Source organism: Kurthia zopfii, assembly GCF_003143955.1.
Taxonomy (GTDB): Bacteria; Bacillota; Bacilli; order Bacillales_A; family Planococcaceae; genus Kurthia; species Kurthia zopfii.
The window spans coordinates 1-57,671 of sequence record NZ_QFVS01000013.1 but is presented as its reverse complement, the minus strand read 5'-3'; the positions used below and the strand labels follow the sequence as shown (position 1 = coordinate 57,671).

The following is a 57,671-nucleotide window of genomic DNA, read 5'->3' as shown; positions in this document are numbered from 1 at the left end:
AAAATAACTTCTTGACCCGAATAATATTGATCGCCGATTTTGCGATCCTCAAATCGATAAAAGCCATCTCTAAATGAATGATATTTCATGCCATCTTTCTCATAAAAATCGCCGTCTTTTGCATACGTGGATTTTTTTGCTTTCCAAATAAATTTTTCAATGTCTTTCAAAAGGAACGCCTCATTTCGCAATAATTTTTTCAGCTGAAAGTCTACTATTACTTAATCTAATTATATCAAAATGAGCGGAATTTGTATTATAAAAACAGTCCACCGAGAATTAAACCGGCTACGATGCATAGGATCGGGCTGATTTTTACGTATTCCATTAAGGTAAAAGCGATTGCTATACAGATTACACTTAGCATTGCACCATTGTCCAATATCGCCGTTTCTGTGAATCCAAATGCCAATTGAGCCATCAAAACCGCAATTGTAGGTAGAACGAATGTCGATAATCGTTTTACGCGTGGCGAGTCTTTGAATTTATTCAAAATGCTTAATAGAACCATCATTAATACCAGTGATGGCATAATTGTCGCAAAAACACTAATAAACGAGCCAAGAATACCCGCTTCGGAATAACCGATATACCCTGCCATTTTCGTCGCAATCGGGCCTGGCAATGCATTCGATAAGCCTAAAACATGACTAAATTCTTCCGTCGACATCCACTGTTGATTTTTAACGACCTCTTTTTCAATTAAGGGAATTGTCGCGGGGCCTCCACCGTAGCCCAATAAATTCGTATAGAAAAAAACATAGAATAATTTTAAGTAAATCAATTATTCCACCTCTTTTCGAATAGGTAAAATAAACGCTGTAATTAATAAACCCGCAATTAAAATTCCTGGATGAATATTTAGGACAAATAGCGCGAGTAAACTCAAAACTAATATTGTCGAGCCAATTTTCCAACCTAATTTGGCTTGAGATTTTTTTAAGAATTCGAGCATCATACTGAACATCATCGCTGCTACGACAATGATGACACCTTTCGTCATTCCTTGCACGAAGGCATAGTCTTGGAATTTTTGTAGACCACCTACAAGTATGATGACCGCAACTACTGTTGGTAGAACCGTTGCTAATAAAGCATTGATACAGCCGATCCACCCGCCGTATTTATAGCCGATATACCCTGCCATTTTCGTCGCGATTGGACCGGGCAGTGTATTTGCAATTGCTAATGTATTCGCGAAATCATCCGAGTCCATTAATTTATATTTTTTGACGATTTCATTTTCAACGAGTGGAATTACTGCTGGACCTCCACCGAAGCCGAGAAGATTTGATCTGAAAAAAGAAAGAAATAAAATCCATTGTCTATTCACAATACCACCTCTAATAAGTCTGTAATTCTATTATACGACTTTTCTGAGTAATAAATTATGGATTTTTCTATAAATAGTGGTAATATTATAAAACAACAAATACTTTTTTGCCTAATTCTGGTTTTAAATTACATTATATTGTAAATTTATATTCTTAATAGCGGATATTCATTCAGTAAAATCTACCCACGCATTAAAGTTTATAGATTGGATTATTTCTTCTAATAACACTAGACGAACCATGCGTACATGCCAATCTAGAACATAGTATTCTGGCTGAAAGAATAAACTCCGATCTAAATATATTTTGGTTGTCGAAGTAGAATTAAATATTTCTTCAATTACTTCAAAATCTCCAATTATTTCAAAATCTCCATCCAATTTCTCACATTTACTCAAACTAATAATTTTGTCTAACGGGACAATAATCAATAGTATTTCTGAATTAAATGTACAAGTAACAGCTTTTAATATTTTTCCGATGGGGATGTGCATTTCTTTTTCTAATTCAATATTTGTATGTATATGTGCTGGTATTTCTAAAGATGATCTCTCCACTTTCATCTACTAATCCCCCAAAAATAATGTGCAACCCACAGTTATTATTACGAATCACCTACTCTATTTTCACTTATTTTCAATCGGTTTAGCAATAATCAAAAATACATGAATGTCTAATTTTTCGACACACAAGGAGAATCAAATTAAATATGAAACCGTCAAGAACAAAAATCCTCTTATGGGAGTGTTTATGCAATTTAATATTCAGTAAGAAAATTGAATTTTCAAACCTCACAATCAATGATATTTGTACAGAAGCTACCGTTCACCGTTCCACTTTTTACAATCATTTCACCGATAAATATGACTTATTCTCATTCGGCTATATTTTAAGTTTGGAAAGAAAAAAGAAATACAGTCTAGAAAACCAGTTCAAAACACCATTTAAGATTTCTGAAGAAATTTCTCATGAAATGAACACACCACTTTTTTTCTCAAACCACGATGAATCTTTAGAAGAACTAATCCAAGACATTCAAAAAAAAGAAACAACTAATTTATTCCAAACCCTTTCAAATAAAGGTTATTTTTTCGAATTACCAGATTCTTTTTTAATTGATTTTTTCCTTTCTACTAAAAATTTAATATTGAAACATATTATTTCGGGTAATATTACCGTCGATGAAGGTGATTTAATTTTACAAAAGGTGATCTTCACACCGCTTTTCAAAGCAGAATAAACTTTGCCTTGTTCTACAATAAATAGGCATAATCCACTCCTATACGAATGGATTATGCCTATTTTTTTATAATGATTTCAAGAAATGGTCAATATCATGAATGATTTGCGTCGTTTGTTTTTCATTTAATCCACCAACAGCGAAAAAGCCGTGAATCGTATTTTCTTCCGTTTTTCTCAAAACTTTTACGCCCGCATTCTCTAATTTATGTTCATATAAAATCGCTTCATCTCGTAGTGGATCAAACTCTGCTTTCATAATAAACGTTGGACAATGATTTGAAAAATCCAATCCATGCAGCGGAGCGATTGTCGCATTCGGCTCACGATGCTCTGTCATCTGTGTGTAAAAGGCTTGTAACCACTCGGTTTCTAGTAAAAACCCTTCACCGTAAGCACGTTTTGAATCCGTTAATAAAAATGGATCAACCGCTGGGTAAAATAAGCAAATTGCTTTAATAAAATCATGCGTATGTTGAATTTGCTGTTCGATGGAAGCGACTAATGAAGCGCCGAAACCATCGCCACAAACGACCATTTCATCTGGTAGTGAATGGAATAATTCCGCATTCGTATGCGCCCATTCAATCGCATCAATACAGTCATTTAAAGGTGTCGGGAACGGTTCCATACGATAGGAAACTGCAATAACAGTCATATTACACGTAATGGCAGTTTCCCTTAATTTATTTTCGATATGCTCATAATTACTCGTTAAAAATAGACTACCTGTAAACCATAGAAGTGTCGGCCGCTTTGTTTCTGCGTTCGGATAAATAATCGTCGCATTCAACATATGGCCATCTCTAGCTGGTATTTGAATATCTTCTTTATAATCGATATGTGCGTCATTCGTCGTGCCAGTATGTTGTAAGAACCAGATCTCTTTTTCTTCTTTCGTCAATGATTGAAAAGGTTCTCTTCTTCTCTCTTTTTCAATGAACTCTTTCGTTTTAGTTGATAAGTTGCCCATTTGAAAACCTCCTTAAAAATAGCTACATTTATTATCATTTCCCTTTTTCATACAAATAAAAACCTTTCTTCTGAAAGAAAGGTCATTCGTCCTAAGTTGCTGCTTCTATTTGATCAATAACATGTCTCACATCATTTTTTGTGATTTCGCCACCTTCACCAGAACCAATCAATGTTGAAACGTCAATTTTGTATTTTTGCGCCATTTTTTTAGCAATCGGTGTAATAAGTTGAAATTGATGAGGAGCGATTTCAATATAATATTCTTCTGCCGTATCCATCTGAACAGGTTTGTCATCAAGTTCTACAATAACTGATTGAACAGGCGTTACTTCATCCATATTCACCATCGTACAGACGTATCCATCAAAATTAGAAACAATTTCACAAAAGTGAGTACCGTTTGTGACAAGGCAGATTGTTTCCCCTGACTCAACATATTCACCAATCGATTTATACCACTCTGCCACTTTTCCCTCTTTCATAAAAAGTCCCAATCGAGGCATTTTTATTTGAAAAGTCATAAGCTCCCTCCTTCAGACAATTTTATTTCTTTTTGGCTGATCCACACTGATTGAAGGAATCATTTGATGAAAATCCTCAATCGTCCCTTCAGACTGAATCAATTTCACAAGTTTCGTCATGATTTCATTGGCGTTTTCCCCAATAATGACTGCGCCAAGTATTTCTCCAAATTCTTGATCTATTAAAATTTTGACCATGCTTTTACACCATTCAAATGACACTTCTTCCGAAAGCATTTCAACTGTCCCTTTGAAAACATCTACTTGTTCATGCAGTTCATTTTCATTCATTCCAACCGTTAAAATTGGTGGTGTTGAGTGAATTCGCATCACTTCAATTTGAGGTTTATAGGGAATAGTTGTTTGTAAAATGTGATGAATAACTTTTTTAGCCGCTGATTGACTCGACTTTGTCACACTGCCAATTGCATAAATATTATCTTCAGTCGTTTGATTATTTTGATTTACTTTTATATACGTATTTGCGATTTCGACTTGTAAATCACGTGCAATTTCGAAATTCCCCACTGTTCCACATGCAATTAGTAAATGTTCATGATGAATCGGAATGTCATCGAGCATAACTTTGCCATTAGTTGCGCGCATATTTTTTTGATTCGGAAGCATCGTAACATTTAATGCCGCTAACTGTTTTTTCATCATATAACGCACTTCCGCATCTTCTTGCAACATGAGATCTTTATCATTTTCGAGAATTGTCACAATTGTTCCCAATGGCGCTAGACTCAACGCGGTTTCGGCTGCAGTCAATCCTCCTCCAATAATCGTCACCTCATGGGGTAGCTCATTTAGTTCATATAGTTGGTCGATTGTTAGAAAATCCTTTTTTGATAAGCCATCAAGATCAGGGATTTTCTCTTTAGAACCAGTAGCAAGTATAATATTTTCTGCGCGCATGGCCTGATTTTCAATACGAATAATTTGATTCACATCAACACTAGCTTCGCCCGCGTAGCAATCGACGCCTGCGGTGATCAACTCCGAATAAATGCGACTTGCATGCTTCATCGCGTTCGAAAACATCTTGTTTTGAAGTCGAGAATAATCTACTTCAAAGGATGAAATATCAAATCCGCTCGAACTCGCTTCACGTAGACTTAATGCAACATTTGCACATTTTTGCAGTTGTTTTGCTTTAAACAGCCCCGCATGTACTTTTCTTCCGCCCCAACGGAATTTTTCAATAATTGCAACTTTCATGCCCAGCGAACGCGCATAAAGTGCCGCTTCCACACCGCTACTTCCGCCCCCAATAATGACTACTTCATATTTAAGCAACTTCTCGACCTCCTCCAATAATTTGTTTATATTTCTATAGATACCCAATTTAAGCATATATTTAACATATGTTTTTCGAATTGGTAAACAATTTATGTAATTAAAAAGTACTTTAATTATTGTCACATAATTAAAGTACTTCCTTTTAATATTCTGTATTCAAATCCATCGAATAAATCGCTTCATCCCAAGGAACTGTTACTTTCTTCCCTTTGACACAGAATACCGAATTTGAACTATATTTCGGATCCGCAGCTTTACGATAGCCACGCTGTTCGACGACTTCCTTCGAGTTGTGGCAAGGCATATAGCCCGAAACGACAAGTTGTAAACTACCACGACCACTCGTATATGCCGCAAATTTCGCTGGATAATCCAGCATTGTTGAAACCGGCACTATTCCACTTAGAATCGCAAATTCAGCCTCTGTTTCAGGCACATCAATCGTAGCCTGCATCTGTTGTAAATCCGTCATCATCTTACCTAGTAAATCAATACCCGCCTTCATTTTGAAACGATAAACAGGCTCCAGTAAAATATTTTCAGCCTGCTCTAAACCTTGACGTAAAGCGCGCAAAGTCGCTTCTCTAAAATCGCCACCAGCCGTATGTTTTTGATGCGCACTGCCATTAATTATATCAATTGATAAATCCGTTATTTCAGAACCTGTCAAAATGCCATGATGTCCGCCTTCTATCAAATACTGTTCAATTAAATTTTGCAAACTTGGTGTCAAAACATTCGGATGGCATGTTTTATTCACTTTGATGCCTTTCCCTAATTCATTCGGCATAATCTTTAGATGGACTTCTGCATAATGGTGAAGCGGATCGAAATGGCCGAAACCAATCACTTGATCAGAGATTGTTTCCTTGTAAATAATCGTCGGATTTTCAAATTCAACTTCTTCTCCAAATCGATCGTATACAACTTGAGCCAATACTTCTAATTGAATTTTGCCCATTATATTTACAGTCATTTCTTGCATTTCTTCTTGCCAATCCAATGATAGCGCTGGATCTTCTGCCTCTAAAAGTCTAAAGTTCTCAAGTATTTCCTTTGGATGACGTGACGATTTACTATTCACTTTTGCGCGCATCGTCGGAATCATTTGAGCAGCATAATCATACGCATTATTCAGATTCATGCCGACACGAGCATTTTTCAATCCGACAATTGCCACAACTTCCCCTGCTTTTGCCGATTGCTGCTCCGTGAATTTCAAACCATTATATTGACGAATTTGCGTAATTTTGAAAATCTCGTCATCTAGTTCAATCTGTTGTCGAATTTTGATTTCACCCGCATGAATTTTCACAAATGCGATTCGCTGATTTTGTTCGATATGTCGAATTTTATAAATGGAAGCATTTAAAGGGGCTTTTTCGTCAAATAGAGGATTTAGCAATACATCCAATTGATCTAGGAAATGTTGGATCCCTCCCCCTTTCAACGCCGCTCCATAAAACACCGGGTACAATTGTCGATTCATGAACGCTTCCGACAAATCATTCAGCCACTCATCTTCCGTTGTTGCATCATCAAAAAACCTCTCTAAACGCTCCTCATCCAACGATGCAAAAAGCTCAATTGCTTCACTTCTAGTTGAAAAAGGGCATACATTTTGAGAAAGGCGACTTTGAAGCTGCTGCAAAATCCAACTTTCATCTGCACCTTGTAAATCCATTTTGTTCGAAAATAGAATCGTCGGCACTTTATGTTTTTCAAGCAAAGCCCAGATTGTTTCGGTATGACCTTGAACACCATCTGTGCCATCTAATAAAAGGATGGCGGCATCAAGTGCGAGAATCGAGCGTTCCATTTCAGCCGAAAAATCGACATGCCCTGGTGTATCAATCATCGTATACGTATGACCATTTAATGCAAAAGTCGCTTGATCCGCATAAATCGTAATACCTCGCTGCTGTTCAATTTCATTCGTGTCGAGGTGGGAATTTTGATGATCCACTCGCCCCATCTCTCGAATACTTTTCGTATAATAGAGCAATTGCTCCGAAAAGGTTGTTTTCCCCGCATCAACATGGGCAAATATACCGATAGTTTTGTTCATAATAGCCTCATTTCTCCATTTTACGAGCGATTATTTGATCATCGCCTTGATTGCGTTCCCTTAAACCATTTGCGACATTTTGATTGCGCTGGTCGGGATGGTGCTGATTTAGTTTTTCGATTGCTTCAATTTTATTTATTTCAATTTGAAACCCAACAATGCCTTTCAATTGTGCATTAATATAGGATTCGCTGACATTTTCAATTGAATAGTTGCCATTTGGGTTAGTATATTTCTTCGTTAGCGAAATAACTGCCTTTTTCAAATCTTCTTTACTTAAAGGTTGCACAATTCCATGAATATGTACGGCTTCATAATTCCAAGTTGGCACAGCTTCCGAAGTTTCATACCAATCGGGCGTAATAAAAGCATGCGGACCATTGAAAATCGCCAGTGCCTTCACACCATTTAACATGCGACTTTGTGGATTCGCTTTCGCAATATGTCCAATTAGAAATTTCTCATCTTCTGATAAGAACAATGGCGTATGGGTTGCCATTAAGTCATCCGATTGAGAAGTGATGAAATTTACAAATCCATGCTGTTGGACGAATTCTCGGATGGATTGCTTCATTGTAAATTGTTTTGGTACATACATGTGAACGCCTCCCTTTTCTTCTATTATATACAAAAGTACAAATGATTTCGAAATAAAAAACCCACCTCGAGTGAGATGAGTTTCGTACTCTACTTACTTTTGTGCGTTGTTCTCCATGGATCATTTTTAGGCGATACAATTGTTCCGTCTTTTGCTCTCACTGTGTTTTGTTCTGACTTTGCAAATAACTTTAATTTCTGCTCTTTCGAAAAATTTCGTAGCATGCTCAACTCTCCTTTAATAGCACAATATTTTATTCCCACTCATACGGAGTTTCTTGGTAAACATAGTAATTCAGCCAGTTTGAGAATAGTAAATGTGTATGCGAACGCCAGCGATTTAACGGCTTTTTCGTCGGATCATCATTCGGGAAGTAATTTTTCGGCACTTCTGGATCCAAGCCTTTCGCAACATCACGGTCATATTCTTGCTTCAATGTGTCCGCATCATACTCTAAATGCCCTGTAATCATAATTTGCTTATGATCTTTTGACACGATGATGAATGCGCCCGCTTCTTCCGATTCAGAAATTAATTCTAGTTCGGGATGTGCCTCAATTTCCTCAACCGAAACAGAGGTATTACGCGAATGTGGTGCGATATACACATCATTAAATCCGCGAATTAAATTAACTGTACTATCACGAACGATATGATCGAAAATGCCTGAACATTTTTCTGGAAGTGGGTATTTGCCAATGCCGTAATGGTGGAACAATGCGGCCTGCGCTCCCCAACAAATATTCAAAACAGATGTGACATTTGTTTTCGTCCAGTTCATAATTTCAACAAGTTCTTGCCAAAAATCAACTTCATGGAATTCAAAAAGTTCGATTGGCGCGCCCGTAATGATCATGCCATCATATTTCTTCGACTTAATATGCTCGAAAGTTGTATAAAAAGTATCCAAATGGTTTTTACTAACATTTTTTGATTCATGCGTAGCTGTATCTAAAAAAGTCACATCTACTTGCAATGGCGTATTCCCCAATAATCGAAGCAATTGTAGCTCTGTTTTTTCTTTTTCAGGCATTAAGTTTAAAATTAGTATTTTGATTGGTCGTATATTTTGGCTTGTCGATCTCTCTTCATCCATAATAAAAATCTTCTCTTTTTCTAAAATCTCCGTAGCTGGTAGTCCATTCGGAAAATTGATTGGCATATGTAGCTCCCCCTTAAAATATAAAAACCTCATTCTAATAAGAATGAGGTTTGAGTAATCGAACGTCATCTTATCGCTCAGAAGTAACACTTCCGTAGGATTTAGCACCTTCCTGTAAACAGAGGTTGCTGAAGCGTCGACGGGCCATATCCCTCTGCTTCTCTTGATAAGAAATATTTAATTCCCATTATCATAACAGAAGGCTTAATCATTAGCAATGATTTCTGACAATTCAAACAAATATTCACAGTTATTTACTATACCGAAATACTTTATACAGTTCATTTAAAAGGTTGTATTTTCAGAAAATTCTAATTATTAATCTGTTTTATAACAGTTTTTATATGTTGTATAAATGCAGGTATAATAATAAACGTTATGAATATTAGGTTGTTGATATTTAAGTAAAATTTTCAATTTTCTAATTAATGTTTCAACGTCCTATTTCATATTACTGTTATATAGCAAAAATATATGGTAGAATATGAGATATATTTCAGATACATAAATTTTATTCAAAGGAGTGCATAAACTATGACAATTGAAAGATCGACATTAATGACGAAATTCCCGAAAGCTATCTTCGGTGATTTAAAACGAGCAGCTCGTAAAAAAGCTTCAGAAGGTGTTGCATTAGTTGATTTAAGTTTAGGTAGTCCCGATTTACCACCAGCTGAACTTGTGCGCAATGAGTTATCGAAACAAGCCGCACTAGCTGATTCATATGGCTACACTTTAGGTGGTACTGACAAATTCAATGAAGCGGTTGCGAATTATTACAAGCGTCGCAGTCACGTCACTTTAGATCCTCAAACGGAAATCATTCAGACAATGGGTTCGCAGGAAGGTTTAGTCCACTTACCGATGGCGCTTTGCAATAAGGGCGATGTTGTTTTAACGACGGATCCTGGATATGTTGCATATGAAGCCGGCATAAATATGGCGCAGGCCGAAGCATATTATATGGCATTAACGCCTGAAAATGATTTTTTACCAGACTTCAATGCGATTCCTGAAGATATTTGCAAACGTGCAAAACTGCTGATTTTAAATTTACCAGGTAACCCTGTTCCAGCAATGCCAAGTATTTCATTCTTTGATAAAGCCATTCAATTCGCTAAAAAGCATGATATTATTATTTTACATGATGCGGCTTATTCAGAATTCTATTTCGAAGGCGATCGCCCAATCAGTTTTTTAGAAGCAGATGGCGCAATGGATCTAGGCATCGAAATTAACTCCCTTTCTAAAAGTTTCAGCCTAGCTGGCGCACGAATTGCCTATATCGCTGGAAATGCGGAACTTGTGCAAATTATTGGCGAGCTGAAATCTAATTTAGATTACGGTACATTTAGACCGATTCAAGATGCCGCTTGTGTCGCACTCGACAATGCAGAAGAAATTACTGAATCATTACGTGAAGTGTTCTCGAAAAGACATCATTTATTGTCAAACGGCTTAAAAGAAATCGGTTGGGATGTCGTACCTTCTTCTGGTGGCATGTTCGTTTACGCGAAATACCCTCAACAACAGTTCAATGATATCGATTTTGTCTATCATGTCATTGAAAAAACGGGTGTTGTCATGGTTCCGGGTTCAATTTTCGGACAATCAGGCAAAAATTACGTGCGAATTGCGTTAGTTCAACCTGAAGAATTAATTCAAGAAGCTTTAAATCGATTAGCAACATTATAAAACATCGGAGAATCTCTATTTTGAGGTTCTCTTTTTAATTGCAATTTTTTGATTTTTCATATAAAATAATGTCATTCCTTACTTTTGCGACTGACGTAACATGGAATGAACCATGGTGAAGCAAAAAGTAATTATGTCGAACGTCTGGGCGAGTATTTTTTTAGCGGAATGCTATTAAAATGCTTTTTATTTTGGATATTTTCATCAAATTAGGAAGGCTTATGTGAGCCGTTCAGATTTATTACAGGGGTGCAAAATGAATAACTACTATCAATTGACGGTTGGAAATCTTACGAGAGATTTGCCAATCATAGAATTGCCAAATGGTATCAAAATCGCGAGTTTCGTCCTTTTAGGAGATGCGGAACTTGTGCGTGAAGTAACACCACTTTTACAAAAGAAACTACCGGAATTCGATGTCATCGTCACTGCTGAAGCAAAGGGAATCCCAATTGCACAAAGCCTTGCGGACGCATTGTATCACCGTAAATTCTATGTAGCACGTAAAAGTCAAAAATCTTATATGGTCGATCCGCTCTCGATTGAAGTGAATTCAATCACGACCGAGCAAACGCAAATGCTCTATTTCGACGGTATTGATGCACAGGAAATCGCAGGTAAAAGAGTCGCGATTATCGATGATGTCATTAGTACGGGCGAATCGATTAAATCACTGGAATCACTCGTTGAAAAAGCCGGCGGAAATGTCGTCTGCCGTGCTGCAATTTTGGCTGAAGGCGATGCCAAAAATCGTGATGACCTTATTTATTTAGAACATTTGCCACTATTATAAGATTTAAAAAAGAATCCATGAAGAAGCTTGGTGTATTACCAATAACTTCGACATGGATTCTTTTATTTTTGAACGGTTAAGAAAAAGTTCACGATTACGAGAATGACCGAAATCACATAAACAATGGAACTGCCAATAATGTGTAATTTCACATTTTTCACAAATCCCTGTTCTTTCCGCGTTACATAGAAAATCGTAATAATTAAAAATGACGTAACAAGTTGATTAAATGTAAACAATGTATCATTAAATTCTCGTCCCAAAACTACGACAATGCTAAAGCAATAATTAAGAATGAGCAAGCTTTTCACGACGAAATGAGTGAGGTAGTTCGGGACAATTTTCGCCATAATTAACAAGGAAGTAATAATCAATATGCAGTGTAAGATGAGCAATGTGAGCCATAATATGTGAATCACTGTTTACATGAGATCCTTTTTATAAACTACTTTGCCATTTACAACCGTCATTTCGACAATTGCATCGCGTACATCACCACTACTTAAATCTCGATCAAATATTGTGAAATCTGCATCGTACCCTACTTTGACCATACCTCTCGTACTTTCATGGCCAATAATTTTAGCTGCTTCAGTTGTATACATTTTGACCGCTTCATAAGTTGACACTTGCTCCGCTACAACAAATTCACGTTCATTTACCAGACGATTCGTCGCCGCATAAATTCCTTCTAGTGGATCCACGCTTTCGACAGGGCCATCACTTCCACCTGCACAAGTAATGCCTGCTTGCATAAGCGATTTGATTGCATAAGCATAATTTGCGCGATCCGCACCAATTTTTTGCTCAATCCAAGGCCCATCAGAAGTAATAAAGGTTGGTTGAATATCGACAGCAATCGGCAATTTCTTCATGCGTTCGATTAACTCTTCATTTACGATTGATGCATGTATGATGCGGTGAGGGAGAGGTTGTTCAAAATCGAATTTCTCTAATAATGAAATAATCTGCTCCAATGCTGCATCGCCAATCGTATGGATTGCCACTGGTCGATTGTATGCGTTTGCCAATTCAAATAGTTGGCGCATCTGCTCATCCGAGTGGATTAACATCCCTTTCCACCCCGGTTTAGATGTATAATTCTCCTGCAACGCCGCCGTTTCCCCACCAAGTGAGCCATCCGCAAAAATCTTCATCGCACCTAATTCCATAAACTGTTCGTCAAAAGTGAATTTCTCCGACATCATTGCTTCAAAAACTTCATGATGAATGAGTAAATTACATTTGAAATCTTGTCGCTCTGATGTCACTTTTTTATACACTGCATACGTATCTTGATAAGGGCCATAATAATTCATATCTTCTGTATGGCCACCAGTTAATCCTTTTGATTGAAGCTCGTCAATCGACAAATTCAATGCATTTTGCAATTCTTTCAAGTGATTTTCTCCAGTTGCGATTGAAGCATTGCGCAATTGTTCTGCTGCCGCTTCATAAACGATACCGTTCAATTCACCTGCAGCATTTCTGCCAACTCGCCCTTTTGCATGATCTGCATAACTTACTAAATCGGCTGCTTCTAAGGCGGCACTATTGCCCATATAAATATGGCGACAAACGCGACTAATAATGACAGGCTTTTGTCGTATTTCATCTAAATCCCACTTTGTTGGAAGAATCGGTTGTTTAAAATTATTTTCATCTAACCCATCTCCAATTAACCAAGCGGATTCACGACAATTTTCACTCGCTTCCTTCATTTTTTCAATGAGCTGCTCAATTGAAATAATATTTGATAAATCTACGCGAATTAATTGTTGACCAACACCAATCATATGAAGATGACTATCCACGAATCCCGGGTAGACGACTTTTCCTTGAAGGTCGATTTTGATGTCCGCGCTTCTAAATAATTCCTTATATGTACCCGATTGAATAATTGAACCTTTTGAGGTAAGTACCGCTTCTACAGTAGTTTCTTCATCTTCCATTGTATGAATGATTCCGTTATACCATAGTTTTTTATTTTCCTCATTGTATTTCAAGTGTTTCAAATTAGCTGTTTTAGTAGTAATTAATAGTTGTTCTTCAAATAATTTTTGAATTGTCGCCAATATGAAGTTTGAATCCATCGATATTTTAGATTTATATAATACATGAGCGATCAACTCATCTTTTAAAATGACTTTTTCATGAAATCCAAGAATTTCCCCTGCCATTAAAATCTCATTTTCCACTTCTTGCAAACTCGTCGTTTTAATAAGATTATTTTCAGAATAACGTAAATAATCTCCGCTTTCTAGCAGGTTATTCCATTCGCTTCTTAATGATAAACTACAATCATCTTTGATTGAGTAGCTACTATTCTTATAAAAGTGTTCAATATACTTTGTAGGAACATCTTTTAAATCATCAAAATAGAGCATTCGATTCTCATCTTCTTTTATTTGATCGATATAGACAAACTCTAAAGTTTTCTCCACTTTTTGCATGTAATCATTTAGAAAGCGTAGCGCAATCTGATCTTTGATCGAAGGCGTCATCCAAAGTAAAAATCGTACATTCTCTTCTGCAATTATTCGTAATTCCTTATAGCCTTCTAATTTTACTTTATTAAAATGATTCGAATAATTTTGAAGCCACTTAGTTCTTTTTTTAATGCCACTAATTGTGTCGATTTGATCCAATGGCCCATATGCTAAATTATCATGAATACTAATGACGTCAATACCTGCCCCAAATACTGATTTTAACGTTTTTTCAAATTCTTTAGAAAATGAAATATGTACAGTTTTTTTCCCTACCATTAATCTCCCACCTTTCAAAATAATTATCGCTTAATATTTCGGTTTTAGAAAGAAATTAATATTCTAAAAAAGTGCCAGTAATAAAACTGACACTCATTTGCCATAATTAACCAATCTCTTTTTGTACTTTTTTTGTGAGTTTATTAAATACGAGCTGACGTGCTTGTGCCAATAAATTTTCCGCAAATTCATTTGATTCATCAATTGAATAATAAATCGAAATCCAATGTGTTTTATTCATATAATAACCAGGCACAATTTCCTCATACTGCTCTCTCAATTCCTCCGCCTTGGCAGGATCGCATTTGAGTGTGAAAATTGGTACACCTTTTGCATCCGTTCCGAACATCGCAAACATCTTCCCGCCAATATGGTATCGCTGCGCTCCCCACTCTTGTTGGAAATCGGTCGTCACGCCTTTTAATGATTTACAAAAACCTTCTAAAACTTCTTTTTCCATACAATCACCCCTTTTCCTCTATTATACTCGATGACTACAGATTTCTTTTAGTAATTAGAAGCTCTTGAAATTCTTTTTCTAATGCTTCAGTCGGCTCAATACTTAATTTACTTAATACTTCCGTTATTTTTAATTCAATAATCATCTTCTCTTGCTCGCTACCTTTTGGTTTTGCCACTTTTTCAGCTGAAAATTGTTCATAATTCCCTTTGAATAATGCGAGTTGCTGATTTTTTATGGACATGATTTGTGTTGCGACATTTTCAACAAACCGGCGATCATGCGAAACGAATAGGATTGTACCTTCATAATTTACTAATAAGGATTCAAATGCTTCCATCGCTTCAATATCCAAGTAATTCGTAGGTTCGTCTAAAATGAGCGTATTGACATCCGATAGGAAAAGCTTACTCAACGCTACTTTGACACGCTCCCCACCGCTCAATACTTTTACTTCCTTATGGACATCCTCTTTCGTGAAATGCATACGCGCAAGCACCGTACGGATCATCGTTTCATCTTGTGATGAGGTAAGTTGAACGTTTTCAAGAATTGTTTTCTCTATATCAAGGATATCTAGATTTTGGCTGAAATAACCGATTTTTGCTGCGGGCGTGAACGTTACACCTGCTTCATTATTCATGAGTTTCTTCAAAAATGTCGTCTTTCCAACACCGTTTTCGCCAATAATCGCTACTTTTTCTCCTGCATTTACTTGTAATGTTGCCTCATTCCATAAAGCTCTCGATTTTACGTTACCCTTTAACTTCTCAATTCGTAAAATGACACGGTTTTTTATTTGTTCTGCATTCACTAAAGACATTTTAATGGGCGCTAATTCGCGCGATTTCTCTACAACTTCTAAACGGTTCATACGACTTTCTAATGCTTTCGCAGTCTTTCTCAACTTCTTTTGCTTATTTGCGTAGTATGGGGCTGATGCACTTGCTCTCGCTTCAGAAGACGTACGGTTTTTCGGTGTTTTCGCCGCACGCTCGGCACGTTCTTCTTTCGTTTTCATTGCTTTTTCCAATTGTTTTTTCTCTGAAATATATTGCTCATATGCCGCTTCTTCTTGGTGTTTCTCCAGTTTTTTTGCTTCCGCATATTGACTGTAATTTCCCTTATAAACGGAAATTCCACCGGCTTTCAGCTCCCAAATTGTCGTACAAACCGCATCTAAAAACGCACGGTCATGCGATACGACGATGAATGCTCCTTGCCAATTTTTCATATCATTTTCAAGCAATTCAATATGTTGCTGATCCAAGTTCGTCGTCGGTTCATCCGCTAATAGCAGTTCTGGATTGTCTTTCAACACTTGTTGGATATAGATTTGCGTTACTTCGCCACCGCTTTTATGGCCAATCGCCTTTTTCAGTTGCGGAATGAGTTGGCAATTCGTAAAATGGGTCACCAATCCTTCTTCTGGTACATTATTTTTACTTAAAATATTCAATAATGTCGACTTGCCACTTCCATTTTCACCAACTAATCCAATCTTCTCATTTTTGTAAATATGCAATTGTTCTATATTCAATAATTCGCGCTCTTTTGCAAATTGTTTTATATTTGATGCTTCTAATAGTATCCTCATACACTCATCTCCCTTAGTTTTCGGGAACAAAAAAGCCCCCATTCTGCCATCAGAATAGGGGTTTGAATAGAGGTGTACGCGAAAAGAGAGAGAAACCTCCCAATTGCCCACAACTACACAATCAACATCCTACTCTGAAGCATTTTCTAATTGAAGGCATCACAAAAAAAGATCGTATTGTGGCTAAAAACTTCAATTAGTTGCTTGCAAAAATAGGATTAGTAAATCATGTAATTGGGTCACCCTTCCGTTCGATTAATTAACATAAACATATACAATTTGATGTCGAATGTCAAATACTTAAATGACGAAAAATGCGATATTCGCGATTAAAAACCATGTGACACCCCAAATGACTAGCTGCTTCGTACTCGTCATTCCTTCATCGTATTTAAGAAGGAATAGCGCTAGACATAGCATTAGGACTGTTCGTAGGAATACGAGAAAACTATGTTCTGGATTTAAAAACAGTGCGACGACCGTCAGTACAATCATGACGATGAAGACCGTTTTAATAATGCGAATGACAATTTTATTGCGTAATGCCCCATCAAACATAAAAATAATGCCGACAACGAGTACGTAAACAATACTTAATTGAAAAATAGTTTCATTCAATTAGACTTTCCTCGTTTCTTAAAAATAAATAATGCTTCAGGTGTGGATTGAGGGGGAATACTTCGGGTCATCAATTGACAAAACGCAATAACTTGCGCGCCGTCTACTAAAGAAGAACCATATTTTTTCGTTTTCGGGTGTATATTCATCATGAGTTGATCATCGATTAAATGATTTTTCTCGTGATACTCCCCGTGAAAAACGCCATAGAATGAATCTTTTTCGTTTACTGCGAGTAAATGCTGTCCATTGTATGAATATTCGTGGAAATAATAGCCCTTTTTCAAATTACTCACTTGCATCGACTTGCCTGTCGAACTATGCAAAATTTCTGTTGTAAGTGGCAGGTGATAGATGCAAGCAGTTGTTTGAAGTAATATATAGTCTTTCGCTACGGCGATTTGATTGATGACACCTTCGCGCAATTTGATTTGATTCATGGAATTCCTCCTAAAAAAATTATCTATGTATCGTATGAACGACGATTTCCCCATTTTGTTCCCATTATACATGATTTTTCCGAATGAAAAAAATGTAAACAAAAAAACCTCATCACAATGAGGTTTTTCCGTGTGTTTCCTAAGTGATTTGGTCCCTGTTCCGCCTCACTTACAAAACACTTTGTTATTTAAGAGGTATGTTTTGTGAATGGTGATTCGCTGAACACATTAATTCACAAAACTAGTTCAATACTTTTGCTAAAATAGTTACCGCTTCATCGATTTCTGCATTAGTTACATTCAAAGGTGGTAGTAAGCGAAGTGTCGTTTCCCCTGCGCCAACTACGAGCAACCCTTGCTTTTCACATGCATCTACAACTTGCGCAAGTGGCTGATCAACTGAAATTCCGAGTAGCAATCCCCAACCTTTTACGTCACTTTTCAGCAAATGAAGTGCCAATTGTTTTTGGAAATAGGCGGATTTTTCATTCACATTTTTTAAAAATGCTTCATTAAAAGTGAGATCGATGACCGTCTGGGCAACCGCGACTGCTAATGGATTACCGCCAAATGTCGAACCATGAGTCCCTGGCCCAAACGCTTCAAATAACTCGGCAGTTCCAAGCATCGCGCCAATCGGAAATCCGCCACCAAGACCTTTTGCCAAAGTAACAATATGCGGTTTTAGTACGGTCTGTTCAAAAGCGTATTTCGTGCCAGTGCGAGCAATCCCTGTTTGCACTTCGTCAATGATGAGCAGTATCCCTTTTTCATCACAGATTGACTGAATCATTTCAGCAAATTCGTCCGTAATCGCGTTAACTCCGCCTTCACCTTGAATCATTTCAAGCATAATTGCGCCCGTTTCATCGTCGATTGCATGTTGTAAAATTTGGGGTTCGTTAAATGGCAAGTATTCAAATGTATCTACGATTGGTCCGAAATCGCTATGTACTTTCTCTTGCCCCGTCGCACTCATCGCGCCGAAAGTTCGCCCATGAAATGAATTATTAAATGTAATCATCTTATGTTTTTTCGTATATTTACGCGCAAGTTTGATCGCTGCTTCATTCGCTTCCGTACCTGAATTACAGAAAAATGCATGACTCAAATGCGTTTCTTCCACTAAATCGGCAGCTAATTGTTCCTGCTCCGTACTCGTAAATAAATTGGATGTATGCCAAAGTTTTTCACTTTGCGCTTGGATGGTCTGGACAAGTTTTGGGTGACAGTGACCAAGTGCCAAAACGGCAATTCCACTTGTGAAATCTAAAAACCGATCTCCTCGGTCATCCCATACATAGGAACCGCTCCCTTTGACAAAATGGACGGGTCTTCTACCGTAGTTTTGGAATAATGCACTCATATCGAAACCTTCTCTCTCACAATTGTCGTTCCCGTCAAACTGCTTCCGACTATTCTCACGATTGGAATACCCAGCTTCACGCAGTTAGTAGCTGCTGTCACTTTCGGAATCATCCCGCCGTAAATATAACCTTGTTCAATCCAATATTCGATTTCACCTTGATCTGTTTCCGTAATCTTTTCATGTTGAATTTGAATTCCTTCAATATCCGTGACGAAAAGTAATTCATCCGCATGCAGTTCTTTCGCAATGACCGCTGCGACATCATCACCGTTTATATTGAGTAGTTGGTTGTCGTCTGTCATGCCGGTACACGCTACTACAGGTAGTAACTTAACTTCACATAAATCATGCAACATAGCAGTATTCACCTGCGTTACTTTACCAACAAAACCATATTGCGCTTGATCTAAATAATCACTTTTCAGCAAATGCCCATCTGCCCCATTTAAACCAATTGCTTGTATGCCAAAACTTTGAAATTCTCCTACTAAATATGGATTCACTTGGCCAATTAAAGTCGATGCAATCAAATCAATCGATTGTTCAGGCGTGACACGGATGCCATTGATTTTTTCAAAAGTTTGACCACTATTCGCTAATGCTTCATTAATTGCTGGCCCACCGCCATGAACGATGACGATGTGGCTTTGCTGCTGCATTTTTTCAAGTTGCCGAAAAAACACCTCGGACAAATTATTGATCATACTGCCACCTAATTTGATGACAATGGATTTTTTATGAGCGGTAGGTTGCGTTGATTTGGACATAGTCATACGTTAAGTCACATCCCCATGCTTGACCTGAACCAGTTCCTTGATGCAGATCAGCGTATATTTTCACTTCATGATTTTTCAAATATTCCGTAAGTGCTTCTTCTGAAAATGGAATCGGTTCCCCTTTTTCGACAACTGTAATATCGCCAATTTTAATGAGAATATTCGTTGGATCAATCGTGCATCCACTATATCCGATTGCACAGATGACTCTGCCCCAGTTGGCATCGCAACCGAATACAGCCGTTTTCACAAGTGGTGAGCCGACAACTGTTTTTGCGATTTTACGTGCTTCTTCATCCGTCAAACCGCCGTCCACTGTTACTTCAATTAGTTTCGTCGCTCCTTCGCCATCTTTCGCAATCATTTTCGCTAAATCCTGTGCGACTTGCGCAAACACTTCAGCAAATTGCTGCCAATCTGGGTGAGTCGGCGTTAAGACATCATTTTGGGCTAATCCATTCGCAAGTACGAGAACCGTATCATTCGTAGAAGTGTCACCGTCGACCGTAATGGCGTTGAAAGTCACATCTGTCGTCGATTTTAATAAAGCTTGCAATTCTTTTTGTTCGATATGGGCATCTGTCGTAATAAAACTTAGCATTGTCGCCATATTCGGCTCGATCATCCCTGAACCTTTTGCAACGCCGGCAATAATGACTTCCTTGCCATCGATTTCTAAACTGTACGCTGTATTTTTCATTACTGTATCCGTCGTTAAAATCGCTTGTGCAAAATCAATCGCATTTTCTAATTTATTGCCTGCTTCAATTTTCGCAATTCCCGCTTCTACTTGATCCATCTGTAACTGTTCACCTATGACACCTGTTGAGGATACACCGACTAGATTTGGCGAAATTTCAAGCTTTTGAGCTGTTAGCAATTGCATTTTCTTGGCATCTTCTAAACCTTGCTGACCTGTACAAGCGTTGGCATTGCCAGAGTTAATAATGATCGCTTGCATTTTGTCATTTGCGTACACTGTTTCCTTCGTCAAAATTAGTGGCGCTGCTTTAATAGCATTCGTCGTGAATACACCTGCGACACTTGCTGGCACTTCGCTGACGATGATACCTAAATCCTTTTTCTTATGTTTCAAACCGCAATGAATCCCTGCCGCACTAAACCCCTTTGGTGCGACGATGCTCTCACTCACTAATCTTTTTGCTTTTTCAAATAGTTGTGTCATATCCATTTCTCCCCTTTTATATGAACATAGGTACTTGTTCTAATCCTTCGCGTTCGTCAAATCCTAAAATAATATTCATATTTTGAATGGCCTGTCCTGCTGCCCCTTTTACTAAATTGTCGATGACCGAAACGACCGTCACGCGATTCGTTCGCGGATCTAATCGACAAGTAATATCACAGAAGTTTGTTCCCTTTACTTGATTCGTGCTTAATTTCGAACCATTCGGAATAACGCGCACGAATGGATCATCGGCATACTCTTTGACTAATAATGCGTCTAAATCTTCCTGCGTAACCCCTTCATTTGCTTGTAAATAGGATGTTGCGATAATCCCTCGAATCATCGGCACTAAATGTGTGGAAAAAGTAATTGGTTCTACATGATTTGTAAAATGCGCAATTGCTTGTTCGATTTCTGGAATATGTTGATGTTCATTAATTTTATAAATGGTTGTACATTCCGTCGTTTCTGTAAAATGCGTCATTTGAGTTGGCTTATTCCCAGAACCTGAAACGCCACTTTTCGCATCGATTATAATGTGTTGATGTGAAACGAGCTTACCTTTTAATAAAGGAAGAATGGATAATAATACAGCGGTTGGATAACAGCCTGGATTGGCAATTAATTTACTTTGCTGAATTTCTGCGTTATTCCAGCTGCATAATCCATAAATACTCTTTTGTAAAAACTGCTCTGGAGCGGGTTCTTTTTTATACCAATCGACATAATGATCACTGTTTTTCAATCTTAAATCGCCTGATAAATCAATAAAAACCGTCTGCTCATTCCAAATTTGTGGAATTAATTGCCCCGATACTCCTGATGGTGTCCCTATGAAAACCACGTCCAACCCTTTAATAGCATGAGCGGTGATGGCTTCAAGTGGCGAATCGATTATATTTTGTAAATGAGTATATTTCGATGAAAATGCAATTCCTTCTTCCGACGATGTAAAGAGCTTTAATTGTTCAACTTCTCCATGCGATTGCAATAGTCGGATCAGTTCTAACCCTCCATAACCCGTCGCACCAATAATTCCTACCTTCATCTACTCACCTCATTTATTTGATAATGTTAATTATAGTTATGTATATTTATAATGTCAAATGTATTTTTATTAATTGTTTCTATTTTCTAATAATTAGAGTTAGAATGCGCCAATATGCAGAAAAAAAGCACTCTATTGCATCCATCAATACGAAATAACTGTATTGACCTGCATAGAGTGCTATAGATTATTCATCTTTTTTAGGTTCTTCGTCGTCTTTCCATTCGGTTACTTCATAACGGTGATGCTTCGTTTGAAACTTGTTATAACGTTTTTTGAATAAATTCCATAAATGAGATACGAGTACTTTTAATACTGCATATCCAGGAATCCCTAGTACAACACCCGGTACTCCGAATAGCGAACCAGCTGTTAATAAGACGAAAATAATTGTAATTGGATGTACATGTAGCGATTTACCCATTACTTGAGGTGAGATGAACTTCCCTTCAATTAACTGTACAACTGTCCAAACTGCTGCTAATTTCAGTAGCATAACTGGTGCTGTAACAACCGCAATAATTGCGGCTGGCGTAATCGCGATGATCGGTCCTAAATACGGTACAACGGATGTAATCATTGCTAAGAAACCAAGTGGCACTGCATAATCCAATCCGATGATTAAAAATCCGATTGTTACCATGACACCGATACAGAATGACACGATAATTTGACCTTGAATATAACTACTAATTTGGTGATCTGCATTTTTTAGTAAATGAGCTGTATCCGGACGCATTGCTGGAGGTAATAATTTGATAAATGCGGCTGGAAGTTTCTCGCCATCTTTTAATAAGTAGAATAAAATGAATGGCACTGTTACTAATGCAAGAACAATTCCTGTTAGCGTTGTCACAAAGCCGGTAATGCTTGAGGCTAATCCTTTGCCAAGATTACCTGCTGCATCTTTTACATAGTTTGTTAAATCAGTCCCGATTTGGCTGATGGCTGCATTGAGATCAATGTCATACTTATCAAGCATTGATGTGAATTTTGAATCCTCAACAAGTACTTGGAATCCGTTGATAAACTTCATAAAGTACTGCGGGAACTCCGTTATTAGGTTCATGAATTGTTCTTTTAAAAACGGTACAACTAATGTCACTAATAAAGTTAGCAAACCAATGACCGCTAAATAAATGATGACAATACCCCAAACGCGAGGGATTCTCCATTTAATTAATAGCTTGAGTACTGGTCGTAATAAGTAAAAGGCGATGACCGCCAAAATTACTGGTAGTACAACTGTATGAACGAAAACGAGGATCGGTTTAAAAATAAATGAAACTTTACTATATAGAAGGAACACAATTCCTAATAACACGAGTGTTACTAATCCATAAAGTAAATTTTTGCCGCCTAAAAATCGAATAAATCGTGTACTAAAAAAGTCCTTTTTTCCAGGCTCCATGAACATTCCTCCGTTCTATATCTGTCTGCTGTTCATCGTATAGCCCTATTATACACGCTATATTACTTTTCAAAAACTAAGAAGTCATTTAAAGCCTTCAAGTTTTTCTCTAAGTCGATTTGAATGACTGAACCTGATTCTGGGTCACGAATGAATGAGTACGAGTTTTCAACTGGAATCGTTAATTTCTCAATTGAAACGCCCCCACCTTTCACCGCTCCTAGCAACATTTTCAGCTGATCATCCTTATTAATATCAGACTGTACAGAACCTTGTAAAGTTCCCAATAATTTCGGATAATTTTTCACATTACTTGGTTTAATAACTTCTTTTTTCAATGCTTCAAGTGCTTGTTGTTGGCGTTTTACACGACCGAAGTCCCCTTCTGCATCGTAGCGGAATCGAGAAAATCCAAGTAATTCCTTACCATTTAACTTTTGAGTACCTTTTTTCAAGTGAACGCCAATGTTTTTTGACATATCATGAGGTACTGTTACTTCAACACCATTTGGAGCTGCCACATCAACGATTTTCTCGAAATTATTAAAATCGACTACCGCTACATGGTTGATTTCGACATCAAACATATTTTTCAAAGTGGCTTTTAATAAATCAGCACCATCTAAATAATAGGCCGTATTTAGTTTATATTGTTTATATCCTGGAATGTCCGCAAAAATATCGCGCATAAATGAGACCATTTTTATATCGTTCGTATCTTTATTCCAAGATACAAGCATCATCGTATCAGAACGTGATTGCTTCTCACCTCTTGAATCGACACCTACTAATAGAATGTTTTCTATATCTTTATTCGATTGGGGATCCCCGTCGAATTTCAAAGTTGGTTTAGCCGGCGCATCTGCCTCAGCCATTTTAATTCCTGATTTGTATTCCGTATAAACATATCCTGCTCCTGCAATGAGTGCTATTAGAATTAAAAGGAAAAATATTCTACCTTTTCTTAACTTCTTCTTTTTCTTGCGTTGTCTAGTATTCTCCACTTAAATTCTCCTTTCATGATTTCCAATAGTTCTTTATAATAGTAACATGGAAAGTGCTAATTATTGTTATTTATTCGTACAATTCATACATTCTTTCAATATAATTTTGGAGGCGATCCGTTTATGAAAAATGAATTACATAAAGCGACATTTGCTGGAGGTTGTTTTTGGTGTATGGTCAAGCCATTTGCTGAATATGACGGCATTGAATCCATCAAATCAGGCTATATGGGTGGTACTGTTGAGAATCCAACATACGACCAAGTGAAAACTGGTGAAACTGGTCATACCGAAGTAGTTGAAATAATTTTTCAACCAGCCGTTTTCCCATATGAGAAATTACTTGAACTGTATTGGCAGCAAGTCGATCCAACCGACGATGATGGACAATTCCAAGATCGTGGTTCCAACTATCGCGCGATGATTTTTTATCATAATGATGAGCAGAAAATCCTTGCTGAACAGTCGAAACAAGTATTAATCGATTCTGGGCGCTTCACAAAACCTGTCATTACACCGATTATTCCCGCAGAAACATTTTATATTGCAGAAGAATATCACCAAGATTTTTATAAAAAGAATACTACTGAGTACGAAACTGATCGCGCTCAATCGGGTCGAGATGAATTTATTCAAGACCATTGGAAATGAGCCGATTCAAAGTGAAGGACGAACATCATTGAAAAAGGGTTCACTGCCCTTTTTCCGTTTTTACCCTTTATCCCCTTAAATAAACTATTTTCCCAACTATAGAAGGAAGTGATTATATGGATTTATTCCTAGTCATACTGCCCGTTCTACTCGTTTTCCTAACTGGATTCATCGGTCAAAAGCTACTTCATTTCGATATAAAAAACATCTCAACTTTGACGCTTTATGTCATGTCGCCCGTCCTTGCATTTAGAACTTTCTACACGACGCCACTGACAATTGATTATATGTATATTTTCACTTTTGCTATTTTACTATGCTTTTTCTTATTTATTATTACATATATCGCCACGAAAATTATGTGCGCGGATCGTTCGGAATCATCTGCCATGATGCTCGGCGCAGTCTTTATGAATAGCGGCAATTACGGCGCACCTGTCGCATTATTCGCCTTTGGTGACCAAGGTTTCCATATCGCAGTCATCATTATGGTCATTCACTCACTCTTTATGAATACATTGGGCATATTTTTCGCATCGATCGGCAGTGATGATGGGGCAAATTTAAAAGATGCATTGTCAAAAGTGTATAAAATGCCCGTCCTGTGGGGTGCAATTATCGGTTTAGCACTTCAACTTGTTCATATGCCGGTCCACTCTTCTATTATGAATGGGGTCGACCTAATTGCGGACGCATCTATTCCCGTTGTCATGCTGATTTTAGGTATGCAACTGGCAGTTATTTCACGTAAAAAAGTAAACTATACGGCGATGGGTATTACGACAGCCATTCGAATGATTGCTTCACCGCTTATTGCCGCATTTATTTTATATTTCATGCCCTTACCAACCATCGTAAAATCCGTCTTAATTTTGCAAGCAGCCATGCCAGCCGCAGCAAATACGACAATGCTCGCATTACAGTTTAATACGAAGCCTGATTTAGTATCATTTACGACATTGATCACAACCATAATTAGTATAATTACTATTCCTATTGTACTTTTCTTCTTAGGTGTTTAATAAAAAAGGGGCTAATTATCCTCTTTTTTTTAAAACTTTTTTGACGTATAATTCGTCTAATCATTAGTTCTTATAAACTAATCGATTCGATAAATACGATTTTTATATTATATTTAGATTTTTAGGTCATTTTTCTACCATTCCGTGTTTATGAATTACTTTTATTGGAAATGTACTAATAGATGGCGATTCGCTATTATACATACTATTTTTCAGGGTCGCATACTAAGGAGGGGCAAAAATGAAAAACTATCAAAAAAATTCAGTTAAATTACTTACGATTATGGCGCTAAGCTTATCGACATTCGCATTTACTTCTATTAATAGTAGTGCGGCAACAAAGAAAGTTACGTACAAATCTACTTCATTAAAATATTTCCGTGAAATCAAACCCGGACTAAATACGATCGTTTATAGCAAACCATCTTTGAAATCAGAAAAAATGTCGAAAATCCCTGCGAATAGCGGCGTTGTCGTTACTGGCCAAACGTCAAAAGGATTCTCTAAAATCCGCTTTCAATTTGGCTATGCCTATGTAAAAACAGCTAATTTAATGACTACAACTAAAAATACGGGTACAAAATATGCGCGTAATATTCATCAAAAATATCACTATGACCTACCACTTAACGCTGGATCAGGGTTTGCCCGTACATTCTATGCAAAATATACAACGACGTATAAACATATTCCTGCTGTAAAAGATTTTTGGCATCTAACTTCTTCACCCGACCAATCAAGTGAAGCTGAATATGATACGAAAAAAGGGTTATATGTTGGGGATATGGAAGATGGCTACTTATCTTTAGCACTTAAATATCCTGTAAGTACGAAGAATTCATGGGTTGGACCTTATGGCAACAAAACAAAAGTCATTTCTAAAAAGAATACGGTGAAAACAACTGCTGGTACATTTAAAAATGTCGTATCTGTTAAAAACGGCAAAACAGTATCATACTTTGCACCGAATAAAGGCTTAATTCAAGTAAAAGAGAATAATAAAACTGTCTTAAAATTGATCAAATAATCCCCCCTCCCCTGAAAATCCCGTATGATTCAGGGGAGGGTTTTCGTAAATTTTTGTACTCGACTAAGTCCCTGCTGATCTTTCTTTCCAAGTGACTTAATACAGTGCTATAATAATACCCTATGGACAATGAAAGGCGATGAAATAATGAATTTAAAGAATTTACCGAAAAAATTAACACAATATGAACAAATCCATCTTTTAACACATACAGATTTAGACGGCATTGGCCCTTCGATCGTTTTAGATGCATTTGGCATTAATCATAATCCTTACTATGTAGAAACTCGAAAAATCGATGATGTTGTAATGGAGAAGATTGCTGAACAAAATGATCAGGAGCTAATCATCATTACTGATCTATCAGTAAATGAAGAAACTGCTGCGGCAATCGAACTTGTCAATAATCACCCAAATGGCAAATACATTATTTTGATTGATCACCATGCTTCTGCAATCTACTTAAATGACTTCAATTGGGCGGAAGTAAAACCCGAAGTAAATGGCATTAAAATGAGTGCTACTACTTTAATTTTCAAAAGCCTTTTAGATGCTTCATTTGAAGTGTCACCACTACAAAGAACGACGAACGAAGACGATGAAGTAGTCATTATCCAACCGGAATATTCGGCGAAAGAAAAGAATGAAATGTTAACGCGTTTAACTCATTTTGTCGAAAACATTCGCCTTTACGATACTTGGGATTGGCATGCATTATCGATTCAAGAAGCAGCTGATTTGAATACTGTCTTTTATTCGCGCCGTCGCCATGAATTTGCGAAGGATCGCATGAATTATATTTTGAATGGTGAATTATTTACGGAAGAAGACGCAAATTATTTACACTTTTCAAAAGAAGAACTTCGTAAATTACTGAAAAAGAAATCAAAACAAATGAATATTATTGAGAACTATCAATTATTAGGTCATGATACACCTGTCAACATCGGTGTTGTTGAAACCGATTCATTTTTCAGTGAGCTTGGTAATCACTTAGCAGAAAAATTTGCGGAAGAAATCGATTGTGTCTTCATTATTTCATTAGTGAAGAATAAAGTTTCATTACGTTCAATCGGTTCAACAGTCGATTTATCTAAAATCGCGAAAAATTATAATGGTGGAGGTCACCCTAACGCATCTGGATGTGATCTATCTGCATTAGGTCCAGATTTCATTCAAGCCATTTTTAATGCCCAAAAATAACAACATTACGTCATATAAAGCATAATTTTCCGTTAAACGAGAATTGTGCTTTATTTTTTTGATAAACATATTTTTGACGTATCTATTTTCAAATATTATTCTTAACTATCTATTACACTGGAGTTAAGCGGTTATACCCTGCTTTATTCAAGGTCAAAAAATTAACATTTTCGCCTATTTTATTATTGATAAAATAAATAAATAAAATTTTTAGAAGAAAAGACTAGATTAATTCAGCTAATTTGTGTAAGAATATAGTTAGAAATCGAAACCAAATTCTATTTCAATTTGTTAAGTGTGTTTCTATCTGACTTTTCTGTAATAGTACAGAATTGATTGATGTAACATACTTACCTAAAACAAAGTACTATTATTGAACGTCATGTACCTATTTTGTAAACCGCTTACATTACAAATAAGAGGCATGATCATACTTTTAGGGGGAATTAAGAATGGAAGCAACAATTGAAAAACGTTTAGGTTTAAAAGAATTAGCAAGTAAAGTAATGTCGGCTGATGAGGCTGCAAAATTAATCTCTGACGGCGACGTAGTTGGTATGTCAGGATTCACTCGTGCTGGTGACGCGAAAGTTGTACCAATGGCTTTAGCTGACCGCGCAAAAAATGAAGATATTAAAATTGATGTTTACACAGGGGCTTCATTAGGTCCAGAAGTAGACAACTACCTAGCAGCTGCTGGTGGTATTCGTAAACGTGGTCCTTTCATCGGTGACCGTGGAATCCGTACTCTAATTAACTCAGGCGACGTTTTATATGCAGATATGCACTTATCTCACAACGCTGAGCAATACCGTCAAGGAATTTTCGGTAAAGTTAATTACGCAATTATTGAAGCAGTAGCAATCACTGAAGATGGTCTATTAATTCCTACAACTTCAGTTGGTAACTCTCCAATCATTTGTGAAACAGCTGAAAACATTATTATCGAGTTAAACATCACTCACCCAGAGAGCTTAATCGGCATTCACGATATTTACGTACCTGGTGAACAAGGTCAACGTGAACCAATTCCAATGACTGATGCTACACAACGTCTTGGCTCAATCGGTATTAAAATCGATCCTTCAAAAGTAAAAGCAATCGTTATTTCTGAAGAGCCAGATGCGCCATCTCTAATCGTTCCTCCAGATGAAGAAACGCAAACAATGGCGAACTACCTACTTGATTTCTTCCGTGATGAAATCAAAGCTGGTCGTCTTACAAATGAATTAATGCCACTACAATCTGGTGTTGGTTCTGTAGCAAACGCTGTATTAGATGGCTTTGCTGATGCAGAATTCGAAAACCTAGTAGTTGCTTCTGAAGTATTACAAGATGCAGTGTTCAACTTAATTGACGCTGGTAAAGTTCGCTTTGCTGCTGCAACTTCAATCACTTTAACTGAAGAATTACAAGAGCGCGTTTACAGCAATCTTGAAAAATATGCTGACAAGATCACACTTCGTCCGCAAGAAATCTCTAACCACCCTGAATTAATCCGTCGTTTGGGTCTAATCTCAATCAACACGGCACTTGAAGCTGATATTTACGGAAACGTAAACTCAACTCACGTTTCAGGTTCTAAAATGATGAACGGTATCGGCGGTTCTGGTGACTTCGCACGTAATGCTCGTCTAGGCATCTTCGTAACGAAATCATACGCTAAAGGCGGCGCAGTATCATCAATCGTTCCTATGGTAACGCATGTTGACCATACTGAGCATGATGTTGATGTAATCGTAACTGAGCAAGGTGTAGCTGACTTACGTGGTCTTGCACCGAAAGAACGTGTTCCACTAATCATTGAAAACTGTGTACACCCAGATTTCAAAGAGCAATTATGGGAATACTACAACGCTGCTGTTGAAAAATACGGTAACGTTCAAACACCACATATCTTAAGCCGTGCATTCGAAATGTACGAAAACCTTGAGAAAACTGGTTCAATGAAAAAACAATAATCTTTTCAAGGCTTAAATCGATTCGTTCGGTTTAAGTCTTTTTTTCATTCCACTCTCCCCTATTTCTGCCTAAATAACGGATTATGCTAAATAAAATAATATCTTTCTCTTTACTTCAAACGATTCTATAGTCGTGAACCACTTTACATGATATAATGTAAACATTGTGAAAAAGGAGGTACTTACATGATTCAAGTAAGTAATGTAGCTCTTCGTTTCGGCGATCGTAAGCTATTTGAAGACGTTAATATTAAATTTACACCTGGTAACTGTTACGGCCTAATTGGCGCAAACGGTGCTGGTAAATCAACATTTCTAAAAATTCTTTCTGGTGAAATTGAAGCACAAGAAGGTCACGTATCTATGGGTACTGGCGAACGTCTTGCAGTTTTAAAACAAAATCACTTCGAATTTGAAGAAGTTCAAGTTCTTGAAACCGTTATGATGGGTCATAAAGAACTTTATAAAGTAATGAACGAAAAGAACTCAATCTATGCGAAAGACCCATTCACAGATGAAGATGGTATTCGTGCCGCTGAACTTGAAGGTGAATTCGCAGATATGAATGGTTGGGAAGCTGAGTCAGATGCTGCGATCCTTTTACAAGGTTTAGGTATTCCTGATTCAATGCACTACATGACTATGGCTGAACTAACTGGTTCTGAAAAAGTAAAAGTATTACTTGCTCAAGCTTTATTCGGTAAACCAGATGTACTATTACTAGATGAGCCTACCAACCACCTTGATTTAAAAGCGATTCAATGGCTTGAAGAATTCTTAATCAACTTTGAAAACACAGTTATTGTCGTATCACATGACCGTCACTTCTTAAACAAAGTTTGTACGCATATTGCGGATTTAGATTTCTCTAAAATCCAAGTTTACGTTGGTAACTATGATTTCTGGTACGAGTCTAGTAAACTAGCTCAACGTATGTTATCAGATCAAAACAAGAAAAAAGAAGAAAAAATCAAAGAATTACAAGCATTCGTTGCGCGATTCTCTGCTAACGCTTCTAAATCTAAACAAGCAACTTCTCGTAAGAAAACTTTAGATAAAATCGAATTGGATGACATCCGCCCTTCAAGCCGTAAATACCCATTCATCAACTTCTCAGTTGAACGTGAAATTGGTAATGACGTATTAACAGTTGAAGAACTTTCTAAATCAGTTGATGGCGAAGTTCAATTCAAAGATATGCGTTTCTCTATGAACCGTGAAGACAAAATCATCCTTCTAGGTAATCCAATTGCCAAATCAGCATTACTTAAAATTATTGCTGGTGAAGATGAAGCATTCGATGGTTCATTCAAATGGGGCGTAACAACTTCTCAAAGCTACTTACCATTAGATAACGAAGAATACTTCGCAGGTTCTGAAAAAACTTTAGTTGATTGGTTACGCCAATTCTCTCCTGAAGACGAAACAGAAACATTCCTACGTGGATTCTTAGGTCGTATGTTATTCTCTGGTGAAGAAGTTAAGAAATCACCTGCAGTATTATCTGGGGGAGAAAAAGTTCGTTGTATGTTATCACGTATGATGTTATCACATTCAAACGTATTACTATTAGACGAACCAACTAACCACCTTGACCTTGAGTCGATTCAAGCACTAAACGAAGGCTTAACTGCTTTCAAAGGCGCTATGATCTTCACTTCTCATGACCATCAGTTCATCCAAACAATTGCAAACCGCGTAATTGAAATCCGTGAAGACGGTTCAATTCTTGACAAGCAATTAACTTACGATGAATACCTAGAGTGGAAAGCTGCAAATAAATTAGACTAGTCTAATTGAAAATATTAGGACTTCGTTCACATTATATGTGTCGAAGTCCTTTTTATATTTTTAAAAATAGTTTCTTCTATTATATATGGGTAAAATTTAAAACTCTGCTTTCATATTTTTAGGAATTAAAAGGTTGAATAAACAATAAAATGGATGCACTTTGTAATATTCGAGAGGTTTAAGGCTCGTAATAAGGGGTATTATCCCCGTTTTTATAGAGAAAACAAAGAATTTCAAAGAAAATTAAGCGACGAAAATTCGATTTCAGCTGTTTTTATGGGAAATTTAGCCTCCCATTATAGCCCGTTATAGAGGTTTCTCTGTTTTTTGTTCGAAATAAATCGCTCATTTTAGAAGGATTTACCACCCTCTTGTAATACTGCTGTAACATTCGGGCAATCATTTTGTCATTGGAGTGAAATTTGACCTTGGTATAGTTGTGTCAGTTAGAAAAACCGAGGAGGAAATTCAAATTATGAAAAACCAACTAATCGCAATTACAGGTGCAGTCGCACTTTCAACAGTCGCATTCGCAGGTTCAGCTTCAGCTAAAGAAGTGAAAATCCAATCAGGTGATACTCTTTCAAAATTAGCAGCAACACACGGTACAACAGTATCAAACTTAAAACAACTAAACGGTCTATCAACAGACTTAATATATGCAGGTGAATTATTAGAAGTAGGCGGAAATGGCGTAGCACCAGTGCAACAAAAGCCAGTATACCAAGCGCCTGTGAAGCAAGTTCAAACACAAACAACTTATAAAGCACCCGCTCCAGTACAACAAAAACAAGCAGCTCCAGTTCAAAAAGCAGCACCAGTTCAACAAGCTCCAACCTATAAAGCGCCGGTAAAACAAGCGCCTGTGAAACAACAACCGGTCTATAAAGCACCAGTGAAAAAAGCTTCAACATCATCAAATTACCAAGGTTCTTCATCTTCAGCGAAAAGCTGGATCGCACACAAAGAATCTACGAATAACTACAACGCACGTAGCGCAACAGGTAAATATGTCGGGAAATATCAATTAGACCGTTCATATTTAAAAGGTGATTATTCACCAGCAAACCAAGAACGTGTAGCTGACAAGTATGTTAAAGATCGTTACGGTTCATGGAATAATGCAAAAGCAGCTTGGCAACAAAAAGGCTGGTACTAAGCTTAAATAGTTATATTTTCAAGACGGGGATTAATCCTCGTCTTTTTTTGCATTTAAAAAGTACATTTCTACGTAGAAATGTACTTAATCTTGCTTTGGTTTTTTAGTGTAAAAAGGTTTTTCCTCATAATTAGAAACGTCATATTTGCCAATTGAATGATATTTTTCAGAATCAACAGCACTATTCTTAGTTTGAATATGAGGTGTATATGTTAAAGCATCAGAAATAATCTTAAGTAAATGACTAACATCTGGCGCTTCTTGTACAGCAGCTAATACGAGTGAATTTCTTAAAAATCCAGTATGAAGAGAAAGTAAAACCGCATTAAATTTGAGATGATTCTGTTCAGCAAAAAGTTTCATGAAAACAGAAATAGTTCGCGTATTACCTTCTCGAAAAGGATGTATTCTCCAAATATCAACCATAAAATTCGTGAAAATCAATGGAAGTTGTGGGTTACTATGAGACCAATCTAAATTTTGGACACTTAAAAAAAATATTACTTAAATTTTTTGAATATTTGAATGATGACTATAATTAATAGATAGACCATTTAACACTTTTTCATTTTTATAAATATTAATAGTCCTAAATTCGCCAGCCCATGAATATAATTCTCCAAATAAATACTTATAGATTATTGAAATACTTTTAAAATCCAAGAAGTCGACATCGTGTAAATTTCGGTCGATATCAATTATTCCAGCAATCAATAACTGTGCTTCAATATTGATTAGATCTTGTTCATCCGAAATATTTAATTTATTGATTAATACTTTAGTATGTGGATCAATGTATGGATCCATTATTTAGACTTCCTAAAATACTTTTGTAAAATGGCTTGTTTCAGCTCTTTTGAGGTAACTTCGCCTTTTTCGTATTCGCATAAAAGTTCCTTTGTAAAAGAAGTAGGCTTTCCACCATCAAGTGCTGCCAAACCAACTGCAAAATCAATTTGCTTTTGACGTTCTAAGCGTGTAGAAACATTCATTAGAATCACTCCTTCAATTTTTTCTTTCATTTAGTATATCATAAATGAATTTTATCCAAGTAATTTCAACAGATATTGTCAAACCATCTGTAACAATTCAGTGGAATCGTAATTGTTTTTCGCTGTATTTGAATGCTTTTAAAGGAAAATGAAAAAAAAATCGATGAAATGTCTATTCGAATCAATGCTATTTTCATTCGTTACTTACATATATTTGCTTATATAATAGCTGGTATGAAAACAATCACATTAGTAATAAAAAAATCAAATTCATAAATTGTTAATTATATCCACCCCCTGTTACTTTCCTGTAACATTCGGGCAATCATTTTGTCATTGGAGTGAAATTTGGCCTTGGTATAGTTGTGTCAGTTAGAAAAACCGAGGAGGAAATTCAAATTATGAAAAACCAACTAATCGCAATCACAGGTGCAGTCGCACTTTCAACAGTCGCATTCGCAGGTTCAGCTTCAGCTAAAGAAGTGAAAATCCAATCAGGTGATACTCTTTCAAAATTAGCAGCAACACACGGTACAACAGTTTCAAACTTAAAACAACTAAATGGTCTATCAACAGACTTAATATATGCAGGTGAATTATTAGAAGTAGGCGGAAATGGCGTAGCACCAGTGCAACAAAAGCCAGTATACCAAGCGCCTGTGAAGCAAGTTCAAACACAAACAACTTATAAAGCACCCGCTCCAGTTCAAAAGGCAGCTCCAGTTCAAAAAGCAGTTCCAGTTCAACAAGCTCCAACATATAAAGCGCCAGTAAAACAAGCGCCTGTGAAGCAACAACCAGTTTACAAAGCGCCTGTGAAAAAAGCTTCAACATCATCAAATTATCAAGGTTCTTCATCTTCAGCAAAAAGCTGGATCGCGCACAAAGAATCTACGAATAACTACAACGCACGTAGCGCAACAGGTAAATATGTCGGGAAATATCAATTAGACCGTTCATATTTAAAAGGTGATTATTCACCAGCAAACCAAGAGCGCGTAGCTGACAAATACGTTAAAGATCGTTACGGTTCATGGAATAATGCAAAAGCAGCTTGGCAACAAAAAGGCTGGTACTAAGCTTAAATAGGTAGACATTCAAGACGGGGATTAGTCCTCGTCTTTTTTCTTTTTTAGAAATAATAAGCTTTCAATTTGCATAATTTTTACATAAAAAAAGCTACGCTTATTTCTAAACGTAGCTCCTCATCCAATAATTAATAATTTGTAAATCTAGCACTCGTTTGGAATGGTACAGGATCCAAACCAAGCTCTGCTCGTAAGCTTTCACTTAATTTTTGAAGATCTTGCTGATTCGCTACAAAATATGAAACGCCATTAACTTTCGTATCAAAGCCCTTCACTTCTGTTGAACCCATCTTCAATTTTTTCATATTCAAATATTGACTTTGAATCGCAAATAAATCACCAATGGAAAGGCTTGTTTTAACGTTTTCACCGAAAATCTTCGTTAATTCCCCTACTTTTAATAATGTACCTGCTGATTTAGTTTGGGCAACAGTTGCTTCAATCATTTGATTTTGGCGCTCTTCCCTCGGATAAATATTATTCACTTCACGCTTTCTCATTCGGACAAATGCAAGTGCTTCCTCACCTGTTAAATGAGCATGACCTTGCGCAAAATCAATGCGTTTTTTCGTATAAATATTGTCTTCCCAGAAAGGTTGCTTAATATCGATGTCTATTCCACCAAGAGCATCAATTACATCGCGGAAGCCATCAAAGTTCACTGTTACAAAAGCGTCAATCGGAATATTTAGTAATTTTTCTGTCGTTTCCAATTGGAGCTTTTCGCCACCATATTGATTCAATTCGCCGTATGTCATCGCGGCATTAATTTTATGAATTCCAGTATATTCGCTCGCGTTGTCAATTTGTACGCGCGTATCTCTCGGAATCGTCACTAAAGTGATTTTATGTTTTTTGGGGTTAAATGTCATAACAATCTGCGTGTCTGCTCTACCAGTTTCTTTCTTTGTAGCATATTCTTCAATGCCTAACAATAAAATTGAAAAAGGTTCTTCGCTGTATGAAACAGGTTTTTCTCTTAGTTCAGATTTATTGTCTTCTCGCTGCAATTGAACTTTCGACTGATCCAAAGCTCCTTTTACAGAAAAAACGGAGTATGTTAAATAACTACTAATTGTAGCAAAACAAAGACAGAAAACAATTAATAGATTTCTAATCCACTTTCGCTTACGCCTTTTAGCCATACGGGTTTTAGCCATATTATACCTCCATGTTACTTATGTACTAAAGATTATTGTATCACAAATATACAATTTTTTGTCATTATCTGAATAGTTTTTCAAAAAAAAATCGCATGTTAGTTACGACTCATTTTTTAACATGGGCGTCTTACTACAAGCTGCGAAATCAAATTTGCACAAATCCTCTAAAAAAACTGTATAGAAAAGGAAGTAGCAATTGCTACCTCCTGAAAAATTGTAAATTAAAGTTTTACAACGTTTTCTGCTTGTGGTCCGCGGTTACCTTCAGTAACTTCGAATTCCACTGCTTGACCTTCATCTAAAGTTTTGAATCCTTCGCCTTGGATTGCTGAGAAATGTACGAATACATCGTTTTCTCCTTCGATTTCGATAAAGCCAAACCCTTTTTCTGCGTTAAACCATTTTACTGTACCTTGTTTCATGTGTAAAACCTCCAAAAATAAAAGTAAACAATATGAACCTAAAAAACCATACAAAAATTCACATATTACAATAAGTACCGAAGACCGATCACTTTTTGTAATATGTGAATGGATGTAACGGTAATACAGTTTCATTTGTTAAGAATATTATAACATAATGACGTTATTAGTCAATTGAAATTTCAAATTTTTTCTAAAATTCACTTAATATACTCGCACTTTATTCTACTTCTTGCCAAATCAATCCGTGATATATTTGTAAATCATCCGCACAATTGTCGCAATAGACTGCTTCATTTTCAGACCAAAATGCCCAGAAACGATCTTTTTTCTGTTGTTTTTTACAATATTTCAATGAAAAGTCATGTAATAAGTTTTTAAGGAATTGCTCTGCTTGTAAACGGTCCTCGAATTCAGTTTCTGAAACGACAAACTCTTGCCAACCCTCGAATTCCCACCATGGTTCATAGTCTGCTTTCATATAGATTATTTTATACATTTGGAACAATCCCCCTTCTAACTTTCAAAAATTATCCAACCAAATAAACCTTTTTAACTACAAAAAAATCTAAATATATGCTAATATTACTAAAAAGACTTTGGAGGTTTATTCATGCTATCTTCTATTCGACCTAAACTTAATATGGAGCAACTTTTAGAAAGAGGGACAGATATTCAAACTGCTGACCGTTTTCAAGATACGCTTGCTTTTAATCATTTTTCATACGAAGATGAAAATAACTTGCAATACATATACAAAAAATTGGAAAAATCCACTCCCACTATGCAACAAATTTTCACAGAGTATTTGAGTGAACTATCTGCGGATCGAAAAAATCCTATTTCTGAACATTTGGTTTCGAATTATTTAACTACTTTCTTTACTTGCACGCGTGATGAAAACTACGTCAAAGAAGTTTTTAAATTTTTCGACCAAATTCGTAAATATAAGTTCGAGCCAGGTAGAACGATTGTTATTTTTAACCAGTTCGCATTTTATGTGACTACCCACCTATTGTACAACTTTGGTCTGAAGCCTGCAAAAGCATTCGACTTAATGCGCTCATTCCAATCTGCCGTTAATATCGACCAAGAGCTGTTATTTGAGTCGTTCACTGAGCGGACATTAGAAAATTCAATCACTGAAATCACTCAGTTAATCGATACAAATTCTCAAATTATGTACATGAAAGACTTAATTTATAGCCTGGATCGTCAAACCGATGAAATCCAATCATCAACTGCTGCTACGGAAGAAATCACCGCTTCGATTGCAGAGATTGCACGTACCTCTACCCTTATTTCTGAAAAGACAAACCAATCCGTTGAATATGCACTGAATTCACAAAATGAAATTGGCAGTGCTTTGAACGAAATTATGAAAACTGGCGAAACTTTTTCTTCGATTGTCGACTCTTTTAGTGAATTGCAAAAACGTGTTGGCGATATCGAAAACGTTGTCACATTGATCAACCAAATTGCCGATCAAACGAATTTACTTGCTTTGAATGCATCGATTGAAGCTGCAAGAGCTGGTGAACATGGTAAAGGATTTGCCGTAGTCGCGCAAGAAGTTCGCAAACTTGCTGAAAATACAGTTTCGGCATTAACGGAAGTATCAACGAATGTGAAACATTTAAAATCTTATTCTAACAGTGTACAAGACTCGATTACGGAAACGACGACAATTATTAAAGAAGCGACTGTCGATGCGAAATCTTCATTACCTTTATTAAGTCAAATTGTTGTAGAAATTGCTGAAATCAATGATTCTGTGAAAATGACTGCTTCGATTTCAGAAGAACAATCATCTGCCATAGATGAAGTATCGAATCGTATGGTCCAAATTACAGATTTACAGCAGGATATCCGCGCATTAGGTCAATCAACTTCTAACGGCATTCACCGCCTGAGCCAAGAAATTGATGCATTCCGCGTGAATATTGTGGATGATTCCAATGCCCAATTATCGAGTTATGCCCTACTTCAACTATCGAAAGCGGATCATATTTTATGGAAATGGAAGATTTACAATATGTTCTTAGGACTTGAAAATATCAATCCTGAAACGATTTCATCTCATACGGATTGTCGTTTAGGCACTTGGTACACTTCAGCGAAAACAATTGCCCGCTTTAAAAACGAAGCTGCATATAATCAGCTAGATCAATCTCACGCAGAAGTTCATCAATTTGCAAAAGATGCTGCGCGTGCTTACAACGCTGGGATGATGACTGAAGCAGAAGATTACTTAGGAAAACTTGAAGCTGCTTCTTCAAAAGTATTAGTTTATATCGACGAATTAATTCGCACGATCGAAAATCAACGAAATAGCTAAATGCGACTTTTATAGTTTGCATCATAAACAGGAATCGCGACGAAAAACGCCATTCCTGTTTTTTTTCATAAAAAATACTTATTTTTGAGTACTTCAGATTTATTATAAGTAAAGTTGAAACCTTCTTGATTTTCAATCGTATATTATGAATATAGGATAAGGAGGGAAAATCATGCTACATGCTGGACATTCAATTTTGCGAGTACTTTTCGCATTCATCACAATTCCTGTAACAATTGCCATCTCAATGTTTGCTTTTGCTCAGGGGTTCTTCATCAGTTTAGCAATTTCTGCCGTAGTATTTATCGTTAGTTACTTTATTGTTCAAGCTTATCAACGATTCAATAAACGTAAAAAATTCGGATTATCAAAATCTGAATATAATCATATAGAAGCTCAACTATTAGAAGCGAACGAATCATTAAGACAATTCAATCGCCTTTACTCAAGTGTTCGCTCCATTTCAGGATTTAAACAACTTTATGAAATGAGTCGATTAGCAAAACGTATTATTTCAATCGTCAAATCAAATCCTGCAAAATTTTATAATGCTGAAATATTTTTCTATTCGCACCTGCCGTCAGCTGCTGAATTAACAGAAAAATACTCCTATTTATCAAAACAACCGATTAAAGATACTGAAGTCCATATCGCTCTTCAAAGAACGCGTGATACTTTGGCTGACTTACTAGAATCGATGGAAAAAGACCTTAGACAACTTTTAGCTGCCGATATTGAAGATCTTAAAGTTGAATTAGATTTCGTCAAAAAAACCGCGAGAAGAAGCGATCGTAAAGTCGAGGAGGAAATTTAAATGGTAGAAAATAAACCGAATCAATCGATGGATGACTTATTAGCCAATCCATTCACAATAGAGCCACTTCCTCAAAAAGAGGTCGTGCAGCAGCGTGAAGCCACTGCGCCAGTTCGTCAATTAGACCGACTAAGTGAAGAAGATCAAGAAAAAGCGCGTCAATTAGCTTCGCAGATTCCAACAGGAAGTTACGAAGCAATCCTTACTTATGGTGCTAATGCACAAACTGCCCTTTCTGCCTTTTCAAACAAAATGTTGGATCATGTGCAATCGAAGGATATCGGCCCAGTCGGTGATATTTTAAAAGATTTGATGACGAAATTAAATGAACTTGACCCAGAAGATTTACAGCAGGAAAAACCAAAAGGTCTGCGTAAATTATTCGGTAAAGTTCAAAAATCAATTCAAGAAATGATGTCAAAATATACAAAACTAAGTACACAAATCGATCGTATCGGTGTTCAGCTAGAGCATTCAAAACGCGGTTTAGTGGATGATGTTAAGATGTTAGATGAGCTATATGAACAGAATAAAACGTATTTCGAAGCTTTAAATGTGTATATTGCCGCAGCTGAAATCAAACGTGATGAAATCATGAATGAGTTACTGCCAAAAATGCGTGCAGAAGCTGAAAAATCAGATGATCAAATGGTTGTGCAAGAAGTGAATGATATGGCACAATTCGTCGATCGCCTTGAAAAACGTATTTATGACTTACAACTTTCTCGTCAAATTACGATTCAATCTGCCCCTCAAATTCGTATGATTCAACAGACGAACCAAACGCTTGCTGAGAAGATTCAATCGTCGATTATGACTGCAATTCCACTATGGCGTAATCAGATTGCCATTGCCCTTACATTGAATAATCAACGTCGTGCAGTGGAAGCGCAAAAACAAGTAACTTCTACGACGAATGAATTACTACTTAAAAACTCTGAAATGTTAAAAGTGAATACAATTGAGACAGCGCGTGAAAATGAGCGTGGTATTGTCGAAATTGAAACGCTGAAAATAACGCAGGAGAACTTAATTTCTACAATCGAAGAAACATTGCAAATTCAACATGAAGGTCGCGAAAAACGTCGCCTAGCAGAAGTTGAAATTGGTCGTATGGAAGAAGATTTAAAACAACGTCTTCTAGCTATTCAAAATAAACAATAAAAATAAGGTCATCTACAAGTTGAAATGTAGATGACCTTTTATATTGCGTTACATACCTTGTACGACATGCGATAATACTTTTCGTAAAGTGCGCAATGTAATGTCTGAAAACTGCTCAACTTGATCCGCAACAATCGATTGTTTGCCAAAAACCGTCGCAAATAGTTTGAGTTGTTCATCTGAAGGTTTTTCGGTATTTAAAAACAGATGCAGTACAGTGATCCCCTGCTTCTCCGCTTCGATTACTGCTTCTGCACTATCCAAAATACCATTTTGCGCGTATTCAAAGGCAGAAGGTTCACCATCCGAAAACATGAGTAGGAAGCGGTGTTTCTCTTCCCTTTTCTTCAAACGATCAGTCATCCAACGAATCGCAAAGCCATCTCGATTATCTTCATGTGCATCCATTGACGCAATCTCTTTGATCGCATCATGCTTGCCATCTTCAAAACTATGCAACCATTCAAAAGTATTCGGCTGCGCTTCTTTGGACGCTTCGTACGCATCTTCATAAAATACGACAAGTTCATGAATGATGTCTAATTCACGCAGTACGTCATGGAATAATAACACCGCTTGCTTCGTCTCATCCATTTTATCGATCATTGATGCCGATCCGTCGATTAATAGCCCAAATACAGCATCCAGCGGCTTAGAAGGTGCATCTTTTTTGTAAAATGGTTTCGGTCTCGTCTCCGTCATGAAATCTAACACTTGTTTTGCATTAAATCGACCATATGACAAATTCGTTCTTTTGGACGTTTTCTTCTGAACCATTCTCTTTCTTAACTCTGTCGCTAACGCTTTCACTTGAGGTTGTTGATCGACACGCCATTGTTCGAGTATACGAATTTGTTCTAAATCATCAGAAACGGCCGTTTTCTTCTCTTCATAGATGACATTTTCATGTTCCTTGCCAAAATTCTTGCCTGATTTCGTATACTTACGCTTTAATGCTTTTGTCGCCACGCTATCCGTTTTCTTCGGCTTCGCTTCGGCATTTTGATCGCCTCCAGCACCTTCTTCCGTCGGTTGCTGATCATCTCTACCTTCTACCGCTTCATTCGACAAGCTCTTCCCTTCATTGCCACGCTCCAATTCAAAGCGCATATGTGTACCTGAATCCTCTTCTGATTCACGATGCCATGAACGAAATGTCTCTTCAATAGTCTCTTTCGCCTCTCCGGAATTTCCTTCTTCTACACCGCAAACCCCTTTATGCTCATGGTCTACAATGAGTTCATTTGAAATTTGATCGAGTAAAGCATAGAAATTATGGAAAAGCTCTTTTTGAATGATTTCTTCAATTTGAGGAGCAAGCCTTAAAATGATTGTCGCGGTATCTCTTGTAGAACGACTATCAAATACATTTTGCCATAAGTATAATAACGGCTGAAATTCATCAAAAATACCACCTGAAGGTAACTTTTGCTGCCCTTCATGAATGGCGATGTAGAAATAATTCATAAGCGACTCTGCGAAAAGCCCTTTTTGCTGATTTACGCGAATTTGATGGTGGTAAGTTGTTAAATAGGCCTCTCTACGTACTGAAAATGCCTTTTTCGTACCCGGTCTACTTTTTTGGACGTATTCCATTAATCGAAACTCTTCGCCTAATAAAACGAGTTGTGAGAGTAATTTTGGAAATCTGAAATCTTCAAGATCTTCTAGAAATATTCGCCATTCAGATAAGGAAAAATGACGCCAAAATCCTTCCGACAATAGGTATATATCCGAAAGTCTGCCTAAATGAATTTTCTCTTCATCACGATGTCGCCAAAAGACGGACATTGAAGCGATCTGCTCCTGTGGATTCAACTCCATCAATTGTCTTTCCGTCAATTGTAGTTCACGGCTATTCGCCAATGCTCTCGTTAAATTTTCATAGGAAATCATCTGTCTCGCATCAATTTGTTCATTGTTAAACTGAATAAAGCGACTCATTGAAGCCATATTCTTCACCTACCCAATCCAAGTTTTTGCTAATTCAATGACTAAGTTTTTCTCGGTTTGGTCTTCTAATTTTTCGGCGATGGCATATTGAATCGCTCGTATTGTATCAATATGTTCTGCTAACTCAATTGCATCAAATAAACTTCGGATGGATGCCGCTTCATCGCTTAATAAGCCATTTTTCACTTGTTGGCGTAAATCATTTGAAAGTGACAGCATTTGATTTTTCAATTGTGATTGAATGGCTGGGAATCGCTCATCGATTAACAGTTCTAACTGCTCCCCTGAAATATATGGGATTGAAAATGAGATGAAACGGTTTTTCAAAGCTTCATTCATTGGTGTCGTCCCCACATAACCTTCATTGATCGCTGCAATCACGCCGAAATCAGGATGTGCGTGAATCACTTCATTTGTAAATGGATTCGTCAGCATTCTGCGATAATCTAAAACACTGTGCAAAATCGGTAAAGTTTCAGCTTTTGCCATATTAATTTCATCAATATATAGGAAATGTCCTTGTCGCATCGCTTGTACGACAGGTCCTTCGACAAATTCAATAAACGTCTGTCCGTCCTTTTGTACGACTGTTTTGAATCCTAGAAGACTTTCTGCATCAAGGTCGACCGAACAGTTAATACTATGTACCGGTTGTTGGAACTGATTGGCGATCGTTTCCGCAAGCTTCGTCTTCCCTGAACCAGATGGGCCTTTAAGTAACACAGGCTTTTGCAAAACGACACTCACTAACACATCCTCATATAAATGCGCATCAGGTGATTTATAGCCACCTTCTGGAATTAATGATTGATCCTCTTCTGCATAAGTTCTTTGTGATCTTTGAGAAATTTGTTCTTCGATGATTTTTAACATGACGAATCCTCCCTTTCAAATAAAAAAACTCCCCAATCTCACCTGCGTGAGCTGGAGAGTAATTACTCTAGCAAATTATGCGAAATACTCTTTGTAAAAGCCACCTACGTGACCAGTGTTATCGACTACGAAAATGAACTCTTCAGTTTCATTTTTCACTTCATACGTTTTACCAACAGTAAGAACATTTGATACTAAATATTTTTTTGCATCTGTTTGCGTACAAGTAACCGTTTTGATTGTCGGCGCTTCTTTCCAATTTAAATGAATCATATTTAACAACCTCTCTACATACATTTACTACTTATTCTACCTTTCATTTTAACGTATTTCCATTGAAATGTGTGGATTTTTTTCCTACTTTCTATAAATATGCTATGCTTTAATTATTAAGTTGAACGGAGGATTCATATGCTATTGTTCGGAAGTACGCCTACATGGTTTTTCATTATTGCTTTTGCAGTCATTATTTTATTCGTTATTTTTTCAGAATTTTTAACGCGTAAATAATTCCAATGTTTACACAATTTTAATATGTGGAAAAGATACCTATCACTTTACTAGTTGAAAGGGTTGAATCTCCACATTGAAAATCACATATGCTGGCAAACAGTTTATTCAAAAAGCTACATCCAATGACGAAACGCTAAAGCTAAGGTTTTACGGCGTTCGTAGTCAGCGAGGCATGATCATCGGTGCGGATATCGATACACTCATCGAATCAGATCATGTAATCGAATTCGAAGGTTTTCAAATCGGAATCTCGCCAGAAGTTCTAGAAAATCTCCAACGTGCAACGATCCACGCGGAACTGCACCCTAAACAAGAAGGAATTATCCTACTAAATTGCAAATAACTTACGAGGTAAATTACACGGCTCTCATTTTATTGAGAAAACGGTAGTTTACCTCTTTTTTTGAGTTCTATTTTATATATTTAATTTTCAGAAATAACGAATGCTTTCCGCCGACAAGTGCCATCAATTTATTAATACCTAAAAAGCTAAATAAAACATAATAAGTTTCACATTGTTCGCTGGACCTGATCCTCTATTAGTTAAACAAATGTATAATGCGACATTTGATTCTGTAAATTAGTAATTTACCTCTTTTTTTAATTTAATATTCTATCTTTTAAGATTCCTGTTGTTTTTCTATGACAAAATACATACAATTGAACAGAATGGAGGTCATAATTTATGATTAAAGGTTATTTAGCGAATGGCTTATTCGGTCTCGGCGATCGATTAGTTAATGAGCTAGTGGCAAAAGCAGTGAGGCAAACGATTCCTGGCGTAGTTCTTTATGTTCCACAGGAAAACGGTGCGATCAATGATAAAACTGCCTTTGCAAACAGTGAGCAAATTGCTGCTGCAGATTTAGATGCACTCAAAAATAGTGATTTTTTAATTGCTGTCATTGATGGCGTTGAAATTGATAGTGGCGTTGCTGCAGAAATCGGCGCATATTCAATGTTGAATCGCCCAATTTTCGCATTATTTACAGATTCACGCCAACAAGGTCGTGATCACGAGAAAAAAATCAACGCATTAATTCAAGACGCAGTTGAAAATCAATTCGTCTACCGTAATCTTTTTGTCGTTGGACTTATTAAACAAAACGGTGTTGTAACATCATCAATCGAACAACTTACTGAAGCATTAACAACCCACTTCTCTCCTTAGTTCTTTCTGAATACTTCAGAAAAAAACTAATTGTATAACAGAAGGAGATTTTATTTTTATGTGGTTTTTATATGCGATGTTAACGTGGGTATGTTGGGGTGCGGCGAACTTATTCTATAAGAAAAGTTCAAATCCGACTGACAAAAATAGTCACGCGAAAATTACAATTATGGTCGGGGTTGTTATGGGACTCCATGCAACTGTATATATGTTCATTAAAGGTCTAGACTTCCATTTCGAGGACATGATTACTTATTTACCTGTATCAGCGTTGTATATTTCATCAATGATTTTCGGTTATGTAGGTTTACGTTATTTAGAACTTTCGATTGTAGCGCCTTTACAAAATTCATCAGGTGCCATCACAGTAGTTCTTTTATATATTTTCTATCCAAGTGATAACAACTGGTTGCACTATACTAGTGTTGCAATCATCTGTATCGGTATTATTTTAATCGCTGTATATGAAAAGCAGCAGGACGATTTATTACGTAGACAATCTGGAATTACGGTTGAACGAAAATACCAATTCGGTTTCTTCGCACTATTATTCCCATTATTGTACGCGGTTTTAGATGGTTTAGGTACATTCGCAGATGGTGTCGTTTTAGATAAAACGAAAATTCTATCTGAAGATGCGGCATTAATCGCTTATGAGTATACATTTTTCACTGTAGCCGTTATTTACTGGTTATATTTATTAATTTTCAAAGAAGTGAAAGTGAATATTTTCAAACAAAAGGATCAAACGATTGCTGCAGTTTTAGAAACAGCTGGTCAGTTCTTCTATGTTTATGCCATTGCTGCATACGCTGTAGGTGCTGCTCCACTAATCGCTTCATTCTGCGTATTCTCAATCATTTTATCTCGTATTTTCTTAAAAGAAAAATTAAGTACAAAACAATATGTTGTCGTCGGAATTATTATGATCGGTATTATTTTACTCGGTCTTGCTGACGAATTGTAATAACAAATCCCAAAGCGGTCGGCTGATTGCTTTGGGATTTTTTCCACTAAAAAAGCACGAGTCAATAGTTGAACTCCTCTCCCCCCAAGAAAAGATGTTCTTCTACTTCACCCGCGCTACTTATTAAGCTCGCAATTTGAGCATATGAGCAAATTGTGATTCTGTATATGCTTTAATATCATATTGTTGTACTTCAAGGTTTTGCGAAACTTTTGCAATCGCAATTTCAGCATTTCTCGAAAGCGATACAAATTGATTTCGCTTGCCAGAACCCTTTCGAATTGTGACAACGATAAATTTCTTTAAGCCAAAATAACGGTGAAAACGACGTGAAATAAGTGATTTCATAGATACTCCTCCCAAATACGAACAAATGTTCACACTCTGTTTCTCTATTATCGCATAAGATTTCAACATTGCCAACATGACTTCCTACCCCAATTTTGTGATGATATATATTTTTGCCCAATTTAAGACTTTTCCAAACCTAAATTTTTCAAATTGATGAAATATTTATAACTTTTTACATTCACATCATTTATTAATGAAGAATATTCTTTTCTATCGTATAATACTTACAGGAGTTGATCGTATGCATAATTTTAAAAACAGAATTATCATTATTATAATTACAGGCATTTTAGCCACTATTGCCACAAAGATTTATTATTGGAATTCATTAGAGATGAGTCGTGTTTGGTTTATCTTCAGTTTATTCATTTTAATTCTTTCAACATACGGCCTAGTCGTTTCATATATTATTGATAAACTAGCGAGTTATTTTGATCTGCAAATTATCAAAATTCTAATCCGTATTTTATTATTCCTCGTTGCAGGGATTCTGCCATTCATTGGTTCTAGCTATATTATTTTAACAATTATTACGGCTATTATTTATGTATTAGTAGATGCGCTTTATCCGCAGCCAAAAAAAGAAAGACACGCTTAATACTTTTAGAAAAAGATCTTATATTGCCCAATACGACGGGTTTTATAAGATCTTTTTTGATTCGATTATTTAAAATATTTGTCATTTCCAATGAGAAGCTTCTCGCGACAAAAAAAATCCTCCACCATTAGAAATGAGTAGAGGGAAAATTGTATAAGGTAATTAGATGAATTTCGTTTAAAGCAAGAGGAGTTGGCTTTAAACGAAATGGCATCTTACTACATTAGCCTGTTAATCTATATATACCACCTTCCGAAATTTTAAAACCTAAATTGTCTAAAAACAACGGAATCCTTAGTCAAGGTTATGTTTTCAGTAAATTGGGTATTTACTTTATAAAGGATGGTGACTTTTATGGAATTATTTCTAAATACGCAACATAAATTGGATTTTGAATATTTATTGAACTGCCACAGCAGATATGCAAATGAGATTCCATTGAATGAATGGTCCTCTACTTCTTATATTATTGCAGGCATGAATTTGAATGATGCTTTTCTATCGGTGCTGCAACCCGATCTAACGATTGATACGCGTAAACTACAACTATTTTCTTCACTTTTGAATTCTAAAGAACAGTTATTTTTATTATATGCATTACAACAAAGCTATCATTTCGCATTTCAAAACATTCAATTGGATGCTGTACTAAAAAATAGTACAACAGACGAATTGCATTTATTGATCAATGCATGTGATACAAATTATTTTCAAAAATCTTAACTATTCAGGAATCCTCGTGATTTGAATAGTTTTTTTTTGTATAATGAAGGATGACAATAAATTTTGAGGAGTTTTCAAATGAATAAACGATTTAAAATTACGAAATTGGATGAGCAACAAAATCCAACGCTTACATTAGAGCAATGTAAAGAATACTTTGGTACAATGCCTGACTTTACATATGAGGATGCTTTCATCTCGAAAAATAAAGAAGGTGTCACAATGACGATTAAAGGTGATTTTTTCATGTGGCAAATTCAAGATGTATCATTCCCATTTCGATTTTTCGATGGTGAGATTTATGTCGCTGTATCCCATCCGATTATTATGGAAAAAGTTCAAGAGATCGCGGGCGATTTACAAGCTGAATTTATTGAAGGTTAATGACAAAAAGCAGGATTGTGTTCTAAGACACAACCCTGTTTTTATTTTTCCAATCAATCTGTAGAAAAGATTGGTTTTTTCTCAATTGGTGATTTATTTCTTTCGTTGTGATCAAGCAGCGGCTCTTTACTCGCCTTAATCTTGTCGATTTCCTTTTTCAGCATGCGGTATTCATGCCCTGTTATTTCATAAAAAAGAATGGCATCGTCAAAATAAGGTCTGCATATGAACCGGTCATTTTTCTCATCATCCCATAAATAGTAATTCGAAATCACCATATTCTGTCGTTCATTTCTAAATTGCATATATTGAGTTGATAAATGATTCACCTGATCTTTTTCCAAGAAAATATTTCTCATACTTCCTAACAGCTTTTCACTATTTTCGAAGATGGAATCACTTTTAATTGTTTTTGTAATAACAATATTTCCATTTTGATCAATTTTACCATATTGAATGGAATGCATCGTCCCCTTATTACAAGCGGTCAGCATAAAGACTATGATCAGAAAAAGAAGGAAAACAATGCCACGCCTCATAATAACCACCTCAACCATTTTTATACTACTATACCCAAAAAGTAGCATTTCATAACGAGGAGGTTACGCTCTAAAGAATATTATAGACACTTCGAGCATGTGATAATGCTTTGAATCCATGAATGCCGTGGAAGCTGCCAATACCAGAGTTATTCACGCCACCAAATGGTAGTCCAGGATGAACATTATGCATAATGATGCCGTTAATTGTCACACCACCTGAAGATGTTTCATTCAAAATCTTGTTTTGGAATTGCTCATCCTTACTGAAAATATAAAGCGCTAACGGTTTAGGACGCGCTTGAATGTACTGGATTGCCTCCTCAACGTCTTTATACGTATGGATGAATGTAATCGGCCCGAACACTTCTTCTTCCGTAATGCGCATATCGTCCGTCATATTCCCTAAAACGGTCGGTTCAATTAGACGCAATTCATCGTTGAAAGTCCCACCACATAACACTTTCGCACCTTTTTGTATGGCATCATCAAACAGCCCTTTCAAGCGATTATAATGATTTTCATTGACGATTGTCGTACGCTCCGACTCACGGATTTTGCCATCTTCTCCGTAAAGCATATATTTTGTCACACCTTCATAATTGGCTGTGAAATTCGGCACATCATCTTCGTGAACAAATAAATAGTCTGGGCAAATACACAATTGGCCACCCATCAAAATTTTCCCGAATACGAGTTGCTGAGCGGCTTGTTGCATATCAGCACCCGGTGCAATGATGACAGGTGATTTGCCACCTAACTCTAGCGTAATGCTCGCTAAATGCTTCGCAGCACCCGCCATGACTAACTTCCCAACGCGTGGACTACCCGTGAAGAAGAAATGATTGAATGGATATTCTAACAGTTCATTCGCTACAGTCGCATCACCTAGTACAACTGCTACTTCCCGCTCGTCAAAAACAGTTTTCATAATTTTTTGAATAATTAAGCTATAATTCGGCGTCATTTCTGAAGGTTTAATCACGACACAGTTTCCCGCTGCAAACGCTTCCACTAAAGGGTGTACACAAGTCGATAATGGTGAATTCCAAGTCCCCATTACACATACAACGCCACGCGCCTCATACATAATCTGAACTTTCGACTGCTCATCACTCGGTAATACTTCTGGCTTCATCCACTCCGCCAAATTTTCCGAAGTATGTTTAATGACACCAATGACTGCATCGATCTGCCCCTGCTCCTCGGATGCCGGACGATCATAATCACTTATTGCCGCTTCAATAATTTCAGGGGTAAACTTCACTAACGCATCACTCAGTTGCTGTAATTTGTCAATTCTCTCTTGCGCACTCGTCTTTTTCAAAACCCATTGATGCTTGACCTGCTTTTCAAAGATTGATTTAATTTCTGAAGTAATTGTCTGTTCCACCTAAAATTCCTCCTCTGTGATCAATTGAGACTATCATAATCGAAACCTATTCAAGAAATCAATCACAAACTTAGAAAAAAATGTATTTATTTAGAAAATATCACCTCTAATCCCTTAGTAATAGGCTTTTCCTCTGTTGTTCACTTTATTTGTTTATGCTAAAGTATTGAAGGAGGTTTTTTATGAAACAGAAATTTATTTACGCAATTGCAATACTTTTCCTTGCCGTTGTAGCGATTGTCTTTTTACAAGACGAAGAACCTACGTCACAGCAGGAAGCAAAACAAGACACTTCAGTCAATAGTCAATCATTGAAAAAGTCTGAAGAAGTGAAAATACATATTATTGATATTGGTCAAGGTGACGCCATTCTCGTTCAATCAAAAGAGGATGCCTACTTAATTGATGGCGGGAATAAAGGCAAAGGTGACGACGTGTTAGACTATCTTCATGAGCAAAACGTCGACCATTTAACAGCTGTCATCTCAACGCACCCAGATGCCGACCATATCGGTGGTTTAGCGGAAGTTATACGGGGAATTGAAGTACAATCTGTATATGCCCCAAAAGTTTCGCATACGACGGAAGCTTTCAAACAATTCCTCCTAGCAGTAAAGGAAAAATCCTTGAAAATCAAATCTGTCACTAGTGGGGGCTCCATCTCGACGAACACATCTAATCTAACATTGGATTTTTTAGGGCCAACAAAGGATTATAGTAAATCTGATTTGAATGATTGGAGTGCGGTTCTACAAGTGACTCATGGCGACAAAAAATTCCTTCTTACAGGAGATGCTGAAACACCAGCCGAAAGAGATATGCTGACAGCAGGTTTACTTGGCCCAGTCGATGTCTTAAAAGTGAGTCATCACGGTGCAGCAGAAGCAACGAATAAAGCTTTCCTCGATGTTGTAAAACCTCACCTCGCAGCAATTAGTGTTGGTGAAGGCAATCGCTATAAGCATCCGACAAAAGACACTTTGAATCGATTAAAAGATGCGAATGCAAAAATATATCGTACAGATCAGCACGGCAGTATTATTTTCGTTTCCAATGGGAAAAATATAATCGTAAAGGTGGAGCGATAGATGGTAAAAGGAATTATTGATCGTTTTGAAGGTGATTTCGTCATTATTGAAATGAGCGACAGTGGCTTGACGAAGGATTTTCCAATTGCCAATCTGCAAAGTGATTTACAAGTCGGCGATGTTGTCGAAATTGATGAAGCGCTTTTTATTAAAAAAGACGAGCTTTCTACGATACAAAAAAAGGCTGAAATTGAGCAATTAATGGATGACCTTTTTGAAGATTAATAGAACAAAAAAGAGAGTAGTTTTCGCATTTTTCTGCGATGTCTACTCTCTTTTCTTATTTGAAAATTTGGGCTGCCATGACAGCTTTTTTCCAACCTTCATAATTTGATTTTCTCGTCACTTCAGCCATTTCTGGTTCAAATTGATGATCGAGCTTCCAATAGGCTGCGATTTCTTCTTTTGATTGCCAAAAACCGACCGCTAATCCTGCTAAATACGCCGCACCAAGGGCTGTCGTCTCATTGATGACCGGGCGATCCACTGGGACATTTAATAAATCAGACTGGAACTGCATTAAGAAATTATTCGCAACAGCACCGCCGTCGACACGTAAGGTTTTGAATGGAATCCCGGAATCCGCTTCCATCGCACCTAATACATCATTCGTTTGGTAGCATAGCGATTCCAGTGTCGCACGAATGAAATGTTCCTTCGTCGTACCGCGCGTCAATCCGAATACTGCCCCTCGCACTTCGGAATCCCAATAAGGCGTCCCTAAACCAACGAATGCTGGCACTACATAAACTCCCTCAGTCGAATCCACTCGACTTGCGTACAGTTCAGAATCCGCCGAGTCTTTAATCATACGCATACCATCTCGCAACCATTGAATTGCCGAACCTGCGACGAAGATCGAACCTTCTAATGCATACGTAACTTTGCCGTCAATTCCCCATGCTAACGTCGTCAATAAGCCGTTTTTCGACTTGACCGCTTTACTGCCCGTGTTCATTAACATGAAGCAACCTGTGCCATATGTGTTTTTGACCATACCTTCTTCAAAACAAGTTTGACCGAATAATGCGGCCTGCTGATCCCCTGCTGCACCTGCGATTGGCACTTCTCCACCGAAGAAACAAGTCGGATCTGTATGGCCATAAAGTTCCGATGAGCCTTTTACTTCTGGCAGCATCGATTTTGGTACGTTTAGGATGTCCAGAAGTTCGGCATCCCATTGTAAATCATAAATATTGTACATGAGCGTGCGTGACGCATTGGAATAGTCCGTCACATGTACTTTGCCGTTTGTAAGTTTCCAAATAAGCCAAGTATCAATCGTGCCGAATAATAGGTCACCGTTGTCCGCTTTCTCACGCGCACCAGCAACATTGTCTAAGATCCACTTCACTTTCGTTCCTGAGAAATAAGCATCGATCAGTAGTCCGGTTTTATCTCTGAAAAGGTCATTATAGCCATTCGTTTTCAACTCTTCACAAATGTCGGCTGTTTGTCTTGATTGCCAAACGATCGCATTGTAAATCGGCTTACCTGTATTCTTATCCCAGATCACTGTCGTTTCACGCTGATTTGTAATGCCGATTCCCGCAATTTGCGACGCATCAATATGTTTATCCGCTAATACTGTTGCGATACATGATAAAATGGAAGACCAAATTTGCTCAGCATCATGTTCCACCCACCCTGTTTCAGGAAAATATTGTGGGAATTCTTGTTGATATGAATAATGGATTTCTCCAGCTTGATTAAAAAGTATCGCTCTTGAACTTGTTGTTCCTTGATCCAAAGCAAGGATGAATTTTTCTGTCATACGCAACCTCCTACTGACTAAATGAATTGCTAAAGTTTATATGTCATGAATCTATTATAAATTGTTTTTGCTTATAGGAATAGCTTTTATATTTTCTGTCATCTTTATTTAATACAGATAGGAAAACAATCTGTTTGGTAATCACTACCCCAAAACGTACTATTATAATAGGAAGAAACTCCAAAAAAAAGTATAAAAAAACCGGTAGATATTTAGAATATCTACCGATTTAGTATGGGTCGGGACGGAATCGAACCGCCGACACTTAGAGCTTCAATCTAATGCTCTACCAACTGAGCTACCGACCCTAAAAATGGAGGAGATAGAGGGATTCGAACCCCCGCGCGATTTGACTCGCCTGTTGGTTTTCAAGACCAATCCCTTCAGCCGGACTTGGGTATATCTCCATTTTGGAGCGGAAGACGAGGTTCGAACTCGCGACCCCCACCTTGGCAAGGTGATGTTCTACCACTGAACTACTTCCGCATCAGTTATCTTAACGATAAGTATTATACTATCATAATTAAATGAAGTTGACAACCCTTTTTAAGAAAAAAATTAAAACACTTTCCAAATCGATGAAATGAAAAGTGTTTTAATGACTCATTTATTAAACTGGCGCATTTTCTTTCTTCATGATTTTCTGGATTAATCCTTCGATCAAGGTTGGCATTTCTTCAAATGCACTCTTCACATGAAGACGTTCAGAAATCTGATGTGCATCCTTGCCGAATGGCCCGACATTCAATACAGGCGCATCGAATTTCGCGATTTCTTCGAAAGGAATACTGTACGTACTACCCCATACAGGTGTATTCTCCTCATAACTTTTCCAACCATCATCAAGGACGAATTGGCAGTAGCTCAAGTCACAAATACCATTGAAGAAGTGAATTTGCTCCAACGGAATATCGTATGGAGTCGCCGCTTCTAATAGATGTGCAATCGCCTCTTTAATGAATGGATGTTCTGACGAGTTAGCTGGTGGATAATAAGGTGGCGCAAACATAATAACCGTTGCTGGCGCAAGCTCCTTACAATGAATCATCAACTGCTCTGCTACTTTAATCGATTTCGCACGATCATCAAATGCATCATTTTCAAAAATCGCATTTTCAATTTTCGCGAGCTTTTCAGCACCTAATTTCTTCAATGCATATTGTTTCAAATCATTGTAGCGAATTGTTTTAATCTCGCCAACTGGATTAACATTTTTTTGCGCACAAATTTCCTTGTATCGCGTATTGCATTTTTCCATTGCTTCCTGTGTGATTTGTTCGAATATATCGAATATTTCACTCGCACTGCGTTTCAATAAGAAAACATTGTATAAAGCAGCTGATCGATATGGCGTTTGCGTCGAATATTGATCTTTTAAATCACGTAATTGAAGCGATACAGGTAATGGCGTAGTCTCACCATACACCGTTTCTTCAAAACGATCATTAAACTCCATCTCAGCAGTTAAGTAAGCACTCATAAATGGCGCTGTAATCCCTTTTAGCGGTTCACCTACATGTGTTTCCTTACCGTAGAATAAAGCTGCTGGCATAATTTTGCCGATTGTACCTGAGTAAATATATTCTTTAATATCATCAGGACCTTGTGAAAACGACGGTTCACTATTTAAAAATAATTGTAAGGCTAGACCTTTTTCGTCACGCATTTCCGAAATATGCTCCACCGCTTTTCGCATACCTGCAGAGTTCACTTCTTCATCTGGGACTGTAATTAGAAGTAGGTTGATTGGCCACTGCTCAGCAATCGCCTTCTCGATTAATTGCATATGTAGACATAAACCCATCTTCATATCCATTACACCACGACCAAATAAATAATCGCCCTTCGCTAAATCAATCTGAGCTGCTTCATTTAGAAAATCAGGTTGTTCAATCAAGCGCTTCGTCAACTCTTCAGGGTGAGTTGCCAAATGTTGAAGTTCGCCGTACTCTTCCGTTTGCACCGTATCAAAGTGGCTGATCAGTACAACTGTATCCTTCACTTGCTTCGAATCATAAAATGCAGAAACGACTTGTCGGCCATAATCTACATCGACTAAATTTAGTTGTTCAGGGAATTTTTGAAAATAAGGAAGCTCCATCATTTTCTTTTGAAGATTGCGCGAGAATTCCTTCTCACCTTCAGTAAATGTTTCACTACCCCAGCTCACTACTTCACATAAAAGTTCGCGTAATCTCTCAGGTGTTTGCCAATTCATGTAACCATACCTCCAATAAACTGTTATGTCACAATTTTACACGTAAATGCACAAATATTCTACATTAATTATTGATATTTCTAGTAGGAATTTATTGTAATTACTATACTTTCAATTTTTACTTGTTTTTAAGAAGTAGAAAATATTCAAATGATCCTCATTAAGAAATAAATCATATTTTAAATTACGTTTTGAAATGACATTCGCACTAAAAATGACTTAAATTTTATATAAAAACATTTTTACTATATATTTCCTAATAATTGGCTATAATTGAAATAAAAACTGGAGTGATTACTATTAAATTTAATAAATTCTTTATTTATTCAAGCACTTGTTTACTTGCATTATCACTTTCTTCTCAAGCAGCCGCTGCTAAAACTTCTGATCATCAAAAACCTGTTGTTTCCGGGGTTAATGATAAAACAATCTACATAGGTCAAGAATTTAATCCAATGTCAAAAGTAAAGGCTATTGATTCGAACGATGGGAATATTACTAATAGGATAACTATCACAGGCAAATACAATTTAAAAAAGCCTGGAAAATATAAATTGCTTTATACAGTTAGCGATAAAGCAAAAAATAAAAGTGTCTTAAAACGTGTATTAACTGTCAAAAAAGATACTATTAAACCTAAAATTTCTGGTACAAGTAATAAAAACATTTCAGTGGGAACTTCATTTAACCCATTAAAAGGGATTATAGTAACCGATAATATTGATAAAAACCTGATTAAGAACCTTGAAATTTCTGGAAAAGTAATTACTAAATCTCCTGGGAAATACAAACTATATTATTCAGTGAAGGATTCTTCCGGTAATAACTTAACGAAATTAAGAATTATTAATGTTAAAGACATTTCTAAACCTGTAATAAAAGGGGTAACAAACGAAACAATAGAAGTCGGAACAACTTTCGATGATTTAGCAAATATTTCTGCTATTGATGACATTGATGGTGATCTTATAAAGCAATTAAAAGTTACGGGAGTTGTTAATACCACAAAACCCGGAAGATATACTTTGGTATATTCTGTTGCTGATAAATCAGGAAATGTGACTTCAATAAATCGTACAATTCGAGTTGTAGATAAAACTCCCCCTGCTTTAAAAGGAACTGATGATGTGAAAATTGAATATGGATCAAAATTCGATCCTTTTTCAAATGTAACAGCACTGGATAACATTGATGGTGATATTACAGATTCTATAGAGATTAAAGGTTCAATTGATACTTCTAAAGAAGGTACTCAGACACTTACTTATACTGTTTCTGATAGTAGTGGAAACTCCACAACACAAAAAAGAACGATTCTAGTCAATGAAGCACCTCTTAATTTTCTTAATACTAATGAAGATTATGTGTCACCAGATAATCAATTAACTGTCAATATGTCTAGTATCATTCGAAATGATGAAGGAGGATATTACTCTTATACAATTGATTATTCAATTACAAACTTCACAAAAGATGCAATTGATGAAGCATCTTTTAAGATTTTCTTTGACGATGGAACTTCTACACCACAATTTGGGTTCTTCAACAAGTTGTATCCAGGAGATTCGACAAAACGAACTTATTCTTTTAAAGTCTTAAAATCACAAAATGTTAAATGTATTGAATATGGTTCTGACATTTTCTTTAACCAAAAGCCAAAAGCCTATTCACTAAAATGGAAATAATTAGATTAGTATTCGAAATGACAGAATAATTTATTTAGCTATTGCAAAGTAATATAGCAATTAGTATCAAAAGCCAACTACCTAGGTAATTATTGAAGGTAGTTGGCTTTTTTCATATTCTTACGTCTTTGATCATAGTCGCAAAGCTCTATGGCTCTTTGTCAAATAACGTTGGTGAGAGTTTTCAATTGAATAAAAATCGATTGGTTTGAGCGAGATCACTTTTCATTTATGAAGCGTGGCTCGCTCTTTTTAATGCGAAGTGTAAATAGATTCGGT

At 36.7% G+C, this 57,671-nt stretch carries 60 protein-coding genes, 3 tRNA genes and 2 riboswitches (1 of these 65 running past the window's edge); of the genes, 23 read left to right on the top strand and 40 right to left on the bottom strand.

The genetic code is table 11. From position 1 onward, the window contains the following. From DF281_RS06655 to DF281_RS06640, 4 genes are all read right to left on the bottom strand, one after another. Positions 1–170 carry the 5' end (the start) of a DUF5680 domain-containing protein gene (locus tag DF281_RS06655; protein ID WP_109349476.1) on the bottom strand. It extends 271 nt beyond the left edge of the window, so the window shows 170 of its 441 coding nt (coding positions 1–170); the start codon lies at positions 168–170; its stop codon lies off the left edge, out of view. Positions 171–256: 86 nt separating this feature from the next. Next, positions 257–784 carry a chromate transporter gene (locus tag DF281_RS06650; protein ID WP_109349475.1) on the bottom strand — a complete coding sequence of 176 codons (528 nt, stop codon included), beginning with the start codon at positions 782–784 and terminating at the stop codon, positions 257–259. Next, on the bottom strand, positions 785–1,333 hold the full coding sequence (locus tag DF281_RS06645) for a chromate transporter (RefSeq protein WP_109349474.1): 549 nt from the start codon (positions 1,331–1,333) through the stop codon (positions 785–787). It abuts the gene before it with no gap. Positions 1,334–1,501: 168 nt separating this feature from the next. Beyond that, positions 1,502–1,897: a hypothetical protein gene (locus DF281_RS06640; RefSeq protein ID WP_109349473.1), complete on the bottom strand. Its 396-nt coding sequence runs from the start codon at positions 1,895–1,897 to the stop codon at positions 1,502–1,504. A 146-nt stretch (positions 1,898–2,043) separates the two neighbouring features. On the opposite strand from DF281_RS06640, the gene DF281_RS06635 reads away from it, so the two are divergent. After that, positions 2,044–2,574, top strand: a complete 531-nt coding sequence (locus DF281_RS06635) for a TetR/AcrR family transcriptional regulator (RefSeq protein ID WP_109349472.1) — start codon at positions 2,044–2,046, stop codon at positions 2,572–2,574. 66 nt (positions 2,575–2,640) lie between these two features. Here DF281_RS06635 and DF281_RS06630 read toward each other — a convergent pair whose 3' ends face one another. The 7 genes from DF281_RS06630 to metA form a co-directional block, all read right to left on the bottom strand. After that, complete coding sequence (locus DF281_RS06630; RefSeq protein ID WP_109349471.1) at positions 2,641–3,546, bottom strand: alpha/beta hydrolase fold domain-containing protein; 906 nt, start codon at positions 3,544–3,546, stop codon at positions 2,641–2,643. Between the two features lie 91 nt (positions 3,547–3,637). Next, the gene (locus DF281_RS06625; protein WP_109349470.1) at positions 3,638–4,069 is read right to left on the bottom strand and encodes an E3 binding domain-containing protein; all 432 of its coding nucleotides are present in this window, start codon (positions 4,067–4,069) and stop codon (positions 3,638–3,640) included. A 12-nt stretch (positions 4,070–4,081) separates the two neighbouring features. After that, entirely contained in the window at positions 4,082–5,368 is a 1,287-nt protein-coding gene (locus DF281_RS06620) for an FAD-dependent oxidoreductase (protein ID WP_166636095.1), read from the bottom strand. A gap of 145 nt (positions 5,369–5,513) precedes the next feature. Continuing rightward, the gene (locus DF281_RS06615; RefSeq protein WP_109349468.1) at positions 5,514–7,439 is read right to left on the bottom strand and encodes an elongation factor G; all 1,926 of its coding nucleotides are present in this window, start codon (positions 7,437–7,439) and stop codon (positions 5,514–5,516) included. Between the two features lie 7 nt (positions 7,440–7,446). Beyond that, positions 7,447–8,037, bottom strand: coding sequence for an FMN-binding negative transcriptional regulator (locus DF281_RS06610; protein WP_109349467.1), 591 nt, complete (start codon positions 8,035–8,037; stop codon positions 7,447–7,449). An 89-nt stretch (positions 8,038–8,126) separates the two neighbouring features. Continuing rightward, the gene (locus DF281_RS14950; protein ID WP_256595753.1) at positions 8,127–8,261 is read right to left on the bottom strand and encodes a hypothetical protein; all 135 of its coding nucleotides are present in this window, start codon (positions 8,259–8,261) and stop codon (positions 8,127–8,129) included. 29 nt (positions 8,262–8,290) lie between these two features. Next, a complete protein-coding gene (metA, locus tag DF281_RS06605; RefSeq protein ID WP_109349466.1) occupies positions 8,291–9,199 on the bottom strand; it encodes a homoserine O-acetyltransferase MetA in 909 nt (302 codons plus the stop codon). A 67-nt stretch (positions 9,200–9,266) separates the two neighbouring features. Beyond that, a riboswitch (SAM riboswitch) is annotated at positions 9,267–9,372 on the bottom strand. A 361-nt stretch (positions 9,373–9,733) separates the two neighbouring features. On the opposite strand from metA, the gene DF281_RS06600 reads away from it, so the two are divergent. Both DF281_RS06600 and DF281_RS06595 read left to right on the top strand, forming a co-directional pair. After that, positions 9,734–10,894 (top strand): aminotransferase class I/II-fold pyridoxal phosphate-dependent enzyme, encoded by a 1,161-nt coding sequence (locus tag DF281_RS06600; RefSeq protein ID WP_109349465.1) that lies wholly within the window; start codon positions 9,734–9,736, stop codon positions 10,892–10,894. 76 nt (positions 10,895–10,970) lie between these two features. Beyond that, positions 10,971–11,051: riboswitch (ZMP/ZTP riboswitch) on the top strand. 99 nt (positions 11,052–11,150) lie between these two features. Further along, the gene (locus tag DF281_RS06595; RefSeq protein ID WP_109349464.1) at positions 11,151–11,687 is read left to right on the top strand and encodes a phosphoribosyltransferase family protein; all 537 of its coding nucleotides are present in this window, start codon (positions 11,151–11,153) and stop codon (positions 11,685–11,687) included. A 62-nt stretch (positions 11,688–11,749) separates the two neighbouring features. Here the strand turns inward: DF281_RS06595 and DF281_RS14715 are convergent, their stop codons facing one another. The 12 genes from DF281_RS14715 to DF281_RS06540 form a co-directional block, all read right to left on the bottom strand. Next, a complete protein-coding gene (locus DF281_RS14715; protein WP_166636094.1) occupies positions 11,750–11,926 on the bottom strand; it encodes a hypothetical protein in 177 nt (58 codons plus the stop codon). Positions 11,927–12,109: 183 nt separating this feature from the next. Beyond that, positions 12,110–14,455: an amidohydrolase family protein gene (locus tag DF281_RS06590; RefSeq protein WP_109349463.1), complete on the bottom strand. Its 2,346-nt coding sequence runs from the start codon at positions 14,453–14,455 to the stop codon at positions 12,110–12,112. Positions 14,456–14,561: 106 nt separating this feature from the next. Further along, complete coding sequence (locus DF281_RS06585; protein WP_109349462.1) at positions 14,562–14,915, bottom strand: MmcQ/YjbR family DNA-binding protein; 354 nt, start codon at positions 14,913–14,915, stop codon at positions 14,562–14,564. A gap of 34 nt (positions 14,916–14,949) precedes the next feature. Continuing rightward, positions 14,950–16,512, bottom strand: a complete 1,563-nt coding sequence (locus DF281_RS06580) for a Vga family ABC-F type ribosomal protection protein (RefSeq protein ID WP_109349461.1) — start codon at positions 16,510–16,512, stop codon at positions 14,950–14,952. 300 nt (positions 16,513–16,812) lie between these two features. Continuing rightward, on the bottom strand, positions 16,813–17,130 hold the full coding sequence (locus DF281_RS06575) for a hypothetical protein (protein WP_109349460.1): 318 nt from the start codon (positions 17,128–17,130) through the stop codon (positions 16,813–16,815). Further along, positions 17,127–17,570, bottom strand: a complete 444-nt coding sequence (locus DF281_RS06570) for a hypothetical protein (protein ID WP_109349459.1) — start codon at positions 17,568–17,570, stop codon at positions 17,127–17,129. The genes DF281_RS06575 and DF281_RS06570 overlap by 4 nt, the downstream gene beginning before the upstream one ends. 241 nt (positions 17,571–17,811) lie before the next feature. Then, positions 17,812–18,936, bottom strand: a complete 1,125-nt coding sequence (locus DF281_RS06565; protein ID WP_109349458.1) for an acetylornithine transaminase — start codon at positions 18,934–18,936, stop codon at positions 17,812–17,814. Next, on the bottom strand, positions 18,933–19,712 hold the full coding sequence (gene argB, locus DF281_RS06560; RefSeq protein WP_109349457.1) for an acetylglutamate kinase: 780 nt from the start codon (positions 19,710–19,712) through the stop codon (positions 18,933–18,935). The genes DF281_RS06565 and argB overlap by 4 nt, the downstream gene beginning before the upstream one ends. After that, the gene (argJ, locus tag DF281_RS06555; RefSeq protein ID WP_109349456.1) at positions 19,675–20,907 is read right to left on the bottom strand and encodes a bifunctional ornithine acetyltransferase/N-acetylglutamate synthase; all 1,233 of its coding nucleotides are present in this window, start codon (positions 20,905–20,907) and stop codon (positions 19,675–19,677) included. The genes argB and argJ overlap by 38 nt, the downstream gene beginning before the upstream one ends. Positions 20,908–20,917: 10 nt before the next feature. Then, complete coding sequence (gene argC, locus DF281_RS06550) at positions 20,918–21,952, bottom strand: N-acetyl-gamma-glutamyl-phosphate reductase (RefSeq protein ID WP_109349455.1); 1,035 nt, start codon at positions 21,950–21,952, stop codon at positions 20,918–20,920. A 187-nt stretch (positions 21,953–22,139) separates the two neighbouring features. Then, positions 22,140–23,363: an AI-2E family transporter gene (locus tag DF281_RS06545; RefSeq protein ID WP_109349454.1), complete on the bottom strand. Its 1,224-nt coding sequence runs from the start codon at positions 23,361–23,363 to the stop codon at positions 22,140–22,142. Between the two features lie 62 nt (positions 23,364–23,425). Next, positions 23,426–24,367 (bottom strand): LCP family protein, encoded by a 942-nt coding sequence (locus tag DF281_RS06540; RefSeq protein ID WP_109349453.1) that lies wholly within the window; start codon positions 24,365–24,367, stop codon positions 23,426–23,428. 123 nt (positions 24,368–24,490) lie between these two features. Between DF281_RS06540 and msrA the strand changes: the two genes are divergently transcribed. The 7 genes from msrA to apf (DF281_RS06505) all read left to right on the top strand — a co-directional run bounded on the left by msrA (position 24,491) and on the right by apf (DF281_RS06505) (position 33,181). Continuing rightward, a complete protein-coding gene (gene msrA, locus DF281_RS06535; protein ID WP_109349452.1) occupies positions 24,491–25,018 on the top strand; it encodes a peptide-methionine (S)-S-oxide reductase MsrA in 528 nt (175 codons plus the stop codon). 116 nt (positions 25,019–25,134) lie between these two features. Continuing rightward, complete coding sequence (locus DF281_RS06530; RefSeq protein ID WP_109349451.1) at positions 25,135–26,040, top strand: AEC family transporter; 906 nt, start codon at positions 25,135–25,137, stop codon at positions 26,038–26,040. Positions 26,041–26,281: 241 nt separating this feature from the next. Then, the gene (locus DF281_RS06525) at positions 26,282–27,067 is read left to right on the top strand and encodes an SH3 domain-containing protein (RefSeq protein WP_109349450.1); all 786 of its coding nucleotides are present in this window, start codon (positions 26,282–26,284) and stop codon (positions 27,065–27,067) included. 147 nt (positions 27,068–27,214) lie between these two features. After that, the gene (locus tag DF281_RS06520) at positions 27,215–28,270 is read left to right on the top strand and encodes a DHH family phosphoesterase (RefSeq protein ID WP_109349449.1); all 1,056 of its coding nucleotides are present in this window, start codon (positions 27,215–27,217) and stop codon (positions 28,268–28,270) included. Between the two features lie 452 nt (positions 28,271–28,722). Further along, the gene (locus DF281_RS06515; RefSeq protein WP_109349448.1) at positions 28,723–30,231 is read left to right on the top strand and encodes a succinate CoA transferase; all 1,509 of its coding nucleotides are present in this window, start codon (positions 28,723–28,725) and stop codon (positions 30,229–30,231) included. Positions 30,232–30,417: 186 nt separating this feature from the next. After that, complete coding sequence (locus DF281_RS06510; RefSeq protein ID WP_109349447.1) at positions 30,418–32,022, top strand: ABC-F family ATP-binding cassette domain-containing protein; 1,605 nt, start codon at positions 30,418–30,420, stop codon at positions 32,020–32,022. Positions 32,023–32,497: 475 nt separating this feature from the next. Then, complete coding sequence (gene apf / locus DF281_RS06505; RefSeq protein ID WP_109349446.1) at positions 32,498–33,181, top strand: aggregation-promoting factor; 684 nt, start codon at positions 32,498–32,500, stop codon at positions 33,179–33,181. Positions 33,182–33,265: 84 nt separating this feature from the next. Here apf (DF281_RS06505) and DF281_RS14895 read toward each other — a convergent pair whose 3' ends face one another. The 3 genes from DF281_RS14895 to DF281_RS06495 are packed head-to-tail and all read right to left on the bottom strand — an operon-like array spanning position 33,266 to position 34,173. Beyond that, positions 33,266–33,682: a Fic family protein gene (locus DF281_RS14895; RefSeq protein ID WP_338084917.1), complete on the bottom strand. Its 417-nt coding sequence runs from the start codon at positions 33,680–33,682 to the stop codon at positions 33,266–33,268. A 3-nt stretch (positions 33,683–33,685) separates the two neighbouring features. Further along, complete coding sequence (locus DF281_RS14890) at positions 33,686–33,988, bottom strand: hypothetical protein (RefSeq protein WP_240605520.1); 303 nt, start codon at positions 33,986–33,988, stop codon at positions 33,686–33,688. Then, positions 33,988–34,173 (bottom strand): antitoxin VbhA family protein, encoded by a 186-nt coding sequence (locus DF281_RS06495; protein ID WP_109349445.1) that lies wholly within the window; start codon positions 34,171–34,173, stop codon positions 33,988–33,990. Before DF281_RS06495 ends, DF281_RS14890 begins: the two co-directional genes overlap by 1 nt. A 401-nt stretch (positions 34,174–34,574) precedes the next feature. Here DF281_RS06495 and apf (DF281_RS06490) point away from each other — a divergent pair, with 401 nt between their 5' ends. Then, the gene (gene apf / locus DF281_RS06490) at positions 34,575–35,252 is read left to right on the top strand and encodes an aggregation-promoting factor (RefSeq protein WP_109349444.1); all 678 of its coding nucleotides are present in this window, start codon (positions 34,575–34,577) and stop codon (positions 35,250–35,252) included. A gap of 137 nt (positions 35,253–35,389) precedes the next feature. On the opposite strand, the gene DF281_RS06485 is transcribed toward apf (DF281_RS06490), so the two are convergent. From DF281_RS06485 to DF281_RS06475, 3 genes are all read right to left on the bottom strand, one after another. Then, complete coding sequence (locus DF281_RS06485) at positions 35,390–36,421, bottom strand: LCP family protein (RefSeq protein ID WP_109349443.1); 1,032 nt, start codon at positions 36,419–36,421, stop codon at positions 35,390–35,392. A gap of 224 nt (positions 36,422–36,645) precedes the next feature. Beyond that, positions 36,646–36,846 (bottom strand): cold-shock protein, encoded by a 201-nt coding sequence (locus DF281_RS06480; protein WP_109349442.1) that lies wholly within the window; start codon positions 36,844–36,846, stop codon positions 36,646–36,648. A 220-nt stretch (positions 36,847–37,066) separates the two neighbouring features. After that, on the bottom strand, positions 37,067–37,345 hold the full coding sequence (locus DF281_RS06475; RefSeq protein ID WP_109349441.1) for a DUF1033 family protein: 279 nt from the start codon (positions 37,343–37,345) through the stop codon (positions 37,067–37,069). 114 nt (positions 37,346–37,459) lie between these two features. On the opposite strand from DF281_RS06475, the gene DF281_RS06470 reads away from it, so the two are divergent. The 3 genes from DF281_RS06470 (at position 37,460) to DF281_RS06460 (ending at position 41,162) form a co-directional block, all read left to right on the top strand. Next, complete coding sequence (locus DF281_RS06470) at positions 37,460–39,184, top strand: globin-coupled sensor protein (RefSeq protein WP_109349440.1); 1,725 nt, start codon at positions 37,460–37,462, stop codon at positions 39,182–39,184. Positions 39,185–39,356: 172 nt separating this feature from the next. Beyond that, entirely contained in the window at positions 39,357–39,998 is a 642-nt protein-coding gene (locus DF281_RS06465; protein ID WP_109349439.1) for a 5-bromo-4-chloroindolyl phosphate hydrolysis family protein, read from the top strand. After that, complete coding sequence (locus DF281_RS06460; protein ID WP_109349438.1) at positions 39,999–41,162, top strand: toxic anion resistance protein; 1,164 nt, start codon at positions 39,999–40,001, stop codon at positions 41,160–41,162. 48 nt (positions 41,163–41,210) lie between these two features. On the opposite strand, the gene DF281_RS06455 is transcribed toward DF281_RS06460, so the two are convergent. The 3 genes from DF281_RS06455 to DF281_RS06445 all read right to left on the bottom strand — a co-directional run bounded on the left by DF281_RS06455 (position 41,211) and on the right by DF281_RS06445 (position 44,261). After that, on the bottom strand, positions 41,211–43,115 hold the full coding sequence (locus DF281_RS06455) for a vWA domain-containing protein (RefSeq protein ID WP_109349437.1): 1,905 nt from the start codon (positions 43,113–43,115) through the stop codon (positions 41,211–41,213). A 9-nt stretch (positions 43,116–43,124) separates the two neighbouring features. After that, positions 43,125–43,988 (bottom strand): ATP-binding protein, encoded by an 864-nt coding sequence (locus DF281_RS06450; RefSeq protein WP_109349436.1) that lies wholly within the window; start codon positions 43,986–43,988, stop codon positions 43,125–43,127. Between the two features lie 75 nt (positions 43,989–44,063). After that, on the bottom strand, positions 44,064–44,261 hold the full coding sequence (locus DF281_RS06445; RefSeq protein ID WP_109349435.1) for a DUF6501 family protein: 198 nt from the start codon (positions 44,259–44,261) through the stop codon (positions 44,064–44,066). 313 nt (positions 44,262–44,574) lie between these two features. Between DF281_RS06445 and DF281_RS06440 the strand changes: the two genes are divergently transcribed. From DF281_RS06440 to DF281_RS06430, 3 genes are all read left to right on the top strand, one after another. Then, the gene (locus DF281_RS06440; protein WP_109349434.1) at positions 44,575–44,844 is read left to right on the top strand and encodes a hypothetical protein; all 270 of its coding nucleotides are present in this window, start codon (positions 44,575–44,577) and stop codon (positions 44,842–44,844) included. A gap of 342 nt (positions 44,845–45,186) precedes the next feature. Continuing rightward, the gene (locus tag DF281_RS06435) at positions 45,187–45,672 is read left to right on the top strand and encodes a nucleoside 2-deoxyribosyltransferase (protein WP_109349433.1); all 486 of its coding nucleotides are present in this window, start codon (positions 45,187–45,189) and stop codon (positions 45,670–45,672) included. Between the two features lie 58 nt (positions 45,673–45,730). Next, positions 45,731–46,639 carry an EamA family transporter gene (locus DF281_RS06430; RefSeq protein ID WP_109349432.1) on the top strand — a complete coding sequence of 303 codons (909 nt, stop codon included), beginning with the start codon at positions 45,731–45,733 and terminating at the stop codon, positions 46,637–46,639. Positions 46,640–46,762: 123 nt separating this feature from the next. Here DF281_RS06430 and DF281_RS06425 read toward each other — a convergent pair whose 3' ends face one another. Further along, positions 46,763–46,987: a hypothetical protein gene (locus tag DF281_RS06425; RefSeq protein ID WP_109349431.1), complete on the bottom strand. Its 225-nt coding sequence runs from the start codon at positions 46,985–46,987 to the stop codon at positions 46,763–46,765. Positions 46,988–47,231: 244 nt separating this feature from the next. Between DF281_RS06425 and DF281_RS06420 the strand changes: the two genes are divergently transcribed. The 3 genes from DF281_RS06420 to DF281_RS06410 all read left to right on the top strand — a co-directional run bounded on the left by DF281_RS06420 (position 47,232) and on the right by DF281_RS06410 (position 48,695). Then, the gene (locus DF281_RS06420) at positions 47,232–47,588 is read left to right on the top strand and encodes a hypothetical protein (RefSeq protein ID WP_109349430.1); all 357 of its coding nucleotides are present in this window, start codon (positions 47,232–47,234) and stop codon (positions 47,586–47,588) included. Positions 47,589–47,942: 354 nt separating this feature from the next. Further along, a complete protein-coding gene (locus tag DF281_RS06415; protein WP_109349429.1) occupies positions 47,943–48,311 on the top strand; it encodes a hypothetical protein in 369 nt (122 codons plus the stop codon). A gap of 78 nt (positions 48,312–48,389) precedes the next feature. After that, the gene (locus tag DF281_RS06410; protein ID WP_109349428.1) at positions 48,390–48,695 is read left to right on the top strand and encodes an excinuclease; all 306 of its coding nucleotides are present in this window, start codon (positions 48,390–48,392) and stop codon (positions 48,693–48,695) included. A gap of 53 nt (positions 48,696–48,748) precedes the next feature. On the opposite strand, the gene DF281_RS06405 is transcribed toward DF281_RS06410, so the two are convergent. Then, positions 48,749–49,234, bottom strand: a complete 486-nt coding sequence (locus DF281_RS06405) for a hypothetical protein (protein WP_109349427.1) — start codon at positions 49,232–49,234, stop codon at positions 48,749–48,751. Positions 49,235–49,304: 70 nt separating this feature from the next. Further along, complete coding sequence (locus DF281_RS06400) at positions 49,305–50,627, bottom strand: aldehyde dehydrogenase family protein (protein WP_109349426.1); 1,323 nt, start codon at positions 50,625–50,627, stop codon at positions 49,305–49,307. A 182-nt stretch (positions 50,628–50,809) separates the two neighbouring features. Between DF281_RS06400 and DF281_RS06395 the strand changes: the two genes are divergently transcribed. Next, complete coding sequence (locus tag DF281_RS06395) at positions 50,810–51,715, top strand: ComEC/Rec2 family competence protein (protein ID WP_109349425.1); 906 nt, start codon at positions 50,810–50,812, stop codon at positions 51,713–51,715. Further along, complete coding sequence (locus DF281_RS06390; protein WP_109349424.1) at positions 51,716–51,940, top strand: DUF3006 domain-containing protein; 225 nt, start codon at positions 51,716–51,718, stop codon at positions 51,938–51,940. A 55-nt stretch (positions 51,941–51,995) separates the two neighbouring features. Here DF281_RS06390 and glpK read toward each other — a convergent pair whose 3' ends face one another. The 5 genes from glpK to DF281_RS06365 form a co-directional block, all read right to left on the bottom strand. Further along, on the bottom strand, positions 51,996–53,489 hold the full coding sequence (gene glpK, locus DF281_RS06385) for a glycerol kinase GlpK (protein WP_109349423.1): 1,494 nt from the start codon (positions 53,487–53,489) through the stop codon (positions 51,996–51,998). Positions 53,490–53,724: 235 nt separating this feature from the next. Next, positions 53,725–53,797, bottom strand: a tRNA-Phe gene (locus tag DF281_RS06380). Between the two features lie 6 nt (positions 53,798–53,803). After that, positions 53,804–53,896: transfer RNA gene (locus DF281_RS06375), tRNA-Ser, on the bottom strand. A gap of 4 nt (positions 53,897–53,900) precedes the next feature. Further along, positions 53,901–53,975: transfer RNA gene (locus DF281_RS06370), tRNA-Gly, on the bottom strand. A gap of 124 nt (positions 53,976–54,099) precedes the next feature. Further along, positions 54,100–55,707, bottom strand: a complete 1,608-nt coding sequence (locus DF281_RS06365; RefSeq protein ID WP_109349422.1) for a M20/M25/M40 family metallo-hydrolase — start codon at positions 55,705–55,707, stop codon at positions 54,100–54,102. A 263-nt stretch (positions 55,708–55,970) separates the two neighbouring features. Here DF281_RS06365 and DF281_RS06360 point away from each other — a divergent pair, with 263 nt between their 5' ends. Beyond that, positions 55,971–57,392: a DUF5011 domain-containing protein gene (locus DF281_RS06360; RefSeq protein ID WP_109349421.1), complete on the top strand. Its 1,422-nt coding sequence runs from the start codon at positions 55,971–55,973 to the stop codon at positions 57,390–57,392. Positions 57,393–57,671 lie beyond the last annotated feature (279 nt).

Coding starts and splice junctions, on each gene's coding strand:
- DF281_RS06640 (WP_109349473.1), bottom strand. CDS start 1,897: ATGAAAGTGGAGAGATCATCTTTAGAAATACCAGCACATATACATACA.
- DF281_RS06635 (WP_109349472.1), top strand. CDS start 2,044: ATGAAACCGTCAAGAACAAAAATCCTCTTATGGGAGTGTTTATGCAAT.
- DF281_RS06630 (WP_109349471.1), bottom strand. CDS start 3,546: ATGGGCAACTTATCAACTAAAACGAAAGAGTTCATTGAAAAAGAGAGA.
- DF281_RS06625 (WP_109349470.1), bottom strand. CDS start 4,069: ATGACTTTTCAAATAAAAATGCCTCGATTGGGACTTTTTATGAAAGAG.
- DF281_RS06615 (WP_109349468.1), bottom strand. CDS start 7,439: ATGAACAAAACTATCGGTATATTTGCCCATGTTGATGCGGGGAAAACA.
- DF281_RS06610 (WP_109349467.1), bottom strand. CDS start 8,037: ATGTATGTACCAAAACAATTTACAATGAAGCAATCCATCCGAGAATTC.
- DF281_RS14950 (WP_256595753.1), bottom strand. CDS start 8,261: ATGCTACGAAATTTTTCGAAAGAGCAGAAATTAAAGTTATTTGCAAAG.
- metA (WP_109349466.1), bottom strand. CDS start 9,199: ATGCCAATCAATTTTCCGAATGGACTACCAGCTACGGAGATTTTAGAA.
- DF281_RS06600 (WP_109349465.1), top strand. CDS start 9,734: ATGACAATTGAAAGATCGACATTAATGACGAAATTCCCGAAAGCTATC.
- DF281_RS06595 (WP_109349464.1), top strand. CDS start 11,151: ATGAATAACTACTATCAATTGACGGTTGGAAATCTTACGAGAGATTTG.
- DF281_RS06590 (WP_109349463.1), bottom strand. CDS start 14,455: ATGGTAGGGAAAAAAACTGTACATATTTCATTTTCTAAAGAATTTGAA.
- DF281_RS06585 (WP_109349462.1), bottom strand. CDS start 14,915: ATGGAAAAAGAAGTTTTAGAAGGTTTTTGTAAATCATTAAAAGGCGTG.
- DF281_RS06580 (WP_109349461.1), bottom strand. CDS start 16,512: ATGAGGATACTATTAGAAGCATCAAATATAAAACAATTTGCAAAAGAG.
- DF281_RS06570 (WP_109349459.1), bottom strand. CDS start 17,570: ATGAATCAAATCAAATTGCGCGAAGGTGTCATCAATCAAATCGCCGTA.
- DF281_RS06565 (WP_109349458.1), bottom strand. CDS start 18,936: ATGAGTGCATTATTCCAAAACTACGGTAGAAGACCCGTCCATTTTGTC.
- argB (WP_109349457.1), bottom strand. CDS start 19,712: ATGACTATGTCCAAATCAACGCAACCTACCGCTCATAAAAAATCCATT.
- argJ (WP_109349456.1), bottom strand. CDS start 20,907: ATGGATATGACACAACTATTTGAAAAAGCAAAAAGATTAGTGAGTGAG.
- argC (WP_109349455.1), bottom strand. CDS start 21,952: ATGAAGGTAGGAATTATTGGTGCGACGGGTTATGGAGGGTTAGAACTG.
- DF281_RS06545 (WP_109349454.1), bottom strand. CDS start 23,363: ATGGAGCCTGGAAAAAAGGACTTTTTTAGTACACGATTTATTCGATTT.
- msrA (WP_109349452.1), top strand. CDS start 24,491: ATGAAAAATGAATTACATAAAGCGACATTTGCTGGAGGTTGTTTTTGG.
- DF281_RS06530 (WP_109349451.1), top strand. CDS start 25,135: ATGGATTTATTCCTAGTCATACTGCCCGTTCTACTCGTTTTCCTAACT.
- DF281_RS06525 (WP_109349450.1), top strand. CDS start 26,282: ATGAAAAACTATCAAAAAAATTCAGTTAAATTACTTACGATTATGGCG.
- DF281_RS06520 (WP_109349449.1), top strand. CDS start 27,215: ATGAATTTAAAGAATTTACCGAAAAAATTAACACAATATGAACAAATC.
- DF281_RS06515 (WP_109349448.1), top strand. CDS start 28,723: ATGGAAGCAACAATTGAAAAACGTTTAGGTTTAAAAGAATTAGCAAGT.
- DF281_RS06510 (WP_109349447.1), top strand. CDS start 30,418: ATGATTCAAGTAAGTAATGTAGCTCTTCGTTTCGGCGATCGTAAGCTA.
- apf (WP_109349446.1), top strand. CDS start 32,498: ATGAAAAACCAACTAATCGCAATTACAGGTGCAGTCGCACTTTCAACA.
- DF281_RS14890 (WP_240605520.1), bottom strand. CDS start 33,988: ATGGATCCATACATTGATCCACATACTAAAGTATTAATCAATAAATTA.
- DF281_RS06495 (WP_109349445.1), bottom strand. CDS start 34,173: ATGAATGTTTCTACACGCTTAGAACGTCAAAAGCAAATTGATTTTGCA.
- apf (WP_109349444.1), top strand. CDS start 34,575: ATGAAAAACCAACTAATCGCAATCACAGGTGCAGTCGCACTTTCAACA.
- DF281_RS06485 (WP_109349443.1), bottom strand. CDS start 36,421: ATGGCTAAAACCCGTATGGCTAAAAGGCGTAAGCGAAAGTGGATTAGA.
- DF281_RS06480 (WP_109349442.1), bottom strand. CDS start 36,846: ATGAAACAAGGTACAGTAAAATGGTTTAACGCAGAAAAAGGGTTTGGC.
- DF281_RS06475 (WP_109349441.1), bottom strand. CDS start 37,345: ATGTATAAAATAATCTATATGAAAGCAGACTATGAACCATGGTGGGAA.
- DF281_RS06470 (WP_109349440.1), top strand. CDS start 37,460: ATGCTATCTTCTATTCGACCTAAACTTAATATGGAGCAACTTTTAGAA.
- DF281_RS06465 (WP_109349439.1), top strand. CDS start 39,357: ATGCTACATGCTGGACATTCAATTTTGCGAGTACTTTTCGCATTCATC.
- DF281_RS06460 (WP_109349438.1), top strand. CDS start 39,999: ATGGTAGAAAATAAACCGAATCAATCGATGGATGACTTATTAGCCAAT.
- DF281_RS06455 (WP_109349437.1), bottom strand. CDS start 43,115: ATGGCTTCAATGAGTCGCTTTATTCAGTTTAACAATGAACAAATTGAT.
- DF281_RS06450 (WP_109349436.1), bottom strand. CDS start 43,988: ATGTTAAAAATCATCGAAGAACAAATTTCTCAAAGATCACAAAGAACT.
- DF281_RS06445 (WP_109349435.1), bottom strand. CDS start 44,261: ATGATTCATTTAAATTGGAAAGAAGCGCCGACAATCAAAACGGTTACT.
- DF281_RS06435 (WP_109349433.1), top strand. CDS start 45,187: ATGATTAAAGGTTATTTAGCGAATGGCTTATTCGGTCTCGGCGATCGA.
- DF281_RS06430 (WP_109349432.1), top strand. CDS start 45,731: ATGTGGTTTTTATATGCGATGTTAACGTGGGTATGTTGGGGTGCGGCG.
- DF281_RS06425 (WP_109349431.1), bottom strand. CDS start 46,987: ATGAAATCACTTATTTCACGTCGTTTTCACCGTTATTTTGGCTTAAAG.
- DF281_RS06420 (WP_109349430.1), top strand. CDS start 47,232: ATGCATAATTTTAAAAACAGAATTATCATTATTATAATTACAGGCATT.
- DF281_RS06415 (WP_109349429.1), top strand. CDS start 47,943: ATGGAATTATTTCTAAATACGCAACATAAATTGGATTTTGAATATTTA.
- DF281_RS06410 (WP_109349428.1), top strand. CDS start 48,390: ATGAATAAACGATTTAAAATTACGAAATTGGATGAGCAACAAAATCCA.
- DF281_RS06405 (WP_109349427.1), bottom strand. CDS start 49,234: ATGAGGCGTGGCATTGTTTTCCTTCTTTTTCTGATCATAGTCTTTATG.
- DF281_RS06395 (WP_109349425.1), top strand. CDS start 50,810: ATGAAACAGAAATTTATTTACGCAATTGCAATACTTTTCCTTGCCGTT.
- DF281_RS06390 (WP_109349424.1), top strand. CDS start 51,716: ATGGTAAAAGGAATTATTGATCGTTTTGAAGGTGATTTCGTCATTATT.
- glpK (WP_109349423.1), bottom strand. CDS start 53,489: ATGACAGAAAAATTCATCCTTGCTTTGGATCAAGGAACAACAAGTTCA.
- DF281_RS06365 (WP_109349422.1), bottom strand. CDS start 55,707: ATGAATTGGCAAACACCTGAGAGATTACGCGAACTTTTATGTGAAGTA.